The organism is Streptomyces sp. NPDC041968 (assembly GCF_055589025.1).
On the sequence record NZ_JBVJCB010000013.1, the window covers coordinates 1 to 57,276 of the forward strand.

The 57,276-nt window shown below is 72.6% G+C and carries 47 protein-coding genes and 1 pseudogene (1 of these 48 only partly in view); 20 read left to right on the top strand and 28 right to left on the bottom strand.

Translation table 11 applies throughout. From position 1 onward, the window contains the following. Nucleotides 1–322 precede the first annotated feature (322 nt). Nucleotides 323–1,330, bottom strand: coding sequence for a stage II sporulation protein M (locus ACZ6EG_RS28010; RefSeq protein WP_469608603.1), 1,008 nt, complete (start codon nt 1,328–1,330; stop codon nt 323–325). 126 nt (nt 1,331–1,456) lie between these two features. Between ACZ6EG_RS28010 and ACZ6EG_RS28015 the strand changes: the two genes are divergently transcribed. Continuing rightward, the gene (locus tag ACZ6EG_RS28015) at nt 1,457–2,428 is read left to right on the top strand and encodes an RDD family protein (RefSeq protein WP_469608605.1); all 972 of its coding nucleotides are present in this window, start codon (nt 1,457–1,459) and stop codon (nt 2,426–2,428) included. Nucleotides 2,429–2,477: 49 nt separating this feature from the next. On the opposite strand, the gene ACZ6EG_RS28020 is transcribed toward ACZ6EG_RS28015, so the two are convergent. The 9 genes and pseudogenes from ACZ6EG_RS28020 to ACZ6EG_RS28060 form a co-directional block, all read right to left on the bottom strand. Further along, nucleotides 2,478–3,092 carry a hypothetical protein gene (locus tag ACZ6EG_RS28020; protein WP_391971145.1) on the bottom strand — a complete coding sequence of 205 codons (615 nt, stop codon included), beginning with the start codon at nt 3,090–3,092 and terminating at the stop codon, nt 2,478–2,480. 155 nt (nt 3,093–3,247) lie between these two features. Beyond that, nucleotides 3,248–4,705, bottom strand: coding sequence for an adenosylhomocysteinase (gene ahcY, locus ACZ6EG_RS28025; RefSeq protein WP_356608730.1), 1,458 nt, complete (start codon nt 4,703–4,705; stop codon nt 3,248–3,250). A gap of 339 nt (nt 4,706–5,044) precedes the next feature. Next, a complete protein-coding gene (locus ACZ6EG_RS28030; protein WP_391971144.1) occupies nt 5,045–6,025 on the bottom strand; it encodes a cation diffusion facilitator family transporter in 981 nt (326 codons plus the stop codon). Nucleotides 6,026–6,178: 153 nt separating this feature from the next. Then, the gene (gene manA, locus ACZ6EG_RS28035) at nt 6,179–7,330 is read right to left on the bottom strand and encodes a mannose-6-phosphate isomerase, class I (RefSeq protein WP_469608610.1); all 1,152 of its coding nucleotides are present in this window, start codon (nt 7,328–7,330) and stop codon (nt 6,179–6,181) included. A gap of 71 nt (nt 7,331–7,401) precedes the next feature. Continuing rightward, entirely contained in the window at nt 7,402–8,529 is a 1,128-nt protein-coding gene (locus ACZ6EG_RS28040) for an SIS domain-containing protein (RefSeq protein WP_469608613.1), read from the bottom strand. Between the two features lie 82 nt (nt 8,530–8,611). Then, a complete protein-coding gene (locus tag ACZ6EG_RS28045) occupies nt 8,612–8,782 on the bottom strand; it encodes a Trm112 family protein (RefSeq protein ID WP_356608738.1) in 171 nt (56 codons plus the stop codon). A gap of 284 nt (nt 8,783–9,066) precedes the next feature. After that, complete coding sequence (locus ACZ6EG_RS28050) at nt 9,067–10,431, bottom strand: phosphomannomutase/phosphoglucomutase (RefSeq protein WP_391971140.1); 1,365 nt, start codon at nt 10,429–10,431, stop codon at nt 9,067–9,069. An 89-nt stretch (nt 10,432–10,520) separates the two neighbouring features. After that, nucleotides 10,521–12,136, bottom strand: a pseudogene (locus ACZ6EG_RS28055) (L-lactate permease). 150 nt (nt 12,137–12,286) lie between these two features. Further along, nucleotides 12,287–12,709 carry a DUF3499 domain-containing protein gene (locus tag ACZ6EG_RS28060; protein ID WP_391971139.1) on the bottom strand — a complete coding sequence of 141 codons (423 nt, stop codon included), beginning with the start codon at nt 12,707–12,709 and terminating at the stop codon, nt 12,287–12,289. Between the two features lie 294 nt (nt 12,710–13,003). Here ACZ6EG_RS28060 and ACZ6EG_RS28065 point away from each other — a divergent pair, with 294 nt between their 5' ends. Then, the gene (locus ACZ6EG_RS28065; RefSeq protein ID WP_391971160.1) at nt 13,004–13,459 is read left to right on the top strand and encodes a metallopeptidase family protein; all 456 of its coding nucleotides are present in this window, start codon (nt 13,004–13,006) and stop codon (nt 13,457–13,459) included. 52 nt (nt 13,460–13,511) lie between these two features. Here the strand turns inward: ACZ6EG_RS28065 and ACZ6EG_RS28070 are convergent, their stop codons facing one another. From ACZ6EG_RS28070 to ACZ6EG_RS28080, 3 genes are all read right to left on the bottom strand, one after another. Beyond that, nucleotides 13,512–15,017 carry a DUF5719 family protein gene (locus ACZ6EG_RS28070; protein ID WP_469608616.1) on the bottom strand — a complete coding sequence of 502 codons (1,506 nt, stop codon included), beginning with the start codon at nt 15,015–15,017 and terminating at the stop codon, nt 13,512–13,514. Continuing rightward, nucleotides 15,014–18,769: a glycosyltransferase family 2 protein gene (locus ACZ6EG_RS28075; RefSeq protein ID WP_469608619.1), complete on the bottom strand. Its 3,756-nt coding sequence runs from the start codon at nt 18,767–18,769 to the stop codon at nt 15,014–15,016. The genes ACZ6EG_RS28070 and ACZ6EG_RS28075 overlap by 4 nt, the downstream gene beginning before the upstream one ends. Before the next feature lie 217 nt (nt 18,770–18,986). Then, entirely contained in the window at nt 18,987–19,250 is a 264-nt protein-coding gene (locus ACZ6EG_RS28080) for a WhiB family transcriptional regulator (protein ID WP_003975777.1), read from the bottom strand. A gap of 687 nt (nt 19,251–19,937) precedes the next feature. Here ACZ6EG_RS28080 and ACZ6EG_RS28085 point away from each other — a divergent pair. From ACZ6EG_RS28085 to ACZ6EG_RS28100, 4 genes are all read left to right on the top strand, one after another. Then, nucleotides 19,938–20,456 (top strand): cysteine dioxygenase, encoded by a 519-nt coding sequence (locus tag ACZ6EG_RS28085; protein WP_391971136.1) that lies wholly within the window; start codon nt 19,938–19,940, stop codon nt 20,454–20,456. A 33-nt stretch (nt 20,457–20,489) separates the two neighbouring features. Then, nucleotides 20,490–21,449 (top strand): 2-phospho-L-lactate transferase, encoded by a 960-nt coding sequence (gene cofD / locus ACZ6EG_RS28090; RefSeq protein ID WP_391971135.1) that lies wholly within the window; start codon nt 20,490–20,492, stop codon nt 21,447–21,449. Continuing rightward, nucleotides 21,446–22,789, top strand: coding sequence for a coenzyme F420-0:L-glutamate ligase (locus tag ACZ6EG_RS28095; RefSeq protein ID WP_391971134.1), 1,344 nt, complete (start codon nt 21,446–21,448; stop codon nt 22,787–22,789). The genes cofD and ACZ6EG_RS28095 overlap by 4 nt, the downstream gene beginning before the upstream one ends. Before the next feature lie 74 nt (nt 22,790–22,863). Further along, nucleotides 22,864–23,874, top strand: a complete 1,011-nt coding sequence (locus ACZ6EG_RS28100) for a DNA-3-methyladenine glycosylase family protein (RefSeq protein WP_391971133.1) — start codon at nt 22,864–22,866, stop codon at nt 23,872–23,874. 123 nt (nt 23,875–23,997) lie between these two features. Here the strand turns inward: ACZ6EG_RS28100 and manB are convergent, their stop codons facing one another. Then, on the bottom strand, nt 23,998–25,080 hold the full coding sequence (gene manB, locus ACZ6EG_RS28105) for a mannose-1-phosphate guanylyltransferase (RefSeq protein ID WP_469608624.1): 1,083 nt from the start codon (nt 25,078–25,080) through the stop codon (nt 23,998–24,000). Between the two features lie 106 nt (nt 25,081–25,186). After that, a complete protein-coding gene (locus ACZ6EG_RS28110) occupies nt 25,187–26,671 on the bottom strand; it encodes an N-acetylmuramoyl-L-alanine amidase (protein ID WP_391971131.1) in 1,485 nt (494 codons plus the stop codon). A 139-nt stretch (nt 26,672–26,810) separates the two neighbouring features. Between ACZ6EG_RS28110 and ACZ6EG_RS28115 the strand changes: the two genes are divergently transcribed. From ACZ6EG_RS28115 to ACZ6EG_RS28140, 6 genes are all read left to right on the top strand, one after another. After that, on the top strand, nt 26,811–27,575 hold the full coding sequence (locus ACZ6EG_RS28115) for a TIGR03089 family protein (RefSeq protein WP_391971130.1): 765 nt from the start codon (nt 26,811–26,813) through the stop codon (nt 27,573–27,575). 158 nt (nt 27,576–27,733) lie between these two features. Then, a complete protein-coding gene (locus ACZ6EG_RS28120; RefSeq protein WP_469608629.1) occupies nt 27,734–28,963 on the top strand; it encodes an LCP family protein in 1,230 nt (409 codons plus the stop codon). 274 nt (nt 28,964–29,237) lie between these two features. Beyond that, nucleotides 29,238–31,013 carry an LCP family glycopolymer transferase gene (locus ACZ6EG_RS28125; RefSeq protein ID WP_469608633.1) on the top strand — a complete coding sequence of 592 codons (1,776 nt, stop codon included), beginning with the start codon at nt 29,238–29,240 and terminating at the stop codon, nt 31,011–31,013. A gap of 207 nt (nt 31,014–31,220) precedes the next feature. After that, nucleotides 31,221–32,912 (top strand): LCP family protein, encoded by a 1,692-nt coding sequence (locus tag ACZ6EG_RS28130; RefSeq protein ID WP_469608636.1) that lies wholly within the window; start codon nt 31,221–31,223, stop codon nt 32,910–32,912. 216 nt (nt 32,913–33,128) lie between these two features. Then, the gene (locus ACZ6EG_RS28135) at nt 33,129–34,868 is read left to right on the top strand and encodes an LCP family protein (RefSeq protein WP_391971159.1); all 1,740 of its coding nucleotides are present in this window, start codon (nt 33,129–33,131) and stop codon (nt 34,866–34,868) included. A gap of 76 nt (nt 34,869–34,944) precedes the next feature. Continuing rightward, the gene (locus tag ACZ6EG_RS28140; RefSeq protein WP_469608639.1) at nt 34,945–36,564 is read left to right on the top strand and encodes an LCP family protein; all 1,620 of its coding nucleotides are present in this window, start codon (nt 34,945–34,947) and stop codon (nt 36,562–36,564) included. Between the two features lie 6 nt (nt 36,565–36,570). On the opposite strand, the gene ACZ6EG_RS28145 is transcribed toward ACZ6EG_RS28140, so the two are convergent. After that, complete coding sequence (locus ACZ6EG_RS28145; protein ID WP_391971125.1) at nt 36,571–37,617, bottom strand: glycosyltransferase family 2 protein; 1,047 nt, start codon at nt 37,615–37,617, stop codon at nt 36,571–36,573. A 137-nt stretch (nt 37,618–37,754) separates the two neighbouring features. Between ACZ6EG_RS28145 and ACZ6EG_RS28150 the strand changes: the two genes are divergently transcribed. Beyond that, the gene (locus ACZ6EG_RS28150) at nt 37,755–39,263 is read left to right on the top strand and encodes an LCP family protein (protein WP_469608643.1); all 1,509 of its coding nucleotides are present in this window, start codon (nt 37,755–37,757) and stop codon (nt 39,261–39,263) included. Nucleotides 39,264–39,305: 42 nt separating this feature from the next. Here the strand turns inward: ACZ6EG_RS28150 and ACZ6EG_RS28155 are convergent, their stop codons facing one another. Then, entirely contained in the window at nt 39,306–40,583 is a 1,278-nt protein-coding gene (locus ACZ6EG_RS28155) for an LCP family protein (RefSeq protein WP_391971124.1), read from the bottom strand. Nucleotides 40,584–40,702: 119 nt separating this feature from the next. Between ACZ6EG_RS28155 and ACZ6EG_RS28160 the strand changes: the two genes are divergently transcribed. Beyond that, nucleotides 40,703–41,269: an acyl-CoA thioesterase gene (locus ACZ6EG_RS28160; RefSeq protein WP_356608778.1), complete on the top strand. Its 567-nt coding sequence runs from the start codon at nt 40,703–40,705 to the stop codon at nt 41,267–41,269. A gap of 24 nt (nt 41,270–41,293) precedes the next feature. On the opposite strand, the gene ACZ6EG_RS28165 is transcribed toward ACZ6EG_RS28160, so the two are convergent. Next, nucleotides 41,294–42,451, bottom strand: coding sequence for an acyl-CoA dehydrogenase (locus ACZ6EG_RS28165; RefSeq protein WP_391971123.1), 1,158 nt, complete (start codon nt 42,449–42,451; stop codon nt 41,294–41,296). A gap of 180 nt (nt 42,452–42,631) precedes the next feature. On the opposite strand from ACZ6EG_RS28165, the gene ACZ6EG_RS28170 reads away from it, so the two are divergent. Next, a complete protein-coding gene (locus tag ACZ6EG_RS28170) occupies nt 42,632–43,975 on the top strand; it encodes a UDP-glucose dehydrogenase family protein (RefSeq protein WP_469608648.1) in 1,344 nt (447 codons plus the stop codon). 112 nt (nt 43,976–44,087) lie between these two features. Here the strand turns inward: ACZ6EG_RS28170 and ACZ6EG_RS28175 are convergent, their stop codons facing one another. Beyond that, complete coding sequence (locus ACZ6EG_RS28175) at nt 44,088–44,594, bottom strand: CGNR zinc finger domain-containing protein (RefSeq protein ID WP_469608651.1); 507 nt, start codon at nt 44,592–44,594, stop codon at nt 44,088–44,090. A 93-nt stretch (nt 44,595–44,687) separates the two neighbouring features. Between ACZ6EG_RS28175 and ACZ6EG_RS28180 the strand changes: the two genes are divergently transcribed. Next, on the top strand, nt 44,688–45,059 hold the full coding sequence (locus ACZ6EG_RS28180; protein WP_391971121.1) for a VOC family protein: 372 nt from the start codon (nt 44,688–44,690) through the stop codon (nt 45,057–45,059). A 34-nt stretch (nt 45,060–45,093) separates the two neighbouring features. Further along, on the top strand, nt 45,094–45,486 hold the full coding sequence (locus ACZ6EG_RS28185; protein ID WP_356608788.1) for a VOC family protein: 393 nt from the start codon (nt 45,094–45,096) through the stop codon (nt 45,484–45,486). Nucleotides 45,487–45,528: 42 nt separating this feature from the next. Here ACZ6EG_RS28185 and ACZ6EG_RS28190 read toward each other — a convergent pair whose 3' ends face one another. Beyond that, entirely contained in the window at nt 45,529–46,659 is a 1,131-nt protein-coding gene (locus ACZ6EG_RS28190) for a dipeptidase (protein WP_391971120.1), read from the bottom strand. 103 nt (nt 46,660–46,762) lie between these two features. Continuing rightward, complete coding sequence (locus tag ACZ6EG_RS28195) at nt 46,763–47,119, bottom strand: MerR family transcriptional regulator (protein WP_356608792.1); 357 nt, start codon at nt 47,117–47,119, stop codon at nt 46,763–46,765. A 74-nt stretch (nt 47,120–47,193) separates the two neighbouring features. On the opposite strand from ACZ6EG_RS28195, the gene ACZ6EG_RS28200 reads away from it, so the two are divergent. Then, complete coding sequence (locus tag ACZ6EG_RS28200; protein WP_469608658.1) at nt 47,194–48,336, top strand: alkene reductase; 1,143 nt, start codon at nt 47,194–47,196, stop codon at nt 48,334–48,336. Here the strand turns inward: ACZ6EG_RS28200 and ACZ6EG_RS28205 are convergent. From ACZ6EG_RS28205 to ACZ6EG_RS28215, 3 genes are read right to left on the bottom strand one after another with little or no spacing between them, the layout of a single operon-like run. Next, nucleotides 48,285–49,463 carry a dipeptidase gene (locus ACZ6EG_RS28205; RefSeq protein WP_361013665.1) on the bottom strand — a complete coding sequence of 393 codons (1,179 nt, stop codon included), beginning with the start codon at nt 49,461–49,463 and terminating at the stop codon, nt 48,285–48,287. The two genes, ACZ6EG_RS28200 and ACZ6EG_RS28205, sit on opposite strands and share 52 nt — an antisense overlap. A 5-nt stretch (nt 49,464–49,468) precedes the next feature. Beyond that, the gene (gene purE, locus ACZ6EG_RS28210) at nt 49,469–50,011 is read right to left on the bottom strand and encodes a 5-(carboxyamino)imidazole ribonucleotide mutase (protein ID WP_356608798.1); all 543 of its coding nucleotides are present in this window, start codon (nt 50,009–50,011) and stop codon (nt 49,469–49,471) included. After that, nucleotides 50,008–51,147 carry a 5-(carboxyamino)imidazole ribonucleotide synthase gene (locus ACZ6EG_RS28215; protein ID WP_391971117.1) on the bottom strand — a complete coding sequence of 380 codons (1,140 nt, stop codon included), beginning with the start codon at nt 51,145–51,147 and terminating at the stop codon, nt 50,008–50,010. Before ACZ6EG_RS28215 ends, purE begins: the two co-directional genes overlap by 4 nt. Before the next feature lie 165 nt (nt 51,148–51,312). On the opposite strand from ACZ6EG_RS28215, the gene ACZ6EG_RS28220 reads away from it, so the two are divergent. Next, nucleotides 51,313–51,885, top strand: coding sequence for a GtrA family protein (locus ACZ6EG_RS28220; RefSeq protein WP_391971116.1), 573 nt, complete (start codon nt 51,313–51,315; stop codon nt 51,883–51,885). Between the two features lie 28 nt (nt 51,886–51,913). Here the strand turns inward: ACZ6EG_RS28220 and ACZ6EG_RS28225 are convergent, their stop codons facing one another. Beyond that, the gene (locus tag ACZ6EG_RS28225) at nt 51,914–53,188 is read right to left on the bottom strand and encodes an ATP-binding protein (RefSeq protein WP_391971115.1); all 1,275 of its coding nucleotides are present in this window, start codon (nt 53,186–53,188) and stop codon (nt 51,914–51,916) included. 47 nt (nt 53,189–53,235) lie between these two features. Continuing rightward, a complete protein-coding gene (locus ACZ6EG_RS28230) occupies nt 53,236–53,913 on the bottom strand; it encodes a response regulator transcription factor (protein ID WP_053132192.1) in 678 nt (225 codons plus the stop codon). Nucleotides 53,914–54,442: 529 nt separating this feature from the next. Between ACZ6EG_RS28230 and ACZ6EG_RS28235 the strand changes: the two genes are divergently transcribed. Continuing rightward, nucleotides 54,443–55,939 (top strand): MFS transporter, encoded by a 1,497-nt coding sequence (locus ACZ6EG_RS28235; RefSeq protein ID WP_391971114.1) that lies wholly within the window; start codon nt 54,443–54,445, stop codon nt 55,937–55,939. Nucleotides 55,940–56,411: 472 nt separating this feature from the next. On the opposite strand, the gene ACZ6EG_RS28240 is transcribed toward ACZ6EG_RS28235, so the two are convergent. Both ACZ6EG_RS28240 and ACZ6EG_RS28245 read right to left on the bottom strand, forming a co-directional pair. Continuing rightward, complete coding sequence (locus ACZ6EG_RS28240) at nt 56,412–57,035, bottom strand: ATP-binding protein (protein ID WP_391971113.1); 624 nt, start codon at nt 57,033–57,035, stop codon at nt 56,412–56,414. 179 nt (nt 57,036–57,214) lie between these two features. After that, on the bottom strand, nt 57,215–57,276 hold the 3' portion of the coding sequence (locus ACZ6EG_RS28245; protein WP_121747439.1) for an STAS domain-containing protein. 316 nt of this gene lie beyond the right edge of the window; only the last 62 of its 378 coding nucleotides appear in the window; the start codon falls outside the window, past its right edge; the stop codon is at nt 57,215–57,217.

The window sequence follows — 57,276 nt, forward strand, 5'->3', positions numbered from 1 at the left end:
CTTGCGTTTCCGACTCTATCAGATCTTTCCGATCCGATTTCCTCGGTGCTTTCCAGGTTCCCGCTTTCGCGTTTCCCTTTCCGGCGGTTCCGACTTTATCAGAAGTTCCGGGCCGGTCTGACCGGCCATTCTTTCCGATTAATCGGGAGAGTGCTTCGTCGAATTCAATGATTCGGGAGGAAGCAGATAGGTTCTCAACGTTGCCCTCTGGGGTGAACCCATCTCCAGGCAACTGTTTGAATCTACCTCCCCGCTCGCTCCGTGTCAACGGCTCTTGCGGGAACGAAGAGGACACTAGCAGCTCGGCGGGGGCCGATGCACATCAGGCGGCCGTCGGCACGGTGGCGCTGCGTTCGGAGGTCTCGATGTCTCCCGTGTCACCGGCACGCGCGGCGCGTCCGCCGAGGACGTACACGTAGGCGAGGAAGGCCAGCTCGGCGACGACCCCGATGGTGATGCGTGCCCAGGTGGGCAGGCCGGAAGGGGTGACGAAGCCTTCGATCGCGCCGGAGACGAAGAGGACCAGGGCGAGGCCGATCGCCATGCCGATGGCGGCTCGGCCTTCTTCGGCGAGGGCGGTGCGTCGGGGGCGTGGGCCAGGGTCGATGAGGGTCCAGCCCAGCCGCAGACCGGTGCCGGCGGCCACGAAGACGGCGGTCAGTTCGAGCAGGCCGTGAGGGAGGACAAGGCCGAGGAAGGTGTCGAGGCGGCCGGCCGACGACATCAGGCCGAAGCCGACGCCCAGGTTGAGCATGTTCTGGAACAGGATCCAGATGACGGGCAGGCCCAGGAAGACCCCGAGGATCAGGCAGAGCGCGGCCGCCCACGCGTTGTTCGTCCAGACCTGCGCGGCGAAGGAGGCCGCGGGGTTGCTGGAGTAGTACGTCTCGTACTGGCCGCCGGGGCGGGTCAGCTCGCGCAGTTCGCCGGGCGCCGCGATCGTGGACTGCACCTCCGGATGGGCGCCGATCCACCAGCCCAGGAGCGCCGCGACAGCGGTCGACAGAAGGGCTGTGGGGACCCACCAGTGGCGGGCACGGTAGACGGCGGCCGGGAACTGCTGAGTCAGGAAACGGGTGACGTCGCGCCAGGAGGCCCTGCGGGTGCCCGTCACCACGCTCCGCGCGCGGGCCACCAACTGGCTGAGCCTCCCGGTCAGCTGCGGGTCCGGCGCACTGGACTGGATGAGGGAGAGGTGGGTGGCCGTGCGTTGGTACAGGGCGACGAGTTCGTCCGTCTCGGCGCCGGTCAGTCGGCGTCGGCGTCGGAGCAGCGCGTCGAGGCGGTCCCACTCCGCGCGGTGGGCGGAGACGAAGACGTCGAGGTCCATCGGTGTGCCTGCTCCTCGGCTATCGTCAGCGGCTCGTCGTGGATCAGCTTGTCGTACTGCGGCGCGGTGTGTCCTCAGCTTGGCAGACTGGCGGGGACGGGGGCGGTGAGGGGAAGGGCGGCAGGCGTGAGTGACCTGGTGACGGGTGAGGCGGTGGCGCTGGAGCTGCGTCCCGCGAGGCTGCCCAGCAGGGCGCTGGCCGTCCTGCTCGATCTGGCCGTGGCCGTGGCCGTCTACGTGGCGGTGACCGTCGCCCTGGTGGCGTCCACCGCCTCCCTGGACGTGGCGGCGCAGACCGCGCTGTCGATCGCGGCTTTCGTCCTCGTCCTGGTGGGCGGTCCGATAGCGGTGGAGACGCTCAGCCATGGGCGCTCGCTCGGGAAGATGACCTGCGGTCTGCGGGTGGTACGGGACGACGGCGGGCCGGTCCGGTTCCGGCACTCTCTGGTGCGGGGCCTGATCGGGGTGATCGAGATCCTGATGACGTTCGGCGTCGTCGCCTGTATCGCCTCCCTGGTCTCGGCGCGGGGGCGGAGGCTCGGCGACGTGTTCGCGGGGACCCTGGTCGTGCGGGAGCGGGTACCCGTCGCGCCGGCGGGCTTCATGCCGCCGCCTCCCCCCTGGCTGGCCGGTCGGTTCGCCGAGCTGGACCTGTCGGCGGTGCCGGACGATCTGTGGCTCGCCGTCCGTCAGTGCCTGACACGGATGGGGCAGCTGGATCCCCGGGTCGGCTGGGCGATGGCGGAACGGCTCGCCTCCGACGTGGCGGCTCGTACGGGGGCGCCGGCGCCACAGGGGGTCCCGCCGGCCGCTTATCTGGCGGCGGTGGTGCAGGAACGGCAGGTCCGGGAGGCGCGGCGGGCTTTCGGGGCGGCGCAAGGGGGCGGAGTGCCCGCGGTGACGGCTCCTGCGGCTTCTCCGCCGTACGTTTCCCCGGCGCCGGCACCTCCGGCTCCGTGGGCGGCGCCCTCCGCGGTGCCCACGGCTGGACCTCCCGTGGTGCCGCCGGCTGGACCCGCGCGGGCAGGCGGGCCCGAGGTGACGCGGGAGGCGCCGTCGGACGGCCGTTCCGGCACCGGGTTCGTGCCTCCGGCCTAGGCGGAGCGGGGGGCGCCGGGGTGTCGACGCGGGACTCGTCGCCGGACGCTCACGGGAACACGGACGGCGGTGACTCCAGGTCCTCCAGCTCGACGCCGGGGGCCGCGAGGACGACGTCGCCGGCAAGGTGCACGGCGTGCTGTTCGCCGGTGTCCAGGGCTGTGACCTGGTACGCGTCCACGGTCAGAGGGCCGTTGTCAGTGGCGTGTGTTTCTCTGTCCAGCAAGGCCCAGGACTGGTCCACGGTGCGGGGGGCGAGGACCGGGTCCGTGAGGGCCAGGAGGCGGACACGGGTGGCCGACCCGGAGGGGGTGAGGCGCAGGAGGCGGGCGATGGCGACGAGGAAGGCCGGGGACGAGCCGGTGAAGGCGTGGGCGCGCACATTGCCTTCGGTGGCGTGGATTCCGGTGGGGTCGGTACGGACCCAGGTGACGCCGTCGATGGCCGCGCCCCGCACCTGCCAGCTCGCGGCGTGGAGTTCGAGCCGGATGGGGCGGCCGAGTTCGTCGAGAGCGAGGTCGACGGAGCCCTGGTGATTCCCGGCGGGCGTGGTCAGCCGGGAGACGTAGCGCCAGCCGGAGGGGCCGGGGGCGCACTGGAAGTGTTCTTCTCCGAGGGGGGTGTGGTCGTGCGGATCGTGGAGCGAATACCGGCCGCGGGGCATGGAGGTCCTGGGTGGTGACGGGCTGCTGGTCCGACCGCTGAGGCGCCGACGGGACAGGCCCCCGGCACGGGGGTGCGGGGGCCTGTCTCGAAGGAGCCGGCAGTCGGCGGGTGCGTGTCAGTGCACGACGCGTACCCGCCCACTGCGCCGCGGGCTCAGTAGCGGTAGTGGTCCGCCTTGTACGGGCCCTCGACCTTGACGCCGATGTAGTCGGCCTGCTCCTGGCGGAGCGTGGTCAGCTTGACGCCGAGGGCGTCCAGGTGGAGGCGGGCGACCTTCTCGTCCAGGTGCTTGGGCAGCACGTACACGTCGGTCGGGTACTCGTCGGGCTTGGTGAACAGCTCGATCTGGGCCAGGGTCTGGTCCGCGAAGGAGTTGGACATCACGAACGACGGGTGGCCGGTGGCGTTGCCCAGGTTCAGCAGACGGCCCTCGGACAGCACGATGAGGACCTTGCCGTCGGGGAAGGTCCAGGTGTGGACCTGCGGCTTGACCTCGTCCTTGACGATGCCGGGGATCTTGGCGAGGCCGGCCATGTCGATCTCGTTGTCGAAGTGGCCGATGTTGCCGATGATCGCCTGGTGCTTCATCTTGGCCATGTCCGCGGCCATGATGATGTCCTTGTTGCCCGTCGTCGTGACGAAGATGTCGGCCTTGTCGACGACCTCGTCCAGCGTCGTGACCTGGTAGCCGTCCATCGCCGCCTGCAGGGCGCAGATCGGGTCGATCTCGGTGATGATCACGCGGGCGCCCTGGCCGCGCAGCGACTCCGCGCAGCCCTTGCCCACGTCGCCGTAACCGCAGACGACCGCGGTCTTGCCGCCGATGAGGACGTCCGTGGCGCGGTTGATGCCGTCGATCAGGGAGTGGCGGCAGCCGTACTTGTTGTCGAACTTCGACTTCGTCACCGCGTCGTTGACGTTGATCGCCGGGAACAGCAGGGTGCCGTCGCGGTGCATCTCGTACAGGCGGTGGACGCCGGTCGTCGTCTCCTCGGTCACGCCGCGGATCTCCGACGCCAGCTGGGTCCACTTCTGGGAGCCGTCGGTGATGGTGCGGTTGAGGAGTTCGAGGATGACGCGGTGCTCGTCGTTCTCGGCGGTGTCGACGGACGGGACCTTGCCGTCCTTCTCGTACTCGACGCCCTTGTGGACGAGGAGGGTGGCGTCACCGCCGTCGTCCAGGATCATGTTGGGGCCGCCGGTGGGGGTGTTCGGCCAGGTCAGGGCCTGCTCCGTGCACCACCAGTACTCCTCCAGCGTCTCGCCCTTCCAGGCGAAGACCGGGACGCCCTGCGGGTCGTCCGGCGTTCCGTTCGGGCCGACGGCGATGGCGGCCGCGGCGTGGTCCTGGGTGGAGAAGATGTTGCAGGAGGCCCAGCGGACCTCGGCGCCCAGGGCGACCAGGGTCTCGATGAGCACGGCGGTCTGCACGGTCATGTGCAGGGAGCCGGTGACGCGAGCGCCGGCGAGCGGCTGGGCCTCGGCGTACTCCTTGCGGATCGCCATGAGGCCGGGCATCTCGTGCTCGGCGAGGGTGATCTCCTTGCGGCCGAACTCGGCCAGGGAGAGGTCGGCGACCTTGAAGTCCTGTCGGTTGTCGACAGTCGTCATTGCGAGCTGCTCCTCGGTGTTGGGGCGAGGTGGGTACGGCTGACCTGCGCGGCGGCGGACACAGGGGTGCCCAGGGGAGGACACAGGCATGCCCGCGTACGCGCAGCGCAGTCCGTCGGAGGCCCTCTCTCCCTCGGCCGGTCCGATGGCGGACCGCCCGACCGCCATCAGCAGCGACGTCTGGCTCCGTCCCAAGCTACACCGGTGGTGCCCGCCGTCCCCAGTCCGCCTCCGAACACTTCCGGACGTATCCGGGGGGTCGGGGGTGTGGTGAGGGGGGAAGCCGACGGGGCCCGCCGAGTGGTTCGGCGGGCCCCGGGTGGTGCGGGTGCGGGGGTGTCAGTGGGCCGCGGGGGGCGCGCTCGGGCCTCCGGGGGCGGCTTCGCGGTCGGCGCCCTTGGCGGCTTCGGTCTCGCTGTAGATGTCCGGCTCCAGGTAGATGACGCGGGCGATCGGGACGGCCTCGCGGATGCGGGCCTCGGCCGCGTCGATGGCGGAGGCGATCTCGGTGGCCGTGCCGTCGTGGCGGACGGAGATCTTGGCGGCGACGAGCAGCTCCTCGGGGCCGATGTGGAGGGTGCGCATGTGGATGATGCCGGTGACCGTGTCGCCGGCGACGATCGCGCCCTCGATCTGCTGGACGGCTTCGACGCCGGCGGCCTCGCCGAGCAGCAGGGACTTGGTCTCGGCGGCCAGGACCAGCGCGATCACGATGAGCAGTACGCCGATGCAGAGGGTGCCGATGCCGTCCCAGACACCGTCGCCGGTGAGCAGGGCCATGCCGACACCGCCGAGGGCGAGGATCAGGCCGACGAGGGCGCCGAGGTCCTCCAGGAGGACGACCGGCAGTTCCGGGGCCTTGGCGTGGCGGACGAATTCCTTCCAGGACTTCTTCCCGCGCAGGGTGTTGGACTCCTTGATGGCGGTCCGGAAGGAGAACGTCTCGGCGATGATCGCGAAGACCAGGACGCCCACCGGCCAGTACCAGTGCTCGATCTCGTGCGGGTGCTTGATCTTCTCGTAGCCCTCGTACAGGGCGAACATGCCGCCGACGGAGAAGAGCACGATGGAGACGAGGAACGCGTAGATGTAGCGCTCGCGGCCGTAGCCGAAGGGGTGTTGGGGGGTGGCGGCGCGCTGGGCGCGCTTGCCGCCGAGGAGCAGGAGTCCCTGGTTGCCGGAGTCGGCGAGGGAGTGCACGGACTCCGCGAGCATCGACGACGATCCACTGAAGAGGAACGCCACGAATTTCGCTACCGCGATCGAGAGGTTGGCGACCAGTGCCGCCACGATCGCCTTGGTTCCGCCTGACGCGCTCATGTGTCGCGTTGTCCCTTCGCCTTCGTCTGCGTCCGTACGCCGGTGGGGGCTCGGCCGGTCGCGGCTTTGCCCCTCCTTCGCGGTGCGCCATTGTTGCAGCCCGCGCGGGCCCCGAGGTGCCGGATGCCCCGTCGTTCCCCCGTCAGACGTGTGTCAGACGAGGACGGTGGCGCGGAAGAGGGTGCCTGTTCCGGACACTTCGGCCTTTTCTCCCGCGGCGACGAACACGGACTGCCCGGGGGTGAGTCCGTGTTCGCCCACGCGCACGGTGCCCGCGGTGCAGAGCAGGATCTGCGGGGTGTCCAGGGTGAGTCGGCGGGTGCCGGAGCCCTCGGGGAGGACCCAGCGGGAAAGACGGAACTCGTCGATCGGGGTCTCGTAGACCTCTTCGCCGTCGGGGGACGCCTCGGGGCGCAGGATGCCGGGGTCGGCGGCCTGGAAGCGGACGATGCGCAGGAGTTCGGGGACGTCGACGTGCTTGGGGGTGAGGCCGCAGCGCAGGACGTTGTCGGAGTTGGCCATGATCTCGACCCCGAGGCCGTCGAGGTAGGCGTGCGGGATTCCGGCGCCGAGGTAGAGGGCCTCGCCGGGCTGGAGCCGGACGTGGCTGAGGAGCAGGGCGGCGAGGACACCGGGGTCGCCCGGGTAGTGGTGGGCGATGTCGGCGTAGGGCGCGTAGGCCCCGCCGAGGCGGGCGCAGGCGGCCGCGGTCTCGGTGACCGTGCGGGTCATCTCCTCGGGGTCGGCCGTGAGGATCGCGGTGAGGACCTCGCGCAGGGCGGCGTCCTCGGGGTGCGCGCGCAGCAGGTCGACGTAGGGCTTGAGGGAGGCGATGCCGAGGCCGTCGAGCAGGTCGGCCGTCTCGGTGGGGGCGCGGAAGCCGCAGAGGCCGTCGAACTCGGTGAGGGCGCAGATCAGTTCGGGCTTGTGGTTGGCGTCCTTGTAGTTGCGGTGCGGGGCGTCCAGGGGGACGCCCCGGCGCTCCTCGTCCGCGTAGCCGGCCTTGGCCTGCGCGAGGTCGGGGTGGACCTGCAGGGAGAGCGGGGCGCCGGCGGCGAGGAGTTTGAGGAGGAAGGGCAGCCGGGGGCCGAACCTGGCCACGGAGGCGGCGCCCAGTTCCTTCTCGGGGTCGGCGTCGACGACTTCGGCGAGGGTGCCCCGGCCGGTGCGGGAGGGGGCGCCGGGGTGGGCTCCCATCCACATCTCCGCCTGCGGCTCGCCGGTCGGCTCGGTGCCGAGGAGGGCGGGGATCGCGGTGGTGGAACCCCAGGCGTAGGGGCGGACGGTGTTGTCGAGGCGGTCCATGGGCTCTCTCTGCCGGTGCGTGTCCAGTGCGGGTCCTGCGTACGCAGACGTACGCGATGGTGCGTACGAGATCAGGCGCCCGAGGCGAGCGCCAGGTAAACGGCGGCGAAATCCGTGACGGCGATCAGTTCGGCGAGGGTCTCCAGCTCGTCGCCCAGTCCCGGCTCCAGCTCACTGATCGGCGTGTCGTGACCGAGGGCCAGGTCACGGGCGCCCGGGGCGGCGGAGAGGCCGCCGATGGGGCGGTCGCGCAGGAGCACCACGCGCGCGTGCAGGGCGGGGGCCTCCTCGACGCGGTCGCGGAAGAAGTCGTCGGGGTTGGCGCCGGCGGCGAGCCGGCCGGCGAGCAGGGCGCGGTGCGCGTCGAGCGCCTCGGGGAGTTCCGCGACGACGGCCGGGGTGCCGGAGAGTTCGGCGAGCGCGGCGGCGAAGCGGCGGCCCGCCGGTCCGGCCGAGGTTCCCTCGGTCCACACGACGGGGAGAGATTCGGCCAGCTCGGCCGCCAGGGTCTTGGCGGGGTTGCTGTAGGTCACGACGGCGGGCCCGCAGCGCTCGGCGACGCGGTCGAGGCGGTCGGCGACCTTCTCGATGGCGTCGGGCGGCGCTTCGAGCAGGCCGGTGCGGTCCAGCAGCGCGAGGAGTGGGGTGAGCAGCGCCCACAGGACGCCGGGGGCGGCGCCGGCGAGGGGTTCGTCGTGGTCGTAGGGGGCGGTCGCCATCGGGATGAACAGGCCGTGCGAGCCGTTCACCGCATCGCTGAGGGGGGTCCGGGCGGGGGCGACGGCGACGACCGTGCAGCCCCGGCGGTAGGCCTGTTCGGCGAGCAGGGCGAGGCCCGGCTCGGTGCCGTCGGGCGTGGCGATCAGCAGGAGGTCGACGGAGCCGGCCCACCCGGGCAGTTCCCAGTGCAGGGCACCCGCGGCGGGGGCGACGCCGGTGGGGGCGAGGCGGGTGACCGGGCTGCCGGCGCCCGCGAGGGTGCCGAGGAGGTCGGCGGCGTGGGTGGCCGCGGCACCGGGACCGGCGATGAGGACGGCGCGGGGGCGGCCGTCGGGCCGGAGGTCGCCGACACCGGCCTCGACGGCGTGCCGGGCGGCGGTGCGTACGCGGGCGCCGGCCTCGGCGGCACCGCGGAGCAGGCCGCGGCGGTCGGCTTCGGTGAGGCGCTCCGGGGCGTCCAGGAGCGATTCGTCGAGCATGGCGGCAGTCTCCGATCGCCGGGGGCGTACGTTCGGTTGCGCGGGCGCCTGACCGGCGTCTGTTCGGGGCGGCGGGCCTCGTCTATGCGGGGCGGCGGGCCTCGTCGACGAGGAGGACGGGGATGCCGTCGCGGACCGGGTAGGCCAGGCCGCAGTCCTGGCCGGTGCAGATCAGCTCCGCGTCCCGCTCCTGGAGGGGGGCGTGGCAGGCCGGGCAGGCGAGGATCTCCAGGAGGCCGGCTTCGAGCGGCATGGGGGTTCCCTTCGGGGCGGTGGGGCTTGTGCGGATGTGCTGGTCAGGGTACCGCCGGTCACGGGGCCGGTGTCGGGGACGGGTGGGTGTCGCCGGGCCGGCATCGGTGACCTCGGGCGGGACCGTCACCGACGTGGGGGGGCCGTCGGGGATCGGCGTCACGGGGTGCCTCCCCCGCCGACGGCGGCGCTCCCGCGGGGCCCCGCCGCCCGCCGTGCCGTCCCCGGGGGTGCCTGTCGTGCCGTCCGGGCACTCCGGGCGGCTGCTCGCCGTCGGTGGCGTGCTCAGGACCGGATGATCGCCAGGGCTTCGTCGCGGACCCTCGCCATCGTCGCCTCGTCGCGGGCCTCGGCGTTGAGGCGCAGCAGGGGCTCCGTGTTGGACGGGCGGACGTTGAACCACCAGTCGGCCGCGGTGACGGTCAGGCCGTCCAGTTCGTCGAGGGTGACGCCGTCGCGGCCCTCGTAGGCGGCCCGGATCGCGTCGAGGCGGGCCGCCTGGTCGTCGACGGTGGAGTTGATCTCACCGGAGCCCGCGTAGCGGTCGTACTGGGCCACCAGGGCGGACAGGGGGCCCTGCTGGCCTCCGAGGGCGGCGAGGACGTGGAGGGCGGCCAGCATGCCGGTGTCGGCGTTCCAGAAGTCGCGGAAGTAGTAGTGCGCGGAGTGTTCGCCGCCGAAGATGGCGCCGGTCCTGGCCATCTCGGCCTTGATGAAGGAGTGGCCCACGCGGGTGCGTTCCGGTGTGCCGCCGTGTTCCGCCACGACCTCCGGGACGGACCAGGAGGTGATCAGGTTGTGGATGACGGTGCCCTTGCCGCCGTTGCGGGCCAGCTCCCGGGCGGCGACGAGGGCGGTGACCGCGGAGGGGGAGACCGGGTCGCCGTCCTGGTCGACGACGAAGCAGCGGTCGGCGTCGCCGTCGAAGGCAAGGCCGAGGTCGGCGCCTTCCTCGCGGACGCGCTTCTGCAGGTCGACGAGGTTGGCCGGGTCGAGCGGGTTGGCCTCGTGGTTGGGGAAGGTGCCGTCCAGCTCGAAGTACATCGGCACCAGGTCGAGGGGCAGGCCGGCGAAGACCGAGGGGACGGTGTGGCCGCCCATGCCGTTGCCCGCGTCGACGACGACCTTCAGCGGGCGGATGGCGGTCAGGTCGACCAGGGAACGCAGGTGTGCGGCGTAGTCGGCGAGCGTGTCGCGCCGGGTGACGGTGCCCGGCCGCGGTGCCGGCTCCGGGGCGCCGGAGGTGCTCCAGCCCTCGACCAGGGCGCGGATCTCGGCGAGGCCGGTGTCCTGGCCGACGGGGGCGGCGCCCGCGCGGCAGAGCTTGATGCCGTTGTAACGGGCCGGGTTGTGCGAGGCGGTGAACATGGCGCCCGGCAGGTCCAGTGCGCCGGAGGCGTAGTACAGCTGGTCGGTGGAGCACAGGCCGATCAGGGTGACGTCGGCGCCCCGGGCCGCGGCCCCGCGCGCGAAGGCACCGGACAGGCCCGGGGACGACGGCCGCATGTCGTGGCCGACCACGAGGGCGCGCGCGCCGGTCAGCTCGACGAAGGCCGCGCCGAACAGCTCGGCCAGCGTCTCGTCCCACTGGTCCGGGACGACACCGCGCACGTCGTACGCCTTCACGATCTGCGACAGATCAGCAGCCACGGCCAGCCTTTCCTCAAGTCCTGTCGGAGCCCACAAACTACCCGTAACCACGGAACGGGCGTCGGGCGGTTCCCGAAGGCCAGGGCGGGTCAGGGCAGCATCCAGCCCAGGACCGGTGTGGACTGCCCGACCACGATCAGGCACATGACCAGGAGCAGGCCGAGGCTCCAGGGCAGCACCTTGCGCAGCAGGTCGCCCTCGCGGCCGGCGAGTCCGACGGCCGCGCAGGCGATGGTGAGGTTCTGCGGGGAGATCATCTTGCCGAGGACGCCACCCGAGCTGTTGGCGGCGGCGAGCAGTTCGGGGGACAGACCCGACTCCCGCGCGGCGGTCACCTGGAGGGCGCCGAAGAGCGCGTTGGCGGAGGTGTCGGAGCCCGAGACGGCGACGCCGAACCAGCCGAGCACCGGCGAGAGGAAGGCCAGCCCGGCGCCGGCCGCCGCGACGAAGTGGCCGATGGTGGCGGCCTGCCCGGAGAGGTTCATGACGTAGGCGAGGGCCAGCACCGAGGTGACGGTGAGGATGGCGAACCGCAGCTCGTGCACGGTCGCGAGCACTCCTTGACCGCCACGCGCGCGTGCACGCCGAGGACGACGGCACTGGCCAGGCCGGCGAGCAGGACGAGGGTGCCGCCGGTGGAGACGATCGGCCAGGAGAAGACGTTGCCGCCGACCGGGTTCCCCGCGGGGTCGGCCACGTCCAGGAAGGGCCAGTCGTACGTCTGCGTCGCCCGCGCCAGCCAGTCCTTGACCGCCGGGATCTGCGCGACGGAGAAGACGGCGACGATCAGGGCGTAGGGCGCGTAGGCGCGCAGGACCTCCCGGCGCGGGTCGTCCTCGTCCAGTTCCTCGCTCCTCGCGCCGGTGAGCACGGCCGCGCGGACAGGCTCGGCGGCGGGCTTGCGGGCCTGCTCCACGGCGACCAGGGCACCGGCACCGAGGAGGGCGGCGGCGATGTCGGCGAGCTGGGCGGAGAAGTAGTTGGAGGCGACGAACTGGGCGACGGCGAAGGCGACTCCGCAGGCCACCGCGGGTACCCAGGTCTCACGCAGGCCGCGGCGCCCGTCGACCAGGGCGACCAGCAGCAGGGGGACGACCAGGGCCAGCAGGGGGGTCTGACGGCCCACCACGGAGGCGACGTCGTCCAGGGGCAGGCCGGTGACCTGGGCCAGCGTCACCACGGGGGTGCCCATCGCGCCGAAGGCGACCGGCGCGGTGTTCGCGACCAGCGCCACGACCGCCGCGCGCACGGGGTCGAAGCCGAGCGCCACGAGCATGACCGAGCAGATCGCGACGGGCGCGCCGAACCCGGCGAGGGCCTCCAGCAGGGCGCCGAAGCAGAAGGCGACGACCAGGGCCTGGATGCGGGGGTCGTCGGAGAGCCGTCCGAAGGAGCGGCGCAGGATGTCGAAGTGCCGGGTGCGGACGGTCATCCGGTAGACCCACAGCGCGTTCACGACAATCCACAGGATGGGGAAGATGCCGAACGCGGCTCCCTGGGCGGCGCTGGAGGCCGTCTGATCCAGCGGCATGCCGTATGCCAGCCAGGCGACGAGCACGGCCGCCAGGAGGCCGGTGAGACCCGCCAGGTGGGCCTTCATGCGGGCGCCGCCCAGCAGGACGAGGACGATCACCAGGGGCAGGGCCGCCACCAGGGCGGACAGGCCGAGGGAACCGGCGACGGGTTCCAGTTCCTGGACGTACACGGGCGCCTCCCCGGATTCCGCCATGCGAAAGCGGTTTCTCGCGACATCCGGAATGGTCGTGTCCGCGACAAGGTGACGTCAATGGGTGTGCGGCAACGGTGTGTTCGGGAGGGGCCGAGGTGTGGGAGGAGCCGAAGGTGCGGGAGGGGCTCAGTTGTCCGGCGAGCGCAGGACGCGCAGGTGGCCGCGGCGCGCGACCTCCATCGGATCGGCCGTCCGCGGAACGCGGCCGGCCTCGGCCGTCCGCTCTGGGGGGCGGGCCGCCTCACGCACCGCGTTGGCGAGCGCTTCCAGGTCGTCACCGCTGGGGCGGGCCGGGGCCGAGCCGTCGAGCAGGCGGACGACCTCCCAGCCGCGCGGGGCGGTGAGGCGCTCGGAGTGCTCGGCGCACAGGTCGTAGCAGTGGGGTTCGGCGTAGGTGGCGAGCGGGCCGAGGACCGCGGTCGAGTCGGCGTAGACGTACGTCAGCGTCGCGACGGCGGGACGGCCGCAGGCGGTGCGCGAACAGCGACGTACAGGGCTCACGATGTTGGACGGTACCGCACTCTTGAGCGGGCCGCGACGACTCCCCACCAGGTCACACCACCGTGTCGTGGTGTGAAACGCCCCACACGACTCTTCGGGCGCACCGCTGTGACCTGCACGGACGTTGGCTCGCCGGGGGATCGGCGGCTGCGGCGGCGGTCGCGAACCGCTACGAACAGCGACATATGCCTTGAGGTCACCGGTCGCGGAGAGATGCGGAATCGAGCCCAAGCTTGGCTGGAACGGTCATCGGGCGACACGTCCTGCCAGGCACCGCGGCGCGGGCCCGTGCGCGTGTGCGGTCCGGCGCGCGGACCCGGCGGGGACTACCCTTCAGCGGTGATGGACAACCCCGTGACGCCCCGTGAGACCGGCCGCCCAGGACCCCGCCGTCGTGACCGCCACGGCCGGGGCATGCGGGGCCCGATCGCACCTCCGCAGGTACCACTGGCCGCGAGCCGCGGCGAGGTCTTCGCGGACCTGGTGCAGGACTCCGTGGAGCGCCTGGAGCGGCGCTGGCCGCAGCTCGCCGACATCGATTTCCTGGTCCTGGAGGTGCCGCGGCTGGGCGGCGCCGCCGACCAGACGTGGAACGACGAGGCGGTGCCCCTCGGGACCGCGGAGCCCTCGCGGGACGGGCGCCGGGGGCGGGTGGTCGTGTACCGGCGGCCGGTCGAGATCCGGACGAAGGGGCGGGACGAGCGGGCGGCGCTCGTGCACGAGGTGGTCGTCGAGCAGGTCGCGGAGTTGCTCGGGCTGACGCCGGAGACGGTGGACCCGCGGTACGGGGAGGACTGAGCGGGCGGGCGCGGCTCCCCGGGAGCCGCGGGCCCGCCGCCCGCGCGGCCCGCTACCTCTGCAGCACCGCCAGGTCCTCGTTGGCGTTCGGTACGGCGACCGTCCCCCGGTCGTCGGGGAGGGCCTGCACGGTGAAGGACGCGACGTCGTCGTCCTGCCCGGTCAGTGTGCGAGACCCGTACACCGGGCCGCCCGAGACCGTCTCGACGGTCAGCGCGTAGGTGCCCTCCAGACCCGCCGGGACCGGAGCCTCGACGTCCTGGGTCGTGCCGCCCTTGATCGTGTACGTCCTGGTCGCCGTCGTGCCGCCCTCGGTGCCCGCCGACGCCGCGACCTTGACCTTCGCCGCCCGGCCGGGAGCGGTCAGGGACAACGTCGTGCTCTTGGCGCGGTTGTCCGCCGACGTCGCGCGCGCCCCGACCGGGTGGGCGGCGGGGATGAACGCGGACTCCTGCTCCGCGCCCTCGCCCCGCACGACCCGGACCGCGGCCACGACCGGCACCGACCGGCCCGTCGGCGTCAGCATCAGCGACCCGGCCTCGCCGCGCGTGACCTCTCCGAGGTCGATGCCCGTCGTCATCCCGGACTTCACGTGCACCGTCTCGTTCCCGGCGGGCGTGATCGGTCCGGTCGGTGAGGCCAGCCGCACCTTCAGGTCGGCGTCGGTGCCACCGGGCGTGAACAGCACCAGGCGTACGGCGGTGGCGTCGTCGGGGATGCCCGGCAGCACCAGCTCGCCGGCCGGGTCCGCGGCCGCGGTCAGCCAGTCGCCGCCGGTCCTGTCGGACAGCGCCTGCACCGCGGCACCGACCCGTCCGCTGCGCACCGTGACGTGCACGGTGACGTCGGGCTCCTTCACCTCGGTGAGCGTGGACAGCAGCAGCGCCTCACTGGCGTGCGGCGCCACGGTGACGCCGTCCGCCACCGTGGTCTTCAGGGCGCCGTCCTTGCCGTACAGCTCGATGTCGACGACGGCCGCGGAGTCGTCGGGGTTGGTCAGGTGCACGTAGTCGGTGCGGTCGGCGGCCGTGGCCGCTCCCGGAAACCAGAACTCCGTGTCCGGCGCGGCGCAGTTGACGCCCTGGAGCCCCCGGCCGGTGCCCGCGGCGACCTCCGTGGTCTGCTGCACGGTCCAGCCGGGGGCGTGGCTCCCCGTCGCGGTCCCGATCAGCGCGGGCGTCTCGGCCCCGGAGGCCTTCCCGGCGACCGGCACCCCGGGTGCCCCCGGCTGGACCACGGGCTTCTCGGACTTCTCCCCGCCCTCGGCCTCCCCGCCCTCCGCGTCTCCGGACACCGCGCCCGCGGCCGCCGTCGTGAGGGCGGCCTCGCCCTTCTCGTCGGCGCCCTTCGTGACGGGCGTGAAGGAGGTGTACGCCGTCTCGGCGAGGTCCGAGGTGCTGGGCGCCGGGCAGGACAGGGTGGTGCGCTCCACGGGGAGCCGGGCGGCGGGCTCGGCGGTGTCCGCGCCGGTGGCGTCCGGGGTGGACACCGCCGCGAACCCGGTGACGGCCGCGAGCGCCGCCGTGCCGGCGATCAGGGACAGGGTGGTGCGCTTCACTGCTGGCTCCCGTCGGGACGCTCACTGCCGGTGCCGTGCGGGTCGTGGGCCTGCGAGGGGTCGTAGGGGGTGTCGTATCCGCCCTGGCCGTACCCCTGGCCGTAGGCGGGGTCGTACGGCCCGGCCTGGGACGGGTCGGACGGATCGCCGTAGGCGTACGGGTCGTACGGCCCCGCGTCGTACTGGCCGCCCTGGCCGCCCTGGTAGGCGTCCGCCTGGTACGGGTCACCCTGGTACGGCTGCTGCTGTGCGTAGGCGGCCGGGTCGTAGGAGGGCGCGCTCCGGTACTGATCGCCGCCGTACGGGTCGTAGGAACCGTGGGCGGCGTCGGTGTACTCAGGCGTGTCCCACGCGCCGTACGCCGGCTGCTGCGGGACCGCCGCGGGTGCCCCGAGGGGCGGGGTGCCCTCCGGGGAGGCGTCCTGCCCGGCCACCGGCTCGGCGGCCGCGCCGGCCTCGGCCTCCGCCTCTGCCTGCGCCCGCAGTCGCCGGGCACGGCGGCCTTCGCCCTCGACGGCCTCGGCGGCGACGAGTTGCTCCTCGGGCAGGTCGTCGTCGACGTCGCGGCGCCTGCCGGGCAGGGCGAGGACGACCAGGACCACGGCGAGCAGGCCCTGGGCCCAGAGCCAGACGGTGTGGGTGAACGGGGCGTCGTAGGTGACGGCCAGCTTCCCGCCGGCGGCGGGGAGTTCGAAGCCCTGCGCCCAGCCGTCGACGGTGGTGCGGGTGAGCGGTGTGCCGTCCAGGGTCGCCGTCCAGCCCTCGGCGGCGGTGTCGGCGAGGCGCAGCACGCGTCCGTCGGCGCCGGACGGGATCTCGGTGCGGATCTCGACGGGACCGGCGGCCACGGGTTGCGGCGCCTCGGCGTCCGCCCCCTCGCCGGTGACGATCGTCGCGCGCGCGACCTCCTGGTCCACGCGCCACAGGCCGCTGCCGTCCTGCTGGCTGAGCCGGTTGAGGCCGGGCGTGGCGTCCAGGACGCGGGTGACCTCGCGGGGCGCGCCCTTGTGCACGAGGACGTAGCGCACGGCGAAGCCGCCGAGCTGGTCGGCCTGGTCGGCGCCGGAACCGGCGACGAGGTTGGCGACGACCTTGTCGAGTCCGTCGTTCCCGCCGTCCCCGGCGGCCAGTTCGCCGTCGCCGAGGCGTGCGCCGGAGCCGCGCACCAGCGTGTAGCTCACATGGGTGGCGGAGTCGCTGTCGAGGACGAGGGTGCGGGCCTGGTCGTGGGTGCGGCTCTCCTCGGCGACGAACGCGGGCACCTGGACGGGGTCGCGCCGCTCCACCGGTCCGTCGGCGCCGCCGATCATCCAGCCGGTGGCGGCGATCAGCGGTCCGACGGCCGAGGCGAGGGCGATCAGGGCGGCGACCGGCTGGCGCCAGCCGAAGCTCTGCTCGGCCACGCGCGAGCGTGCCCCGTCGGCGCCGAGGGCCGCCGCGGAGAGCAGGGCGATGCCGTAGACGAGGGTGGCGGGTCCGGCCCAGGCGGAGCGGTTGGAGAGGACCGCGAAGACCAGGGCGACCAGGGCGACGGCCCAGGCCGCGCGGATGCCCGACTGCCGCTCCGAGCGCAGCAGGGCGGCCAGCGCGGCAAGCACGATGCCGATGAGGACCAGCCCGCCGACCGTGCCGGGGCCGCCGGGGCTCGCCCCGAGCAGGTCGAGGGCGGAGGCGGCCGAGGCGCCGTACTCCAGGCCGGCCTCGTCGAGGAAGCCGAACGGGAGCAGCGACAGCGACCAGGGGGCGAGGAGCAGCAGCGGGGTCCCGAGCTGGGCGAGGAAGCGCGGCCCGTACGCCGTGATGTCGCTGCGGCGCAGCACCAGGACGCCGACGCCGAGGAGCAGCGCGACGGGCCACACGACGGGCGTGAAGGCGGTCGTGATCGTCAGCAGCAGCGCGTACGCCCAGGTGGCCCGCCAGCTGCCGCGGGCCCCCGTGGAGTGGGAGAGGCCGGCCGCCGCGACGCCCGCGCGCGCGATGAGCGGCAGCAGCACGGCGAGGACGGCGGTGCCGACGCGGCCGCCGGCGAGGGCGCCGGTGGCGGCGGGCAGGAAGGCGTAGGCGACGGCCGCCCACGCGCGCAGCAGCCGGGAGGTGACGAGCGGGCGGGAGGCGAAGTACGCGGTGACGCCGGCCAGGGGTACCGAGCAGACCAGCAGCAGGGTGACGGCGAGGCCGGTGGAGCCCAGCAGCAGGGAGGCGAGCGCGGCGACGAGCGCGAGGTAGGGCGGTGCGGAGGCGGTGCCGCCGGTGCCCACCGTGTGCCAGGCGTCGGTGTAGCGCGACCACAGCTCGCCGGCGTCGGCCGGGGCGGGCAGCAGGGCGCCGCCCGCCAGCGCGCCGCTGCCGAACAGGGCGCGGCAGGCGACCAGGGAGACGAGCAGCAGCACCAGGAAGAGCAGCGGGCCCGGCTTGCGGGCGATGCGCTTGAGTCGGGCGAACTGCTCGATCTCCAGGAAGTCGGCGTCGTCGCCGCCGGGTCCGGACTCGATGCCGCCGCCGTGGCGTCCGGCGCCGGTGGCCGTCTCGGCGTCGGAGCTGCCGACGAGATTGCCCGCGACCTGTTCGACGGTGACCCGGACGGTCGCGCCGGGCGGCGGGAAGAGGGCGCGCAGTTCGTCCTTCTCGACCTGCGGGCGGCCGCGTTCCCTGCGTCCGGCGACGATGCGCTCGGGGCGCAGCAGGACGCTCAGCAGGCCCCGGATCTCGTCGAGTGCCTGTCCGGGGACCTTGCCGACGAGATAGGCGAGGGTGCGCAGCAGGGTGCCGACGACGATGCGCAGCAGTACCCAGGGCAGCACGGCCGTGCGGACGTTGACCAGGAGGGTATGGACGGCGCCGGCCTTGTCCACCTTGTGCGGGGAGGCGGTGGTGCGGCCGGCGCAGTCGACCGCGCGGCGCTCGCGGGAGGCCGCCTCGGCGTGACGGACGACCGCCTCGGGGGCGACGAGGACGCGGAGACCGGCGGCGTGCGCGCGCCAGCACAGGTCGACGTCGTCGCGCATCAGGGGCAGCCGGCGGTCGAATCCGCCGAGTCGCTCGAAGACGTCGCGCCGGATCAGCATGCCGGCGGTGGAGACGGACAGGACGGTCCGGACGTGGTCGTGCTGGCCCTGGTCCTGCTCCCGGCGGTCCAGACCGGTCCAGCGGCGGCCGGAGTTGGCGATGGAGACGCCGACCTCCAGCAGTTGCCTGCGGTCGTACCAGCCGCGGAGCTTGGGGCCCACGACGGCGACGTCGTCGCGGCCGAGCTCGTACTCGGTGTCCACGACGCGCAGCAGCTGGGCGAGGGCGTCGGGTTCGGGTGCGCAGTCGTCGTGCAGCAACCACAGCCACTGCACCGGCTCTCCGTGGGGAAGCTCCGGCAGGTCGTAGGCGTCGTCGCGCCAGGTGCGGGTGACGGGGTCCCAGCCGCTGGGCCGCTTCAGGTACGCCAGGTCGTCCGGGGTGAGGACGGGGGCGGTGCGGGCGGCCTCCTCGACGGCCTGGCCGAAGCCGGTGCGCCGGGCGAGGTGGAGCACCCGGTCGTCACCGAGGGCCTCGGTGACCAGCCGGGCGGAGTCGTCGGCGCTGCCGGTGTCGGCGGCGACCGCGTACTGGACGGGGCGCTCCTGGCCGAGCAGCCCGGCGAGCGCGTCGGGCAGCCAGCGGGCTCCGTCGTGGGCGACGAGGACCGCGGTCACCACGTGACGCGGGAACTCAGGTGTGGCAGCGAGGTCTTGCTGGGCTGCCGTGTGGCTGTGCACGGACATCGAGGTACGGGCCCCGGTTCGGTGGACTGCGGTGGACGCCCGTGCCTGTCGGGAGTGGCGGGGCGTCTCGGACGAGCGCCCACACTATCGGCTGGGCAGGACCACGGCCCGCCGCCTGTGGACAACCCACCCGCGACGGGCCGTCACCGCCTTCTCCACCGCTGAGCGCGTGTGCCCGCACAGGTACGTGTCCGCGCACCGTCCGTCGGACGGCGGGTCAGACGGCGGCCTTCTTCAGCCGGCGGCGTTCCCGCTCGGACAGGCCGCCCCAGATGCCGAAGCGCTCGTCGTTGGCAAGGGCGTACTCGAGGCACTCGGAGCGGACCTCGCAGGCGAGGCAGACCTTCTTGGCCTCCCGGGTGGAGCCGCCCTTCTCGGGGAAGAAGGACTCGGGGTCGGTCTGGGCGCACAGTGCGCGCTCCTGCCAGCCGAGTTCCTCGTCCGCGTCGTCGACCAGCAGTTGCTGCACCAGCTCGGTCATGTGCGCCCCTCGTCTGTCTTTCGCGTCCCCGTGATCCAGCCGTTATCGATTCCGGCTGAACGACACGAGTGAAATTACAAGTGTGCTGCTACGGGCGAGTCAAGCCGAGATCTGCTATTGGGTCCCTTATTCACTCTGCGGAACCAAGGCCATGCGGAAAGTGTTCAAATCGCCTTAAACCTTGACATACCAATGAGGCCCACAGGGGCACCGACCCCGCGCAGAGCCTGCGCCAGGAAGGACGCTCCGGTGTTCGATCCCGTTCCGATACACACGCCGAAGCGAACCTGATCACAGTCGGATCACGGAGTCGCAACGGGGGTTGTGCGCCCGGCTTGTGCGCCATGTGTCCCGGAAGCCCCCCGAGCAAACCTTTCACCTTTCAGATGAACCGGATGAGGTGAAGCATGTCCCACATAACGGTCATCGAGTTGACAGTGCCGGTGTGAACCGCTGTCCTTGTGGGCATGCTCGCGAACTTGGCGCTCACCTCGACCCGCACCGCCGGGTCCCGCGGTGCTGCGCGCGCTCGCTGTAGCTGTTGTTGCCGTCCCGGTTGTTGAGCCCACCGCGCTCCGGCCGTCCTCGGGTCCACGCGACCCGGCTGTCTGTCCCCCTCGCCCCACCAGGGCCGTTCTTCGCCGTCTCCGCCTCCCCCGCACTCTTCTGCCGAGGAACCACCGACCCATGAACAGCGACAGCGACCTCCAGATCGCCGGCGACATCCTCGAAGTCCCCCACCTCCTCCAGGCACCGCGCGAGCACCCCTCGACGGTCGCCGAGTTCGTCGGCCTGGCCCGTTCCATCGCCGCCGACCGCTCCGCGTGGGAGCACCTGGTCCGGTACGACGCGACGACCCGCTGGTACCACCGGCTGCGCACCGGCCCCGGCTACGAGGTGTGGCTGCTGTCCTGGGTGCCGGGTCAGGGCAGCGGGCGCCACGACCACGGCCTGTCCTCCGGTGTGCTGACCGTCCTGGACGGCACGCTGACCGAGCGCACCCGGCGCGGCACGCGCGCGCTGGAGACGGGGGCGCAGCGGGTCTTCGCGCCGGGGTACGTGCACGAGGTGGGCAACGACGCGCTGGAGCCGGCTGTCAGTCTGCACGTCTACTACCCCGGGCTGACGGAGATGCCGATGCACGCCCCCCAGTGCTCGGCCGCCGTGCCGCGGGACGCGGACGCCGGTGCCGTGACGACTGCCTGACGCGGTGTCGTACCCGCCTGCAAGACTGGGGCCATGCGCATTGTGGTTCTGGCAGGCGGCATCGGCGGTGCCCGGTTCCTGCGTGGTCTGAGGCAGGCCGCGCCGGACGCGGACATCACGGTCATCGGCAACACCGGGGACGACATCCACCTCTTCGGGCTGAAGGTCTGCCCGGACCTCGACACGGTGATGTACACGCTCGGCGGCGGCATCAACGAGGAGCAGGGCTGGGGGCGGGCCGACGAGACCTTCCACCTGAAGGAGGAGCTCGCGGCGTACGGCGTCGGCCCCGAGTGGTTCGGGCTCGGCGACCGGGACTTCGCCACGCACATCGTGCGGACCCAGATGATCACCGCGGGCTTCCCGCTCAGCGAGGTGACGCAGGCGCTCTGCGACCGCTGGAAGCCCGGGGTGCGGCTCATCCCGATGAGCGACGACCGGGTGGAGACCCATGTCGCCGTCGAGCTGGACGGGGAGCGCAAGGCGGTCCACTTCCAGGAGTACTGGGTGCGGCTGCGCGCCTCGGTCCCGGCGGAGGCGGTCGTCCCGGTCGGCGCCGACCGGGCGAAGCCGGCGCCCGGCGTCCTGGAGGCCATCGCCGAGGCGGACGTCATCCTCTTCCCGCCGTCCAACCCGGTCGTCTCCATCGGCACGATCCTCGCCGTGCCCGGCATCCGGGAGGCGATCGCCGAGGCCGGGGTGCCGGTGATCGGCCTGTCCCCGATCGTCGGGGACGCGCCCGTGCGCGGGATGGCCGACAAGGTGCTCGCGGCGGTCGGCGTGGAGTCCACGGCGGCCGCGGTCGCCGAGCACTACGGCTCGGGGCTGCTCGACGGCTGGCTGGTCGACACGGTCGACGCGGAGTCCGTCACGCGCGTGAAGGCGGCCGGCATCCTCTGCCGCGCCGTCCCGCTGATGATGACCGACCTCGACGCGACGGCGCGGATGGCCCGGGAGGCGCTGACGCTGGCGGAGGAGGTGCGGGAGGCGTGAGCGGTGTCCTGCGAGCCGCTGCTCCCGGTGGCTCCCCCGCCGACCGGGAGGGCTACCGGGTGTGGGCGGTCCCCGGTCTGCCGGAGGTGCAGCCGGGCGACGACCTGGCCAAGCTGATCGCGGCGGCCGAGCCCGGGCTGACCGACGGGGACGTGCTGCTCGTCACCTCGAAGATCGTGTCCAAGGCCGAGGGCAGGATCGTCCGGGCCGCCGACCGGGAGGCCGCGATCGACGCGGAGACCGTACGGGTGGTGGCCCGGCGCGGCGCCCTGCGCATCGTCGAGAACCGGCAGGGCCTGGTCATGGCGGCGGCCGGGGTCGACGCGTCCAACACGCCCGCCGGGACGGTGCTGCTGCTCCCCGAGGACCCGGACGCCTCCGCGCGCGGCATCCGCGCCGGTCTGCGCGACGCGCTGGGCGTGGACGTCGGCGTCGTCGTCACCGACACGTTCGGGCGGCCCTGGCGGGCCGGGCTCACGGACGTCGCGATCGGCGCCGCCGGGGTGCGGGTCCTCGACGACCTCCGCGGCGGCACGGACGCGCACGGCAACGCGCTCGGTGCCACCGTCGTCGCCACCGCCGACGAGCTCGCCGCCGCGGGCGACCTGGTCAAGGGCAAGGCCGCGGGGCTGCCCGTCGCCGTCGTGCGCGGGCTGCCCCTGGTGGTCACCGGGGACGACGGCGAGGGCGCGCGGGCGATGGTGCGCGGCGCGCGCGACGACATGTTCCGGCTGGGCACGTCGGAGGCGGTGCGGCAGGCGGTGACCCAGCGCCGTACGGTACGGGCCTTCACCGACGAGCCGGTCGATCCCGGCTCCGTACGCCGGGCGGTGGCGGCGGCCGTGACCGCGCCGGCCCCGCACCACACGACGCCGTGGCGCTTCGTGCTGCTGGAGTCGCCCAAGGCCCGCACCCGTCTGCTGGACGCGATGCGGGACGCCTGGATCGCGGACCTGCGGCGGGACGGCAAGAGCGAGGAGTCGATCGCCAAGCGGATCCGGCGCGGGGACGTGCTGCGGGGCGCGCCGTACCTCGTCGTCCCCTGCCTGGTGACGGACGGATCGCACACCTACGGGGACGCCCGGCGGGACGGCGCCGAGCGGGAGATGTTCGTGGTGGCCACCGGCGCCGGTGTGCAGAACCTGCTCGTCGCGCTGGCCGCGGAGCGGCTGGGCTCCGCATGGGTCTCCTCGACGATGTTCTGCCGGGACGTCGTGCGCGAGGTACTGGAGCTGCCGGACGACTGGGACCCGATGGGCGCGGTGGCGGTCGGTCATCCGGCCGAGGAGCCGAAGGCGCGACCGGAGCGGACCGCGGAGGCGTTCATCGAGGTGCGGTGAGCTGTCCGGGCGAGCCTCTACCCTCGTAGGGTCTGCGTCATCAGCACCCTCTCCCCGTCTCGAGGACCTCACCCGTGGCAGGACGCTTCGCCCCCCGGCCCACGCGCGCCACCGTGCGCGGTGGCGAGGCCGTCGTACCCGCGCCCGCGAACGGGGTGCCCCGCCAGCCCGGCGCGCCGGGCAGGGCGAGGGTGTGGGTGCCGGACGGCCCGCTGGAGCTGGGGCTGGCGCTCGGCCCGCTGCGACGCGGGCCGGGTGATCCGACGTTCCGCACGACGCCGGACGGATCGGTGTGGCGGGCCAGCCGCACGCCCGCCGGGCCCGGCACGCTGCGGGTCACCGCGCGCGGCGGCGAGGTGCGGGGCGAGGCCTGGGGGCCGGGGGCGGAGTGGCTGCTGGAGTGGCTGCCGCGGATGCTGGGGGCCGACGACGATCCGTCCGCGTTCGTGCCCCGGCACCGGCTGCTGGCGCTCACCGCGCATCGGCGGCCGGGGCTGCGGCTGACGCGGACCGGGCTGGTGCTGGAGTCGCTGATCCCGTCGATCCTGGAGCAGAAGGTCACGACGCTGGAGGCGTACCAGGCGTGGCGGCTGCTCGTGCGCAGGTTCGGGGAGCCGGCGCCGGGGCCCGTGCCCGGGCGGATGTATGTCATGCCGGCGGCGCGGACGTGGGCGCTGATCCCGTCCTGGGAGTGGCACCTGGCCGGGGTGGACGACAAGCGGGCCTCGACGATCCTGCGGGCGGTGCGGGTCGCCGCCCGGCTGGAGGAGGCGGCCGGGATGGAGCCGGCGGCGGCGCGGGAGCGGCTGGAGCTGGTGCCGGGGATCGGGCCGTGGACGTCGGCGGAGACCGTGCAGCGCAGTCACGGTGCGGCGGACGCCGTGACGGTCGGGGACCTGCATCTGCCGGGGATCGTGGGGTTCGCGTTGGCCGGGGACCGGGACGCGGACGATGCCGCCATGCTGAGGCTGCTGGAGCCGTACGCCGGGCAGCGGCACCGGGCGGCTCGGCTGGTGCTGCTGAGCGGGCGGGTGCCGCCGAGGCGGGCCCCGCGGATGGCTCCGCGGGGGATCGAGCGGTTCTGAGGGGGCGTGCCCCTCTGGGTGGGTGACACTTGCCGGCGCTGGCCGGGCGCCGCTGCGCCCACCCGTGCCGCCCAAGCGGCAAGACTGCCCGCAGCTACGGGGCGGCACGGGTGGGTCGTGGGGTCAGGCGTCCGGGGAGAAGCGCAGGGAGGCCGGGGGGATGTGGGCGTCGCACCAGATGCGGGCGCCCGAGCGGAGTTCGTTGTCGGCGCCGATGACCGCGCCGTCGCCGATGACCGTGTCCGTCAGGACGGAGCGGGTGCCGACGCGGGCCCGGTTGCCGATCAGCGAGTCGGTGATGACGGCGCCCGGCTCGATGACCGCGCCCGGCAGGATCGTGCTGCCGAAGACCCGCGCCCCCTCCGCGACGAAGGCGCCCTCGCCGACCACCGTGCCGCCGGCGAGCTTGGCGTCGTGCGCGACGCGCGCCGTGGGCAGGACGAGACGGTCGCCGCACCGGCCCGGTATCGCCGGGGACGGGGCGCGGCCGAGGACCAGGTCCGCCGAGCCGCGCACGAAGGCCGCCGGAGTGCCCAGATCAAGCCAGTACGTGGAGTCGACCAGGCCCTGGAGGTGCGCTCCGGTGGCCAGGAGGTCGGGGAAGGTCTCGCGTTCGACGGACACCGGGCGGCCCGCCGGGATCGTGTCGATGACCGAGCGGCGGAAGACGTACGCCCCCGCGTTGATCTGGTCGGTGACGATCTCCTCGGGGGTCTGCGGCTTCTCCAGGAAGGCGAGCACCCGGCCCGTGTCGTCCGTGGGGACCAGGCCGTACGCCCTCGGGTCGGTCACCTTCGTCAGGTGCAGGGAGACGTCCGCGCCCGTCGTCTCGTGGGTGCGGACCAGCGCGCCGATGTCCAGGCCCGTCAGGATGTCGCCGTTGAAGATCAGGACGGGGTCGTCCGGGCCCGAGTGGAGCCGGGAGGCCACGTTGCGGATCGCGCCGCCCGTGCCGAGCGGCTCCTCCTCCGTGACGTACTCGATGTGCAGGCCCAGGGCCGAGCCGTCGCCGAAGTACGGTTCGAAGACCTCGGCGAGGTAGCTCGTCGCGAGGACGATGTGCTCGACGCCCGCCGCCTTGGCCCGCGCCAGCTGATGCGTGAGGAACGGCACTCCCGCCGCCCTGACCATGGGCTTCGGGGTGTGCACCGTGAGCGGCCGCAGCCGCGTGCCCTTGCCGCCGACCAGGAGGATCGCTTCTGTCACCTGTCGTCTCTGCTTCCTGCCGGGACCGGCCGAACTGTCTCTTTCGGCCGGCCAGTGTATGCAGACCGTTCCACGGCGCCTTCGGTGGTCGTGCGGTGTTCCGCCCTCAGCGGCCCTGGTACTTCGCCGCCGTCGAGCGGCTCGTGCCGAGTTTGGCGTAGAGCTTCTTGCCCGGACAGCTCGTGGCGAAGCCGTCGCGGTGACCGGAGATGACGTTCAGTCGTACGTTCTTACCTTTTCGGTAGAGATTCCCGCCACCGGACTTCAGGTAGGTCTTCCCGCGCGGATTCATGCCGTAGAGACCGAGCTTCCAGGCGGTGAGCTTGGCGATCGCCTTCACGGCGGCCGACGACGGCTTCTTGGAGCCGTAGGTGCCGAGGACGGCGATGCCCATGCTGTTGGAGTTGAACCCCATGGTGTGGGCGCCCAGTACCGCCTTGGACACGCCACCGGCGCGTCCCTCGTAGATCTTTCCGCACTTGTCGACGAGGAAGTTGTAGCCGAGGTCGCGCCAGCCCATGCTGTTGACGTGATAGCGGTAGATACTGCGGATGACTGACGGCGCCTGCTTGCAGGTGTAGTTGTTGCCGGTGGCCGAGTGGTGCACGAAGGCCGCCTTGACCTTCTTCGTGTACACGAACTTCTTCTCCCGCAGCTTCTCGTTCGCGCCCCAGCCGCGGCGCGTGGTGATGCCGGGGCGGGGGCCGATGTACGGCTTGGCCCGCTGCTCCGTCGTCAGTGCGTCGGCGCCCGCGGAGAGGAGCGCGGCCTCGGTCTGGGCGCGGTTCAGGGCCGGGATCTCGGTGGCGCCCAGCGGAGCCAGCCCCGCGTTGACGGCGGAGGCGGCGACCGCCTCGGCGGACTCCGCGGTCGTGACGGCGGTGCGGGGGCCGTCCTCCGCTCCCGGGGCCGCCGCGGGACCGGTGCCCGCGCCGGGGTCGACGAGTTCGAGGCGCATGCCGGTGGGAAGCGGGGAGGCGGCGAGCGGGGCCGGGCCGGCGGCCCTGGCCGTCCTGGCGGGGTCGGCGGCCCGGACGGACTCGCCCACGGCGTCGGTCGCCGGGGCGCCGGCGGGGACGTCGGCCGTCGTGGTCGCGGCCCCCGGGGTCTCCGGGGTGCTCTCCGCCCGTACCCGCACCTCCACACCGTCGGACTCGCCCACCCACAGCGGGGCGGTGGCACCGCGGACACGGCCCGAGGTGCTCTCGGCGCTGCCCGGGTCGGCGGCGTGGTCGGCGTTGTGGGTCTCCAGTTCCTGCCAGTCCGACCAGGTGCCGGTCGCGGTGGCGCGGGTACGGACCTGGACCTGTCCGTGCAGTTCCGTGGCCGGGTTGTCCCAGACGACACCGACCAGCGAGAAGTGCCGAACGTCCCGGCGGGGGACGCCCTGTTCGGCCGCACCGGGGGCGCGGTCGCGAGCGGTTGGGGTGAGGGGCAGCGACTGGGTGCTGCCGGGGACGGACGCCTCGGCGGGCACCGTGGCACCGTTCGTGGGCCGGGCCGCGGAGGAGGCCGCCGCGGGCGGGGCGAGCGGGAGGGCCAGGGCCGCCGCGCACGTGACACCGATCGAGGAAGCAAGGAATCCACGCATGCCCCTGATCGTGGATATCCACGGACAAATCTGTCCATCCGTAACCTGACGGCCCACCGGCCGTTTTCGTCCGAACCGGTGGCCGTGCGGTACGCCGTACGCCCGGTGCGCGCCCGGCCGCCCGCGTACGCTTGCCCGGGTGAACTCGACCGACCGCACCCCTGCCGACCTGCTGAGTTCCGCGCTCGCCGCGGACCCCGGACGCCCCCTGGTGACCTTCTACGACGACGCCACCGGCGAACGCGTCGAACTGTCCGTGGCCACCTTCGCCAATTGGGTGGCCAAGACCGCCAACCTGCTCCAGGACGAACTCTCCGTCGAACCCGGCGACCGGGTCGCGCTGCTGCTGCCCGCGCACTGGCAGACCGCGGTGTGGCTGCTGGCGTGCGCGTCGGTGGGTGTCGTCGCCGACGTGGCGGGCGACCCGGCCGCGGCCGACGTGGTGGTGAGCGGGCCGGAGCCGCAGGCGCTGGAGGCGGCGCGGGCGTGCTCGGGCGCGCGGGTGGCGCTGGCGCTGCGGCCGCTCGGGGGCCGGTTCGTGCCGCGCGCCCCCGAGGGCTTCGCCGACTACGCCGTGGAGGTGCCGGGGCAGGGCGACCGCTTCGTGCCGTACGCGCCGGTCGACCCGGAGGCGCCCGCGCTGATCGTGGCCGGACGGGAGTTCAGCGGGGCGGAGGTCGTGGAGCGGGCCCGGGCGGAGGGGTCGGGGCTGGGGCTCACGGGGCCCGGGGCGCGGATCCTGTCGGGGTTGCCGTACGACACCTGGGAGGGGCTGAGCGCGGGCCTGTACGGGCCGTTGGCCAGTGGCGGCTCGGTGGTGCTGTGCCGGCACCTCGACCAGGCGGGGGCGGAGGTCCTGGACCAGCGGATCGAGGCGGAGCGGGTCACCGCCACGGCCCGGTGACCGCGGCGGCGCGCCTCCGGCACCGTGCCTCCGGTCGCACCTCCCCGGCCCCGTGACCCGCCCCCGCAGTCCCGGCCCGCGCCCCGGCCCCGTCACCCCGGACCCGCGCCTCCCCCGTTCGGCCCACCCCCGTTCCTCCTCCGGCCTCCGTCCGGGCCATGGTCGTAGGAGCGCACGTGTGCGGGACGGAGGGAGACGTGAGCGATGACGACGCGGGCACACCCCCCGACGGTCCCCCGTCCGGGGCGTCGGCGACCGGGGACGGGCTGAGGCGTCGTCGGAGGCGGCGGCTGGGGTGCGGGGGGATCGCGGTCGCCGTGCTGGCCGTCGGCGCGGCCGGCGCGGGGTGGGCGGTGTACGCCAAACTGGACGGCAACATCACGGCGGACGAGGCGGCGGCGGCCGAACTCGCCCGGTACGACAAGGAGCGGCCCACCGCGCTGGTCCGCGGCGCGCAGAACATCCTGCTGATCGGGTCCGACTCGCGGTCCGGTGACGGCAACGCGCGCTACGGGCGCGACTCCGGCACCGAGCGGTCGGACACCACGATCCTGCTGCACCTGGCGGCCGGCCGGGACAGTGCCACCGCCGTCTCCCTCCCCCGCGACCTGATGGTGGACGTGCCCGGCTGCCGCCGCCCGGACGGCTCGCGCACCGCGCCCGTCTTCGCTCAGTTCAACTACGCCTACCAGGTGGGCGGTTCGGCATGCTCGATCCGTACGGTGGAGAAGCTGACCGGCATCCGGCTCGACCACCACGTGGTCGTCGACTTCCAGGGTTTCAAGAGGCTGGTCGACGCGCTCGACGGCGTCGAGGTGTGCCTGCGCGCACCGGTCGACGACGAGGACGCCAAGCTGAGGCTGCCCGCGGGCCGGGTGACGCTCGACGGGGAGCAGGCCCTCGGCTACGTGCGCGCCCGCAAGTCGCTCGGCGACGGCAGCGACACCGACCGGATGGACCGGCAGCAGCGTTTCCTGGGGGCGCTCGTCAACAAGGTGCAGAGCAACGACGTCCTGCTGAACCCGGTGAAGCTCTACCCCGTGCTCGACGCGGCCACCTCGTCCCTCACGACCGATCCGGACCTGGCGAGCCTGCGCGGTCTGTACGACCTCGTGCGCGGCCTGCGCGGCATCCCCACCGAACGGGTGCAGTTCCTGACCGTGCCGCGGGAGGCGTACGCGGGCGACGTCAATCGCGACCAGCTCGTGGAGCCGGACGCGGAGCGGCTGTTCACCCGGCTGCGGACGGACGAACCCGTGGCGATCGGGGCGGCGGGCGAGCGGGAGGAGTCGGCCGGGACCGGGGGCGCCCGTGAGCCCGGCCGGCTCGGCGAGTCCCCGGCGCCGACGTTCAGCGGCAACACCGCGGCGGAGGACATCTGCGGGTAGAACGCGGTCCAAGAGCGGGCAAGGCGTGCGCACGGCGGGGCCGGAGAGGGACCCCGCGAGGGGGACGGTTGTCCAGTGAATACGCCGGATTGCCCGGTTGTAAGGCTCGTGGAATGTGTCACTGCCACCGCCTCTCCGCGAGCGGGGCGGTTAGTGTGAGCCCTCCGGTGCGCCCGGCCCCGAGGTTCGTGCCCCGGGTCGCGCACCGGACCAGCGAGACCGGGCGCCCGCAGGGGAGGGCGCCGCGTGGCCCCGACGGAGGATTCGGACAACCGTGGACGCGCAAGGCCGTGGGCGGGCGGAGCACATCGACCCCGCAGACCAGTGGGTACTCAATCCGGTCACCGGCGAATACGAACTGCGACCGCCCCCTTCCGCACCGCAGTCGGCGGTCCCGGGCCCGCGCGGCGCCGCGCCCGGCGGATCGGGCCGGGCCACAGCCCCCGGCGGCTCGCGCGGCCGGGGCGCGCGGGCCTCCGCGCCCGCCCCCTCGACCGCGCCGGACCGTGACGTCCCCGGCCCCCGCAGGCGCCGTACGGCACCCGAGGAGCCGCCGCCCGGACGCCGGGGTCGCCGGCGGCCGGCGAAGAAGTCGAAGGGCAAGAAGGTCCTGCTGTGGAGCGGCGGCACCATGGCGTTCGTCGTCCTCGCCGCCGGCACGGCCGGGTACCTCTATCTGGAGCACCTGAACGACAACATCCAGTCCGTCGCCGACGACGGCGCGAGCACCGGTGGCTTCCAGAAGGACAAGGCGATCAACATCCTGCTGATCGGCACCGACAAGCGCACCGGCGCGGGCAACGAGGGCTACGGCGACACGGGCAGCGCCGGGCACGCGGACACCACGATCCTGCTGCACGTCGCCAAGGACCGCTCCAACGCGACCGCGCTCAGCATCCCCCGCGACCTGATCGTCGACGTCCCCGACTGCCCGACCACCCAGGAGGACGGGACGCAGAAGGTCATCCCCGGCTCCCCCGGCGTCCGCTTCAACACCAGCCTCGGCCAGGACGGCCGCACACCCAGCTGCACCATGCGCACCGTCACCGAGCTGACGGGGATCACGCCCGACAACTTCATGGTGGCGGACTTCAACGCGGTCAAGACCCTCACCTCGGCGGTCGGCGGGGTCGAGGTCTGCCTGGCCAAGGACATCGACGACCCGGACTCGCACCTGAAGCTGCCGGCGGGCAAGCACACCATCGAGGGCGAGCAGGCCCTCGCCTTCGTCCGCACCCGGCACTCCGTCGGCTTCGGCGGCGACCTGAGCCGCATCGAGATCCAGCAGCAGTTCCTCAGCGCCCTGATGCGCAAGCTCAAGTCCAACGACACGCTCACCAGCCCCTCGAAGATGGTGAAGCTGGCGGAGGCGGCGACCGAGGCGCTGACCGTCGACTCGAAGCTGGACAGCATCGGCAAGCTGAAGGACCTCGGGCTGGAACTGGGCAAGCTCAACACCAAGAACCTGACCTTCGCCACGGTGCCGGTGCGCGACAACCCCGCCGAGACGGTCAAGGCGACGGTCGTCCTCCAGGAGGGGCCCGCCCGACAGGTCTTCGACATGATCAGGGACGACGTCTCCTTCACCGAGGTCAAGAAGAAGGAGTCGGAGAAGGAGAAGAAGGAGAAGGCCGCCGTCGCCGCCCGCCTGGAGGGCGCGAAGTCCGACCCCTCCGAGATCCGCGTCCGCATCCTCAACGGCGGCGCCGCGGCCGGCAGCGCCCAGCAGGAGCTGAACCACCTCCAGACCGAGGCCGGCGTCACCAAGTCCGAGAACGCGGGCAACGCCGACACCGAACTGGCGAAGACCACCCTCGAGTACGCCCCCGACCAGGCCGACCAGGCCCGCGCCCTCGCCGAGATCCTCGGCCTGTCCGGCGCCGCCATGAAGCCCGGCGAGAGCGTCACCAACGCCCAGGGACTGCCCACGATGACCCTCACCCTCGGCAGGGACTTCAAGGAGCCGGGGGCCAAGCTCGACGCCACCGCCGTGAAGGCGCCCGAAGAGGTCCGCAAGTCCACGGCGGACAAGGTCGCGTGCGCGAAGTGACCTGAAGGGTCCCGCGTGCGTCTGACAGGGCGACAGTCCATCGGTGGCCCCGGGGACGGCCGGGGCGGGAGTCACCCTCCGGACCCTCCGGGAGACGAGCAATCCGTCGGGGCCGCCGTACAGCCAACGAGGGGGCCCGTACGTCCAACTGTGCGAAGAGGCGGCGCGCAGAGGCACGTACGCGGGTCCTAGGGTGGGAAGAGGGACATGACGCAGAGCAGTGTGCACGCAAAGGGGACCCGGCCCGACACCGCCCGGCGGTCCCGGCGGGCCGGGGGCGGGACGGGCGGTGCGGGACACGGAAGCGGCGACGGGGACGGCGACGGAAGCGGCAACGGCCACGGGAGGCGGTCCGGGCGGCGGCGGTCGGGCGGACGCCGCCACCGGGCGCTCCGCTGGTCCGCGACGACCCTGGCGGTGCTGATACTCGGGACGGCCGGCGCCGGTTACCTCTACTACGAGCACCTGAACGGCAACATCGAGAAGGGCGAGCGCAGCAGCGGCGACTCCAAGGCGCAGCGGCCCGAGGCGAACGCGGCCGGGCAGCGGCCCCTGAACATCCTGATGGTCGGCTCCGACAGCCGGGCCTCGGACGCGAACGTCGCGCTGGGCGGCGGCAGGAACCACCGCGACAACCCGCCGCTGGGCGACGTGCAGATGCTCATCCACCTGGCCGCGGACCGCAAGAGCGCCGCGGTCGTGAGCATCCCCCGCGACACCCGGGTCGACATCCCCGCGTGCACGGACCCGGAGACCGACGAGGCGTACCCGGCGACCAACACGATCATCAACGAGTCCCTCGGCCGTGGCGGCGCCGGCTGCACCCTCGCGACCTGGCAGAACCTCACCGGTGTCTACATCGACCACTGGATGACGATCGACTTCGCGGGCGTCGTCTCGATGGCGGACGCCGTCGGCGGGGTCGAGGTCTGTGTGAACCAGAACGTGTGGGACCGCCCGCTGCCCGCCGTGCCCGGCGGATCGGGTCTGAAGCTGACCGCCGGCCGGCACAAGGTGCAGGGCGAGCAGGCCCTCCAGTGGCTGCGCACCCGGCACGCCTGGGGCAGCGACCTGCTGCGGGCGCGGGCGCAGCACATGTACATGAACTCGATGATCCGCACGCTCAAGCAGCAGAACATCTTCACCGACACCGGCCGGCTGATGGGCCTGGCCGAGGCGGCCACGAAGTCCCTGACGGTCTCCGAGGAGGTCGGTACCGTCAAGAAGCTCTACGACCTGGGCATGCACCTCAAGACGGTGCCGACGGACCGCATCACCATGACGACGATGCCGACCGTCGAGGACCCCCAGAACCGGAACCACCTGCTCCCGGCCCCCGACGCCGACAGGATGTGGGCGATGCTCCGCGACGACGTGTCCTTCGACGACAAGGGCGGCGCGGACGGCAAGGACGGCGGCAAGGACGGCGCCGGCGGCGAGGACGCGGGTTCCGGCGCGAAGCCCTCGCAGGACTCCGCCGCCCCCGACTCCGAGATCGGCGTCCTCGTCCGGAACGCGACCCGCTCGGCCACCCTCGGCCCGGTGACCGGACGCGCGGGCACGATCGCCCGGGCGCTGGTGGAGCAGGGCTTCGACAAGGCGGCCAAGGACTCCTCGGTCACGCCGTCCGAGGAGAGGACCGTGGTCCGCTATCCGACCGCGGAGTCGGCGGGCGACGCGCTGCGCGTCGCCGAGGCGCTGGGCATCCCGGCGACCTCGGTGCTCAAGTCCTCGGACGTGTCGGGGATCACGCTCGTCGTGGGAGCGGACTGGCGCTCCGGGACGTCCTATCCGAAACAGAGGACGCCCGAGGCGGGGGACCTGCCGGACACCAGCGACGCCCTCAACGGCTCGGACAGCAGCAAGTGCATGGACGTCTACAAGCCCTACCGCTGGTAGGAGCTGGTGGGGGCCTCGTGAATATAGGGGGGATTGCCCGCTTGTAGGGGCGCCGACTTCGTCACCGGTGTCGTTCGACGCTGAACCGGGCGGATAGTCTGAGCGCTCCAGTGCCCCCGCCGCGAGGTCCGCCCTGGCGTCGTGCACATGTTGACCCTTTATCGTGCGCCTTCCGGCAGAAGGTGCCGCGTGGCCCCGACGAAGGACTGGGAGACCGTGGACGCGCAAGGACGTGGGCGGGCGGAGAACGTCGATCCCGCAGACCAGTGGGTGCTGAATCCGCGTACGGGCGAATACGAACTGCGACTGTCCCCTTCCGCACCGCAGTCGGCCGTCCCGGCCCCCCGCCGGTCCGCCCCCCGTGCCAAGGACGCCTCGTCCGCCGCCGGCGGCACGGCCGGCTCGGCACGCCGTACGTCCGCGCCGGGCCGCGAGGTCCCGCCCCAGCGGCGCCGGCGCCCCGCGCCCGAGGGGCCGGTGCCGGGCCGGCGGGGTCGCCGGCCCGCGAAGAAGTCGAAGGGCAGGAAGGCCCTGCTGTGGGTCGGCGGCAGCACCGCGTTCGTCGTCCTCGTGGCCGGCGTGGGCGGCTACGTCTACCTCAAGCACCTCGAGGGGAACGTCTCGACGACGGACGTCGGTGACGCCGGCAGCAGCAGCTTCAGCAAGGACGAGGCCTTCAACATCCTCGTCATCGGCACCGACAAGCGCACCGGCGCGGGCAACGAGGGCTACGGCGACGCCGGCAGCGTCGGTCACGCGGACACCACGATCCTGCTGCACGTCGCCAAGGACCGCTCCAACGCGACCGCGCTCAGCATCCCCCGCGACCTGATCGTCGACATCCCCGACTGCGAGACCAAGCAGAAGGACGGCTCCACGGAGATCGTCCCCGGAGAGGCGGGCGTCCGCTTCAACCGGAGCCTGGGCGAGGGCGGCCGGGACGCGGGCTGCACCATGCGCACGGTGAAGGAAGCGTTCGGCATCCAGCCGAACCACTTCATGATGGCCGACTTCAACGCGGTCAAGACGCTGACCACCGCCGTCGACGGCGTCGACGTCTGCGTGGAGAAGGCCGTCGACGACCCGAAGTCCCACCTCAAGCTGCCCGCGGGTGAGTCCAAGGTGGAGGGCGAGCAGGCCCTCGCCTTCGTCCGCACCCGCCACGCCTTCGGCAACGAGGGCGACCTGGACCGCATCAAGGTGCAGCAGCAGTTCCTGGGCTCGCTCATGCGGAAGATGTCCTCCAGCGACACCCTCACCAGCCCCACGAAGCTGGTGAAGCTGGCCGAGGCCGCGACCAAGGCACTGACCGTGGACAGCGCCATCGGCAAGGTGGGCACGCTCAAGGACATGGCCCTGGAGCTGAAGAAGGTGCCGACGAAGAACATCACGTTCACCACGGTGCCGGTGCGCGACAACCCCGCCGAGAAGGTCAAGGCGACGGTGGTGGTGGACGAGGCGAAGGCCCCGCAGGTCTTCGACATGATCCGGAACGACATCTCCTTCACCGAGGTCAAGAAGAAGGAGAAGAAGGAGAAGGCCGCCGTCGCCGCCCGCCTGGAGGGCGCGAAGTCCGACCCCTCCGAGGTCCGCGTCCGCATCCTCAACGGCGGTGCCCCGGCCGGCAGCGCCCAGCTGGAGCTGAACCACCTCCAGACCGAGGCCGGCGTCACCAAGTCCGAGAACGCGGGCAACGCCGACACCGAACTGGCGAAGACCACCCTCGAGTACGCCCCCGACCAGGCCGACCAGGCCCGCGCCCTCGCCGAGATCCTCGGCCTGTCCGGCGCCGCCATGAAGCCCGGCGAGAGCGTCACCAACGCCCAGGGACTGCCCACGATGACCCTCACCCTCGGCAAGGACTTCAAGGGCGCGGGAGTGAAGCTCGACGCCACCTCCGTGGAGACACCGGAGCTGGACAAGTCGACGGCCGACCAAGTGCAGTGCGCCAGTTGACCTGACGGGCCCGTCGTACGTCTGACAGGACGGTGACGGGCCCGCGGGGTGGCGCGGGGGTGGGGAAGGACGCGAGATGACGCGGAGCGGTGTGCAGGGGGAGGACACGCGGCAGGGGGCCTCGGAGGCTTCCGAGCGTGCGGAGGCGGTACAGCAGGAGGGAGGTGACGAGGGCGAGGGCGGTGCCGAGCCCGGCAGACGCCGGGTGCGCGGACGGCGCCGGGTGCTCCGCTGGACGGCGGTGGCGCTCGGCGTGCTCATGGCCGGTACGGCCGGTGCCGGGTACCTCTACTACGAGCACCTCAACGACAACATCCGCAAGGACCCCCTCAACCTGGGCGACGCCAAGGTCGCCGCGCCCACGCCGAACGCGGCCGGGCAGACCCCGCTGAACATCCTGGTGATCGGCTCGGACGCGCGGGACAGCGAGGAGAACCAGCAACTGGGCGGCGCCCGCGAGACGTTCGGGTCCACGCCGCTGGCGGACGTGCAGATGCTGGTGCACCTGTCCGCGGACCGCAGCAACCTGTCGGTCGTCAGCATGCCGCGCGACACCCTGGTGAAGGTCCCCAAGTGCACCTCCCCGGACGACGGCAAGGTGTACCCGGCGAGCCAGGGCCGGGTGATGACCAACCAGAGCCTCGGCCACGGCGGTCCGGGCTGCACGGTGGCCACCTGGGAGGAACTCACCGGCATCCACATCGACCACTTCGTGATGGTCGACTTCGCCGGCGTGGTGTCGATGGCGGACGCCGTCGGCGGCGTACCGGTGTGCGTGGACGCCAACATCCACTCCCGCGACGGCCAGGGCCACGGCTCCGGCCTGAAGCTGGAGAAGGGCACCCACCCGGTGCAGGGCGAGCAGGCCCTGCAGTGGCTGCGCACCCGCTACGGCTTCGAGGACGGCAGCGACCTCGCACGGGCGAAGGCCCAGCACATGTACCTCAACTCCATGGTCCGGGTGCTGCGCGAGAACGCGACCCTGAGCAGCCCGAACAAGCTGCGCAGGCTGGCCGAGGAGGCCACCCGGGCGCTCACCGTCGACCCGGGCCTGGACACCGTCAAGAAGCTGTACGACCTCAGCAACGAGCTGCGCAAGGTGAAGCCGGAGCGCATCACCATGACCACGATGCCCAACCGCTACGTGGGCGCCCGCGTGGAGCCGACCGAGGACGCGGAGCAGCTGTTCCGGCTGGTGCGCGAGGACATCGCCCTGGACGGCAAGGACGCGGGGAAGAAGGAGTCCGCCGCGGAGACGACCCCTCCGGCGGACCCCGCGGCCCCCGACGACGCCATCGCGGTGCAGGTCCGCAACGGCACCCGCACCGACCGCCTCGGCACGGCCCCCGGCCGCGCGAACACCGTCGCGGGGCTGCTGGTGGAGCGGGGCTTCGACGAGGCGGTGGCCGACCCCTCCGTGCTGCCGAGCGAGGCCCGTACGGTCGTCCGCTACCCGAGCGCCGACCTGGAGGGCGACGCCCGGCGGGTCGCCGAGTCCCTGGGTGTCCCGGCGAGTTCGGTGCGGCGCTCGACCGACGTCTCGGGCGTCACGCTGATCGTGGGCGCCGACTGGCGCGAGGGGACGGCGTACGCGGCACCCGAGGCGGACGACACGACCCCCGACTCGGCCGAGGCCCTCAACGGCGCCGACGAGAGCGCCTGCATGCGCGTGAACCCGGCGTTCACCTGGTCCTGAGGGAGGTCAGCGCGCCTCGGCGGCGTCCGTGTCCGGCTGGACCGCCGGGCGCCGCGAGGCGATGACCTTCCTGGCCAGCGAGCGCGGGCTGGTCAGGAAGCCCCAGCCCCAGCACATGTGCATGGTCGCCAGTGCCACGGGGATCTGCGCCCGCGCCTTCAGCCCCAGCCCCTTGCCCGCCGGGACCGAGCCCGCGACGATCGCCGCCAGGTAGCCGCCGGGCACCACGAAGCCCCACGGGGTCAGCACCGCGCCCACCACGACACCGGCCGCGATGGCGCACACGGCCGTCGGCGGCGCGAGGTAGCGCAGGTTGATCGAGCCGGAGTGGTAGCGGGCGACGACGTGCCGCCAGCGGCCGTAGTTCTTGTACTGCTTGGCCAGGGCGCGCACGCTCGGCCGGGGCCGGTAGGAGACCCGCAGCTCGGGCGAGAACCAGATCAGGCCGCCGGCCTCGCGGATGCGGAAGTTCAGCTCCCAGTCCTGGGCGCGGATGAACTCCTCGTTGTACCCGCCCTGCCGCTCCAGCGCCTCGCGGCGGAAGACACCCAGGTAGACCGTCTCGGCGGGGCCCGCCTGCCCACCCGTGTGGAAGGCGGCGTTGCCCACCCCGATCTTCGACGTCATCGCGGCGGCGACGGCGTCCTCCCAGGCGTTCTCCCCCTCGGCGTGCATGATGCCGCCCACGTTCTGCGCGCCGGTCTCCTCCAGGAGCCGTACGGCGGTGGCGATGTAGTTCGGCGACAGCATGCCGTGGCCGTCCACGCGGACGACGACGGGGTGGCGGGAGGCCTTGATCGCGGCGTTCAGCGCGGCGGGCGTACGGCCGGTGGGGTTCGGCACGGTGTGCACGCGCGGATCCTCGGCGACGAGTTCGGCGGCGATCTCGTCCGTACGGTCCGTCGAGGGACCGAGGGCGATCACGACCTCCATCTCGCCTGCGTACTCCTGGGCGAGGATGGCGCGGACGGAACCGCGCAGGTGCCGCTCCTCGTCGAGGACGGGCATGATCACGGAAACGGCGGGCGGCCGCACGTCGGACTTGGCGTTCATCGGTGCTCACGTTACCGCGAACGGGGGACACGGGTGCGCGCCGCGGGGGCACGGACCCGGGCAGCAGATCGTATGGGCCTACGGTGCTCACGGATTCCACCCCCGGCCGCACGGCCCGTCCTCGCGGAGGTGTCACCTTGCCCACGCCGCCCCGCTCCCCCCGGGTTCCGGCCTCGTCCCCCCGCGGCGGCCCCCCGCCGCAGCGGGGCGGGCGACCGTCCCGGCGCCCGCCCCGGCCCCCCGCACGGCGGAGGAAGCCGCGCTGGGCCGTGCGGGCGGTGACCGCGCTGTCGGTGGTGGTGCTCGCGTCGGCGGGGATCGGGCACGCGGTGCTCTCCGGCCTCGACGCGGACATCTCGCGGGTGGACGCCTTCAAGGACATGAAGAACCGGCCGCGGGCGGGCGACGGCATGAACGTCCTGCTGGTCGGCACCGACGGCCGCGACAGCATCACCGCGGAGGAGCGGCGCCGGTACAAGCTGGGCGGCGCCCCCTGCCACTGCACCGACACGATCATGATCGTGCACATCTCGGAGGACCGGGAACGCGCGAGCGTGGTCAGCCTGCCGCGCGACTCGTACGCCGAGAGCCCCGACCACACCGACCGCACCACCGGTGAGCACCACAAGGGGCACCCGCTCAAGCTGAACGCGGCCTACGCCGAGGGCGGCCCGCAACTGACCATCCGCACGGTCGAGAACATGACCCGGGTGAAGATCGACCACTATCTGGAGGTCGACTTCACCAGCTTCATGAAGACCGTGGACGTGCTCGGCGGCGTGCGGATCTGCACCGCCCAGCCGCTCAAGGACCGCTACACCGGGCTGGACCTGCCCGCGGGCACCCACGAGCTGAAGGGCGGACAGGCGCTGCAGTACGTCCGCGCCCGCCACCTCGACGGGGCCTCGGACCTGAGCCGGATGAAGCGTCAGCAGCGCTTCCTGGCCGCCCTCATCGACCGGGCGACGTCCTCGGGACTGCTGCTGAACCCGATCAGGTTCCGCGACGTCACCCAGGCGGTGCTGGGCTCGGTCCGGGCCGACGAGGGCTTCGGCACCGACGAGATGCTGGCGCTGGGGCGGGCGATGCGGAACTTCTCGCCGTCCTCGTCGGAGTTCACCACCGTGCCGATCGGTCAGATGGGCTACGCCGTCAAGGGCGTCGGCTCGACCCTGAAGTGGGACCCTGCCAAGTCCGGGCGGATCTTCGACGCCCTGCGCGAGGACGAGCCGCTGACCGCGCCCCGGCCCAAGCCGAAGGGCCCGGCTCCGGTACGCGTGCCGGTGGACCCGAAGCAGATCCGGGTCCAGGTGGAGAACGGCACGCGCACCCCGGGCCTCGGCAGGCGGGTGGACGACGCCCTGGCCGCGACCGGGTTCCGCACCACCCGGGTGCCGCGGAACGCCGTCGACCGCGCGGTGCAGCGGACCGTCGTCGCCTTCGACCCCCGCTGGGACAACTCGGCGAAGTCGCTGGCCGCCGCCCTGCCCGGCAGCGAGCTGCGGCCGGTCAGGGGCCAGGGCCCGACGCTGAAGGTGATCGCGGGCGCCGGCTTCAAGGACGTGGCGAAGGTACGGCCGGCGGACCCGCCGCAGGAGTCGGGCACCGTGGTGCGCGGCGACGAGGTGGTGTGCGGGGAGAAGTGACCGCGCGGGCGGTCACCGGGGGCTACCGGGGCCACCGCGGGCTCAGTTGCCGGAGACGGTGACCTTCTCGTCGTTCTTGAGCTGCTCGACCAGCTGCTTCACCTTGGCGTCGTCCCACCTGAGGTTGCCCCCGACGCTGCCGGAGACCGGCATGTTCATCGAGGTGCCGTCGCCGCCGCTGACGCTCTTCATCGCCCAGAACATGCTCGCCAGGTCGAACAGGCCCATGTCCTTGTCGACGACGAGGGAGTCCAGGCCGGAGCCCATGGTCGGGTACAGCTTGAACGGGTTGAGGACGGTCGAGGGGGTGGCCACCTGGTTGGCCAGCGCCGACAGGAACTTCTGCTGGTTCTTCGTCCGGTCCAGGTCGGAGCCGGCCAGCGCGTACCGGGTGCGGACGAAGGCGAGGGCGTCCTCGCCGTTCAGGGTCTGCTTGCCCTTCTTGAGGTCGGCGCCGGACTTCGGGTCCTTGATGTCCTGCGGGATGTCCATCTCGACGCCGCCGACCGAGTCCACGATGTTGGCGAAGCCGGCGAAGCCGATCTCCACGTAGTGGTCCAGGCGCAGACCGGTGTTGTGCTCGACGGTGCGGACCAGCAGCTCGGGGCCGTCCTCCGCGTAGGCGGCGTTCAGCTTCACGCGCCGGCCGGTGCCCTCGTACTTCTTGCCGGACTCGGAGCCGACGAAGGAGGGGATCTCCACGTCCGAGTCGCGGGGCAGGGAGATCAGCGTCGAGCCGTTGTCCCCGGTGTGCAGGATCATCATCGAGTCGGTCCGCTTGCCCTCGGCGGAGCCGGTGTGCAGGTCCTTCTTCTGCTCGCTGGTCATGCCCTCGCGGCTGTCCGAGCCGACGATCAGGTAGTTCGTGCCCTCGCCGGCCCCCGGACGCTCGATGACCTTGGACAGGTCGACCTCGCGGTTGAGCTTGGAGTCGGCCCAGAAGTAGGTGCCGACGGTCGTCACCACGACCACGGTGGCCAGCGTGATCGCGGTCCACTTGATCCGGCGGCGCCAGTCGGGCGCGGGCCGGCCGGGACCGGGACCGCCGGCGCCGGGACCCCGGCCGCCCGGGCTGCCGTAGACCTGGCCGGTGTTGTACCCGCTGTCGTAGCCGTCCTGTCCGCCGTGGCCCTGGCCGTCGACGTACGACGGCTGCTGCGGCACCCCGCCGTACGGCGGGGCGGACTGCCCGGGCGGCGGCGCCGCGCCGCGGCGGACCTGGCGCATCACGCGCGCGCTCTCGGGCCGTGCGCTCGCGCTGCCGCGTCCGTACCGGTCGCCGCGGTTGTCGCCGGACCATCCCTCGGGCCAATCATTCATGCGCACCAGTGTGCAGGTCCGCCCCACGGCCCATACAAGGGTCGTCGGAAAATAGGGTCGGCGCTGTTGCGAAGCTGACACAAATCGCACGGCTGTCGCCCCGGCATAAGGTGGAGGCCATGACAGACCAGGCAGAACAGGCCTCGGCCGAGCGGCCGGCGGCTCCGGAGATCCCGGGCAAGCCGACCTCGGCCTCCCGCACCACCCTCAGCCACATCATGACCCACAGCGACACCAACCTCCTGGGGACGGTGCACGGTGGAGTGATCATGAAGCTCGTCGACGACGCGGCGGGCGCCGTGGCCGGTCGGCACTCCGGCGGCCCCGCCGTCACCGCGTCCATGGACGAGATGGCGTTCCTCGAACCGGTCCGGGTCGGCGACCTCGTCCATGTGAAGGCCCAGGTCAACTGGACCGGCCGCAGCTCCATGGAGGTGGGCGTGCGGGTCCTGGCCGAGCGCTGGAACGAGTCCACCCCGGCCACCCAGGTCGGCTCGGCCTACCTGGTCTTCGCCGCGGTCGACGCGGACGGCAAGCCCCGCACGGTCCCGCCGGTGCTCCCCGAGACCGAGAAGGACAAGCGGCGCTACCAGGAGGCCCAGATCCGCCGCACCCACCGCCTGGCCCGCCGCCGCGCGATCATGGAGCTGCGGGAGCGGCGGGTGGCGGAGGGCTTCGACGACTGAGCGTCCGGGCGCGCGCCCGGCCGGTTACGGAAGGTTGCGCGCCATGACGATGCGCTGGACCTGGTTGGTGCCCTCGTAGATCTGGGTGATCTTGGCGTCGCGCATCATGCGCTCGACCGGGTAGTCACGGGTGTAGCCGTAGCCGCCGAGGAGCTGGACGGCGTCGGTGGTGACCTCCATCGCCACGTCGGAGGCGAAGCACTTGGCGGCGGCGCCCTGGAAGGTCAGGTCGCTGTCGCCGCGCTCCGACTTGGCGGCGGCCGCGTAGGTGAGCTGGCGGGCGGCCTCGATCTTCATGGCCATGTCGGCGAGCATGAACTGGATGCCCTGGAAGTCGGCGATCGGCTTGCCGAACTGCTTGCGCTCCTTGACGTAGCCCTTGGCGTAGTCGAGGGCGCCCTGGGCGATGCCGAGGGCCTGGGCGGCGATGGTGATGCGGGTGTGGTCCAGCGTCTTCATCGCGGTGGCGAAGCCGGTGCCCTCCTCGCCGATCATGCGGTCGGCGGGGATGCGGACGTTGTCGAGGTAGACCTCGCGGGTCGGCGAGCCCTTGATGCCGAGCTTCTTCTCCGGGGCACCGAAGGAGACGCCCTCGTCGGACTTCTCGACGACGAAGGCGGAGATGCCCTTGGAGCGCTTGGTGGGGTCGGTCACGGCCATCACCGTGTAGAACTCCGACTCGCCCGCGTTGGTGATCCAGCGCTTGACGCCGTCGAGCACCCAGAAGTCGCCGTCGCGCACGGCCTTGGTCTTCATGCCGGCCGCGTCGGAACCCGCGTCGGGCTCGGAGAGGCAGTAGGAGAACATGCCCTCGCCCTTGGCGAGCGGGGCCATGTACTTCTTCTTCAGCTCCTCGGAGCCGGAGAGGATCACCGGCAGGGAGCCGAGCTTGTTCACCGCCGGGATGAGGGACGAGGACGCGCAGACGCGGGCGACCTCCTCGATGACGATCACCGTGGCGAGCGCGTCGGCGCCCGCGCCGCCGTACTCCTCGGGGACGTGCACCGCGTGGAGGTCGTTCGCGGTGAGGGCGGTGAGGGCCTCGCGCGGGAAGCGGGCCTCCTCGTCCACCGCGGCGGCGTGCGGCGCGATCTTCGCCTCGGCCAGGGAGCGGACGGCGTCCCGGAGCATGTCGTGCTCCTCGGACGGGCGGTACAGGTCGAAGTCAGCCGATCCGGCCAAGGTCTCTCACGCTCCAAAACGCTGTGATGCGGGGCATGCTAACTACCGTTAAGTAACTCAAATTTTAGGGCCCGCCCGCGCTCGTGGATAGGTGAGGTGGACGACAGCCGCCGAAGGGGTCCGCCCCGCGCCCCGGATATGCTCGGGCGCGCACCTGTGCCGTACACCTCTGGAGCACCCATGGCCCTCAAGATCACCGTGATCGGTACCGGTTACCTCGGCGCGACCCACGCCGCCGCCATGGCCGAGCTCGGTTTCGAGGTGCTGGGCCTGGACGTGGTGCCCGAGAAGATCGAGATGCTCCAGCGGGGCCAGGTCCCGATGTACGAGCCCGGTCTGGAGGAGCTGCTGGGCCGGCACGTCGCCGGGATCGAGGGCTCCACCGGCCGGCTGCGCTTCACCACCGACTTCGCCGAGGTCGCGGCCTTCGGCGACGTGCACTTCCTGTGCGTGAACACCCCGCAGAAGCACGGCGAGTACGCGTGTGACATGTCGTACGTCGACTCCGCGCTGGCCTCGCTCGCGCCGCACCTGACGGGCCCCGCGCTGGTCGTCGGCAAGTCGACCGTGCCGGTGGGCTCCGCCGACCGGCTGGCGGCCTACCTCGCCGCGCACGCGCCGGCCGGTGACGAGGCCGAGTTGGCCTGGAACCCCGAGTTCCTGCGGGAGGGCTTCGCCGTCCAGGACACGCTGCACCCCGACCGGATCGTGGTCGGCGTGCGCAGCGAGCGCGCCGAGCGGCTGCTGCGCGAGGTGTACGCCACGCCGGTGGCGGAGGGTTCGCCGTTCGTGGTGACCGACTTCCCGACCGCCGAGCTGGTGAAGACCTCCGCCAACTCCTTCCTCGCCACCAAGATCTCCTTCATCAACGCGATGGCGGAGGTCTGCGAGGCGGCCGACGGCGACGTGGCCAAGCTGGCCGAGGCGATCGGGTACGACGACCGCATCGGCCGGAAGTTCCTGCGGGCCGGCATCGGGTTCGGCGGCGGGTGCCTGCCGAAGGACATCCGGGCGTTCATGGCGCGCGCCGGTGAGCTGGGCGCCGACCAGGCGCTGACCTTCCTGCGCGAGATCGACTCGATCAACATGCGCCAGCGCGGACAGATGGTGGAGCTGACCCGGCAGGCGCTGGGCGGCGGCCCCTTCCTCGGCAAGCGGGTCGCGGTGCTCGGCGCCACCTTCAAGCCCGACTCGGACGACGTCCGGGACTCCCCCGCGCTGAACGTCGCCGGGCAGGTCCACCTCCAGGGCGCCCAGGTCACGGTCTACGACCCCAAGGGCATGGCGAACGCCCGGCGGCTGTTCCCGACGCTCGGCTACGCCGACTCCGCGCTGGAGGCGGTACGCGGCGCCGACGTCGTCCTGCACCTGACGGAGTGGCGGGAGTTCCGCGAGCTGGACCCCGAGGCGCTGGGCGAGGCGGTCACGGCCCGGGTGATCCTCGACGGGCGCAACGCCCTGGACCCGCAGGCCTGGCGGAAGGCCGGCTGGACGTACCGGGCGATGGGCCGTCCGACCGCCTAGGAGCGCGCTGCACGAAGGCGGCGCCGGTTCGGCCGAGGCTCAGTCGGCCGAACCGGCGCCGGTTGCATTCTGCCCCACCGGGCGCCGCGTCCGCCCGTGAGGTGTGGTCGGTTCACGCCCCCTTGGCGCGGTACCGGCGCATCTTGGCACGGGCCCCGCACACCTGCATCGAGCACCAGCGGCCGCGCCCGGCCGGGCTGCGGTCGTAGTACGCCCAGTGGCAGTCGGCTGCCTCGCAGGCCTTCAGCCGCGTCCAGGTGCCCGCGACCAGCGCCTCGGCGACGGCGGCGGCCACGCGGGCGGTCAGGGAGCCGTCCCGGGCCGGGGCGAGGGTGGCGGCGCCGTCGGCCGGGTCGACCGTCACCACCAGCGGGGCGGCGGCCAGCAGCTCGCCCAGCGGGGTCACCGCCCGGTGCGGCGGGTGGCCGGCGTGGGCGAGCAGGACCGCGCGCAGGGACTCGCGCAGCTCGCGCGCCCCGGGCGCCTCCTCCCCCGTGAGCCCGAGCCGCGCCCGTCCCTGCGGTGTGTCCAGCGCGTCGGCACCGGTCTCCAGGTCGATGGAGTTCACCAACCGCTCGACCAGCTCCAGGCCTCCCGGCGCGACGGAACGCTCGTTCATGCTTGCGACGTTACCCCCGATACGGGAGCATGGGGTAACCGTTACTGGTTACCCGCCTTCTGCTGGTAACCGACGGACCTCAAGGAGGAAGTCATGACTGTCGCCGAACTGGGCCCCGTCGTCCTGGACTGTCCCGACCCTCACGCCCTGGCCCGCTTCTACGCCGGCGTCCTCGGTGGCACGATCGAGGACCGCAGCGACGAGCACGACGAGTGGGTCGACCTGAATCTGCCGGGCGGCCGGACCCTGGCCTTCCAGGGCTCCCCCGGCCACGTACCGCCGAAGTGGCCCGGAGACGACGGGCAGCAGCAGTTCCACCTGGACCTCGACGTCAAGGACCTGGACGCGGCGGAGAAGGCCGTGCTGGAGCTGGGCGCGAAGCCGCTGGACGCGGAGGACCGGGCGCGGTCGTTCCGGGTTTACGCCGATCCGGCCGGGCACCCGTTCTGCCTTTGCGCCTGCTGAACCCGCCCCGTCCCTTCTACTCCGGGAGGCCTCCGTGGCACCTGTGGCACGCTTCCGCTCCGTCGTCGTCGACTGTCCCGAACCCCTCGAGCTGGCCCGCTTCTACGCGGAGGTCGGCGGGGGCACCCCCGAGGAGGAGGACCCCGACTGGGTGGTGCTCCAGGTGCCCGGCGGCCCCAGGCTGTCCTTCCAGCGGGCCGAGGGGCTCACTCCGCCGGAGTGGCCGCGCGCGGACCGCAACGCCCAGCAGTTCCACCTCGACTTCCACGGCGGGGCGACCTGGGAGGAGATGGACGCGGCCCACGAGAGGGTGCTGGCCCTGGGCGCCCGGCCGCTGGACCTGGAGGACCGGGAGAAGAAGGACTTCATGGTGTACGCCGATCCGGCCGGGCATCCGTTCTGCCTGTGCCGCATCGAACACCTCTGACCGCGCCGGGCCGGAAGGGGGCGCCTTCGACCGAGGTGGCCCTCAGCCGTCGAGTTCGGCGATCGTCGCCGTCGACGGCTCCCGGCGCAGCTGTGCCGCCCGGGCGGTGAAGGCCGCGCTCCGCAGCACCCGCTGGACGTTCCCCCAGGTCAGCAGGGCCACGTCGGACTCCTCCCAGCCGCGCCGCAGCAGCTCGGCGATGAGCCGGGGGTAGCCGGTGGCGTCGCCCAGCTCCAGCGGGTGGGCGGTGCCGGTGTCGTAGGTGCCGGACAGGCCGACGCTCTGCGGGCCGGCCACCGAACGGACGTGGTCGAGGTGGTCGGCGACGTCCCGGACGGTCGGGCCGGTCTGCTCGGCGGTCAGCGGCACCATGCACAGGCCGCCGGACGCGCCCAGCTCGACGAGCAGGTCGTCGGGGAGGTTCGCGGGGTGCGGGCGCAGGGACCGGGCGGCGGAGCGGGTGCACAGCGCCGGCGCCTTGGACACGGCGAAGGTGCGGCGGATGGTCTCGGTGGAGGCACCGGAGAGGTCGGCGATCACGCCGAGCCGGTTCATCTCCCGGACGACCTCCTCGCCGAACCGGGTCAGCCCGGCCTCGCCGGCCCAGGACGCTCCGGTCAGCGTGAGCATGCGCAGCCCGAGGGCGTGCAGGCTGCGCAGGATGCCGAGGCAGTCACCGAGGGCGGCGGCGCCGGCCGGGCCCGGCAGCACGGCGACCCGGCCGCAGTTGCGGGCGTCGATGGCCTGCCCCGCGTCGTACGCCAGGCGCAGGCCCTCCGGGTGCGCCCGCACCACCGTCTTCACCAGGTCCAACTGCTCCAGCGTCGCGCCGACCGCCCGGTCGCCGTCGATGGCCTCGGGCAGGTGCAGCGACCAGAACAGCGCGCCCACGTGCCCCTCGCGCAGCCGCGGCACGTCCGTGTCGACGGAGCTCTCGCCCAGCTCCAGGTCGTACCAGGGCAGGTGCTTGAGCGCCCAGGGCAGGCCGCTGTAGCCGTCGGCGACGGGGTGGGCGGCCAGCACGGCGTGCGCCCGGGACAGCGGCTCGTCGTCGGGGTCGGAGACGGGCGCGTAGGGCTCCGGCGGGAAGACTGCCGCCGGCAACGGCACGGGCAGGTCGTCGAGCTCGCCGGCCTCGGTACCGGTGTGCAGGTCGTCCTGGAGGTCTGCCATGGCGGGCTCCGTACGGTCGTCGTGCGATACGGCCACCGTCGCACGGAGCGGAAAGGGCTTCCTGGTGGACGGTGCGTTCGGGGGTACGGTCCCCGGGCACGGTTCAGCCCCGTGCCGCCTCGATCACCTCGTCCAGGGTGTCCCGGGAGCGGCGCAGGTCCGCGATCATCCGGTCGATGCGGGCGCGCTCGGCGGTGAGGTCGGCGACCAGCTTCGGCGAGGCGGCGGCCGAAGGGCCCCCGTCCCCGTCCCGCATGCAGGGCAGGAGCTGGGCGATCTTGTCACTGCACAGCCCCGCCGCGTACAGCTCCTGGATCCGGATGACCCGGTCGACGGCCGCCTCCGTGTACGCGCGGTGCCCGCCGGCCGTACGCTCGGCCGTGAGCAGCCCCTGCTGCCCGTAGTACCGCAGCGAGCGCTCGCTGACACCCGTGCGCCGGGCGAGTTCACCGATCCGCATGTGTGCGTCCTCTCCCCCTGCATCGCGCACGCGACCTTGATTCTGACATCAGTGTCAGGTTCTAGCGTACGGGCATGACGAACTCGACCGGCCTCTTCGCCTCCGCGTCCCTCGGCCCGCTCGCCCTCCCCAACCGTCTGGTGATGGCCCCCCTCACCCGCAATCGCGCCGAGGCCGACGGCACGCCGACCCCTCTGATGGCCACCTACTACGCCCAGCGGGCCTCCGCCGGGCTGATCATCGCCGAGGCGGCGACGCCCAACGCGGTCGGGCAGACGTACCCGAACATCACCGCCGTCCACAGCGCACGGCACGTGGCGGGCTGGCGGCAGGTGACCGACGCGGTCCGTCAGGCGGGCGGACGGATGTTCCTCCAGCTCCAGCACGGCGGCCGGGTCGGCCACCCCGCGACCAGCGGACTCACACCGGTCGCGCCCTCGCCGGTCCCCCTGCCCGAGACGATCTTCACACCTGAGGGGCACCGGCCCGCCGTCGTCCCGAGGGAGATGACCGGGGAGGACATCCGCGCCACCGTCTCCGACTTCGCGCGGGCCGCCCGCAACGCGCTCGACGCCGGGTTCGAGGGCGTCGAGGTGCACTCCGCCAACGGCCACCTGCTGCACCAGTTCCTGGCGGCCAACACCAACCGCCGCACCGACGGCTACGGCGGTTCCCTCGCCGGGCGGATCCGGTTCACGGCCGAGGTGGTGGAGGCCGTGGCCGCCGAGATCGGCGCCGAACGGGTGGGGCTGCGGGTCTCCCCCGGCAACACGGTCAACGGCATCGCGGAGGGCGAGACCGAGGAGATCTACCCGGCCCTGGCCGAGCGGCTCGGCGGTCTCGGGCTCGCGTACCTGCACCTGGTGTACGCCGACCCGCACGCCCCGGTGTTCCACGGCATCCGCGCCGGCTGGCCCGGCGTGCTGATCGCCAACCCGGTCCTGGGCGGGACGCCCTCCGCGGACTCCGTGCTCCGCGCCTCCGAACGGCTGCTGACCGCGGGCGCCGACCTCATCGCCCTGGGCCGGCCTTTCCTCGCCAACCCCGACCTGGTGCGGCGGCTGCGGCTGGGCGCACCGCTGAACCCAGTACGGGACCAGTACCTCATGTACGTGGGCGGGGCGACCGGCTACACCGACTACCCCGCCCTCCCCGAGGGGACGGCTCAGCCGTCCAGCTCCTCCAGCGACGCGTTGGACGGCCCCCGGGTGGCCTGAAGCCCCCGGGCCACGTCCTCCGCCGCGCCCAGCACCCGTACCGCGTTCTTCCAGGTCAGCTTGGCCAGGTCGGCCCGGGACCAGCCGCGGTCGAGCAGCTCGGCGATCAGGTTCGGGTAGCCGGAGACGTCGGCGAGGCCGTCGGGCGTGAACGGGGTGCCGTCGTAGTCACCGCCGATGCCGAGGTGGTCGACCCCGGCCACCTCGCGCATGTGGTCGAGGTGGTCGGCGACCGTCGACACGGTGGCGACGGGACGCGGGGTGCGCTCCTCGAAGGCGCGGTGGACCTTCATCGCCTCGGGGCCGGTGTCCAGGTGGTGGAAGCCGTGCGCGCGCATGTTCTCGTCGGCGGCGACCGTCCAGTCCACGGCCGCCTGGAGCACGAACTTCGGCACGAACGTCACCATCGCCACGCCGCCGTTGGCCGGCAGCCGCTCCAGGACGTCGTCCGGGATGTTGCGCGGGTGGTCGCAGACGGCCCGCGCGGAGGAGTGCGAGAAGATCACCGGCGCGGTGGAGGTGTCCAGCGCGTCCCGCATGGTGGTGGCGGCGACGTGCGAGAGGTCGACCAGCATCCCCTCGCGGTTCATCTCCCGCACGACCTCGCGGCCGAAGGCCGACAGGCCGCCGACACCGGGTTCGTCGGTCGCCGAGTCGGCCCACGCGATGTTGTCGTTGTGGGTGAGCGTCATGTAGCGCACGCCGAGCGCGTACAGCGCGCGGAGCGTGGCCAGCGAGTTGTCGATGGAGTGGCCGCCCTCGGCGCCCATCAGCGACGCGATCCGGCCCTCGGTCCGCGCGGCCTCCATGTCGGCGGCGGTCAGCGCGGCCCGCAGCTCGCCCGGGTGGCGGTCGATCAGCCGGCGTACGCAGTCGATCTGCTCCAGCGTCGCGGTGACCGCGCCGGGCAGGTCCGAGCGGACGTACACCGACCAGTACTGCGCGCCGACGCCGCCGGCCCGCAGCCGGGCGAGGTCGGTGTGCAGGTGGGCGGACTGGTCGGTGGCGATGTCCCGGGCGTCGAGGTCGTAGCGCACCTGCTCGCGCAGCGCCCAGGGCAGGTCGTTGTGGCCGTCCACGACGGGGAACTCGCGCAGCAGCGCGCGGGCCGGCTCCAGCGAGGTCATCCGCGTCACTTCCCGAAGCCGAAGCCCGCGGCCGGGCCCCCGACCTTGTTCCGCAGCCGCCTGCCCTTCTCGGTGGCCTGGTCGTTCAGCTCCTGCTGGAACTCGCGCATGCGGCCCTGCAGCTCCTCGTCGTGCGCGGCGAGCATGCGGGCGGCCAGCAGCCCGGCGTTGCGGGCGCCGCCCACGGAGACGGTGGCGACGGGGACACCCGCCGGCATCTGCACGATGGAGAGCAGGCTGTCCATGCCGTCCAGGTACTTCAGCGGCACCGGGACGCCGATGACGGGCAGCGGGGTGACGGAGGCGAGCATGCCGGGCAGGTGGGCGGCGCCACCGGCCCCGGCGATGATCGCCTTCAGGCCGCGTCCGGCCGCCTGCTCGCCGTACGCGATCATCTCGTGCGGCATGCGGTGCGCGGAGACGACGTCGACCTCGTAGGGGACCTCGAACTCGTCGAGCGCCTTGGCGGCGGCCTCCATGACGGGCCAGTCGGAGTCCGACCCCATGACGATGCCCACGACCGGGCTGACCGGGCTGGCCTGGCTCATTCGGTGATCGTCCCTCTCAGGTAGCCGGCAGCGTGACGGGCGCGCTCCAGCACGTCGTCCAGGTCGTCGCCGTAGGTGTTGACGTGGCCCACCTTGCGGCCGGGCTTCACGTCCTTGCCATACATGTGGATCTTGACCTGCGGGTCGCGGGCCATGCAGTGCAGGTACGCGGAGTACATGTCGGGGTAGTCGCCGCCGAGGACGTTGACCATGACCGTCCACGGGGCGCGCGGACGCGGGTCGCCCAGCGGCAGGTCGAGGACGGCGCGGACGTGGTTGGCGAACTGCGAGGTGATCGCGCCGTCCATGGTCCAGTGGCCCGAGTTGTGCGGGCGCATCGCCAGCTCGTTGACGAGGATGCGGCCGTCGCGGGTCTGGAACAGCTCGACGGCGAGGTGGCCGACGACGCCGAGTTCCTTGGCGATGCTGAGCGCCATCTCCTCGGCCCGCAGGGCGAGGCCCTCGTCCAGGTCGGGGGCGGGGGCGATCACCGTGTCGCAGACCCCGTTGACCTGGCGGGACTCGACGACGGGGTAGGCCACCGCCTGGCCGTGCGGGGAGCGGACCACGTTGGCGGCCAGCTCGCGGACGAAGTCGACCTTCTCCTCCGCGAGCACGGGCACGCCGGCGCGGAACGGCTCGGCGGCCTCCTCGACGGAGTCCACCACCCACACGCCCTTGCCGTCGTACCCGCCGCGGACCGTCTTGAGGACCACGGGGAACCCGTCGCCCTCACCCGCGAAGGCGCCCACGTCGGCCGGATCGCTCACGATCCGGTGCCGTGGGCAGGGCACGCCGATCGCGACGAGCTTCGCGCGCATCACGCCCTTGTCCTGGGCGTGCACGAGCGCCTCGGGGCCGGGGCGCACGGGGATGCCGTCCGCCTCCAGGGCCTTGAGGTGCTCGGTCGGCACGTGTTCGTGATCGAAGGTGATCACGTCACAGCCGCGCGCGAACTCGCGCAGCGTGTCCAGGTCGCGATAGTCGCCGATGACGACTTCGTTCACCACCTGCGCCGCAGAGTCCTGAGGGGTGTCACTGAGGAGCTTGAACCTGATGCCCAGCGGGATGCCCGACTCGTGTGTCATACGAGCGAGCTGGCCACCGCCGACCATACCGACTACCGGGAACGTCACACCCCTAGCCTATCGGCCGTGCGGAGCCCACCTGTTTACCGGCCGTTTCCGGGCGGTCCCGGCGCTCGTTCCCGGCGCCCCGCGTCCGTCCGCAGGAAGATCGCGCGTCCGGGTGGTTAGCATGAACGGATTGACGCCGACCCACGGACGGGGGCCTGCACGACCATGGGACATGGTTCCTCGGGTGCTCATACGGCTCCCCCTGCTCCTCCGGCGCCCCGGGGCGCCGTGCGGGGGCGGATCGACCGGCTGGTCAGGGAGATCGCGAAGTTCGGCGCGGTGGGTGGCGCGGGGGTGCTGGTCAACCTGCTCGTCTTCAACTTCGTACGGCACGTGACCGACCTCCAGGTGGTGCGGGCCAGCATCGTCGCGACGATCGTCGCGATCGTCTTCAACTACCTGGGCTTCCGCTACTTCACGTACCGGGACCGCGACAAGAGCCATCGGACCCGCGAGATGACGCTGTTCCTGGTCTTCAGCGCGATCGGACTGGTGATCGAGAACGGCGTGCTCTACACGGCGACGTACGGCTTCGGCTGGGACAGCCCGTTGCAGAGCAACATCTTCAAGTTCCTCGGCATCGGCATCGGCACGCTCTTCCGCTTCTGGTCGTACCGCAGCTGGGTCTTCCGCGCGCTGCCGGCCCGGCGACCGGTGACGCGGGCGGAGACCTTCCTGGAGCACGAGAACCCCACGGCGGTGCCCACGCCTGACGGCACTCCGGCGGCCCGCCGCTGACCCGTCCGGCCGCCTGAGGCCGAAGCGGCTAGCGCACGGTCCCGTCCGAGTCATCGGCGCCCTGCTTCGACGGCGGCGTACGGGACAGGAAGAGGCCGAAGACCGGGGGGCGGCCCTGGAGCAGCTCCAGCCGGCCACCGTCCGCCTCCGCCAGGTCCCGGGCCACGGCCAGGCCGATGCCCGTCGAGTTCCGCCCGCTGATGGTCCGCTCGAAGATCCGTGCGCCCAGGTCGGCCGGGACGCCGGCCCCCTCGTCGGTGACCTCGACCACCGCCTGGTTGCCGGTCACCCGGGTCCGCAGGGCCACCGTGCCGCCGCCGTGCATCAGGCTGTTCTCGATCAGCGCGGCCAGCACCTGCGCCACCGCCCCCGGGGTGCCGACGGCCGTCAGGTGCCGCTTGCCGGAGCTGACGATCGCCCGCCCCTCGCTGCGGTAGGCGGGCCGCCACTCGGCGATCTGCTGCTGGATGACGTCGTCCAGCTCGAAGGTGACGGCCGAGCCGCTGCGCGGGTCGCGGGAGTTCGTCAGCAGCCGATCCACCACGTCCGTCAGCCGCTCCACCTGCGACAACGCGATCGTCGCCTCCTCCTTCACCGTCTCGGGCTCGTCGGTGAGGGTGATCTCCTCCAGCCGCATGGACAGCGCGGTCAGCGGGGTGCGCAGCTGGTGGGAGGCGTCGGCGGCCAGGCGGCGCTCGGCGGTGAGCATCCGGGCGATGCGCTCGGCGGAGGAGTCCAGCACGTCCGCGACCCGGTCCAGCTCGGGGACGCCGTAGCGCTTGTGGCGAGGACGCGGGTCGCCGGAGCCGAGGCGTTCGGCGGTCTCGGCGAGGTCGGTGAGCGGGGAGGCGAGGCGGTTGGCCTGCCGGATCGCCAGCAGGACCGCGGCGACCACCGCGAGCAGCGCCACCAGGCCGATGATCAGCAGCGTACGGCCGATCTCGCGGGTCACCGAGGAGCTGGGCTCCTCGACGAGCACCGTCTCGCCCTCCTCGCCGGTGGCCCTGCCGCGGAGGACCTCACCGGTCGGCCGGCTGCCGACCTCGATGACCGTGCGGCCGGGGATGCGGATCTCGGCGTACCGGGCGTCCGCGACCTGCTCGCGCAGGAACGCCGCGTCGACCGTCCCGGTGCCGAGCAGCCGGCTGTCCACGATGCTGGCCAGCCGCACCGCCTCCAGGTCGACGCGTTCCTTGGCGGTGCTGCTGATCGTGCGGGTCTCCACGATCACGAGGGAGACGCCGAAAACGGCGATCACGACGAGCACCACGGCGAGCGTGGACTGGATCAGTCGGCGGCGCATGTCCTCTTACCCGGGCAGGCCCTGCGGGCACTCGGCCCCACTCGTGCTCAGTTCTTCTCGAAGCGGAAACCCACACCGCGCACGGTGGCGATGTAGCGCGGGTTCGCCGCGTCGTCCCCCAGCTTCTTGCGCAGCCAGGAGATGTGCATGTCGAGCGTCTTGGTCGACGACCACCAGGTGGTGTCCCAGACCTCGCGCATCAGCTGGTCGCGGGTGACGACCCGGCCTGCGTCGCGCACCAGCACCCGCAGCAGGTCGAACTCCTTGGCGGTGAGCTGGAGCTCCTCCTCGCCCATCCAGGCCCGGTGCGACTCGACGTCGATGCGCACGCCGTGCGTGGCGGGCGGCTGCGGGGGCTCGACGGACCCGCGCCGCAACAGGGCGCGGACCCGGGCGAGCAGCTCGGCGAGGCGGAAGGGCTTGGTGACGTAGTCGTCGGCGCCCGCGTCCAGACCGACGACGGTGTCCACCTCGTCGGCGCGCGCGGTCAGGATCAGGATCGGCACGGCGTGGCCCTCGGACCGCAGCCGCCGGGCGACCTCCAGCCCGTCCATGCCCGGCAGGCCCAGGTCCAGCACGACCAGGTCGACGCCTCCCTGCAGCCCGGCGTCGAGTGCGGTCGGTCCGTCCTCACGCACCTCGACCTCGTACCCTTCCCGGCGCAGTGCGCGGGCCAGCGGCTCCGAGATGGACGCGTCGTCCTCGGCGAGCAGTACACGGGTCATGAGCTGATGGTAGTCCGCTCGGAGCAGCGCCCGGGGCGTGATCGCACCCGCGGTCTCTTACCTACGGACAAGCCGGGCGCCCCGGCGCCCGGGGCCCCGCCGACCCCCGGCGCGTACCTGCGGCTGCGGGGTGCCATCCTGGAAAGGACCTTCGAATGATCGTTCGCGGTTCCGCTCTCACCTGTGATCCCGGTCTCAAGTCCTTCCATACCGGGCGGTGTCCTGCCGTATGGTGAATCAGCGCCTGTAGCACCCTGGGGACCTTTGGCGACAGTTCGACGCTGAAGGTCTCTTTTGTGTGCGGGTCGGCCCCCACGGCCGACCTTGAAAGGAATGACCTGTGGCCGGGCCTCACCGCGTGCAGTGACGCGCGCAGAGGCGTGGATCCCGGTGGTCGCCGTCCCTCGCTCCGTGATCCGGAGCGGAATCCCTCGGGCGTGGGGTGGGCGGACGAAGGCCGCCGGTGCCGGCCGCCCCCCACCGGGCGCGCATCGCCTCATGAGCGCGTCCCGACCAGCAAGGATCGACCATGGCGTCCAGCCTGACGAAGGACTCGGTCACACCGGGCACCCCCGGTTCCGAGAAGACCTTCTTCGGCCACCCCCGCGGACTGGCCACTCTCTTCATGACCGAGATGTGGGAGCGTTTCTCCTACTACGGCATGAGGGCTCTGCTCCCGCTGTACCTGGTGGCCCCCGGCGGTCTCGGCATGAACGCCGGCACCGCGACCGCGATCTACTCGGTGTACCTCTCGCTGGTGTACTTGCTCACGATGCCGGGCGGCTGGTTCGGCGACCGTGTCTGGGGACCCCGCAAGACCGTCGCCGTCGCCGGCGGCATCATCATGCTGGGCCACCTGACGCTGGCACTGCCCTCCTCGGGCACGTTCTTCGCCGGCCTCGGCCTGGTCGCCATCGGCTCGGGCCTGCTGAAGGCCAACATCTCCACGATGGTCGGCCAGCTCTACGACGGCCCCGACGACCCGCGTCGCGACGGTGGCTTCACCGTCTTCTACATGGGCATCAACCTCGGCGCCTTCGCGGCGCCGCTGATCATCGGCACCATCGGCGAGAACGTCAACTGGCACCTGGGCTTCGCGCTCGCCGCGGTCGGCATGGGCCTCGGCGTGATCCAGTTCCTGATCGGCAGCCGCAACCTGGCGCCGCACTCCAGCGTGGTCCCGAAGCCGCTGTCGGCGGCGGAGAAGACCTCGACGCTGCGCAAGGCCGCGTTCTGGGCCGCGCTCGCCGTCGTCTTCTACGCGATCGTCGGCTTCTCCGGGAACTACACCCTGAACTGGATCCTGGTCCCGCTGACCCTGCTCGGCGTGATCATCCCGGTGCTGGTGCTGACCCGCATCAAGCGCGACAGGTCGCTGGACCGCGCCGAGCAGTCGAAGATGTCCGCGTACATCTGGTTCTTCGTGGCCGCGGCCGTCTTCTGGATGATCTACGACCAGGGCGGCTCGACCCTGGCGATCTTCGCCGACTCCTCCACCAACACCAGCGTGCTCGGCTGGGACTTCCCGGTCTCCTGGTTCCAGTCGGTGAACCCGGTCATCATCATGGCCCTCGCCCCGGTCTTCGCCACGCTGTGGCTGGCGCTCGCCCGGCGCGGCAAGGAACCGAGCACCATCGTGAAGTTCTCGTTCGGCCTCGTCCTGGTCGGCCTGTCCTTCTTCCTCTTCCTGGCCCCGCTGGCCATCGCGGACGGCGGCCACAAGGCCGCCGCGATGTGGCTGGTGGCGATCTACTTCGTCCAGACCTGCGGTGAGCTGATGCTCTCCCCGGTGGGCCTGTCGGTCACCACGAAGATGGCGCCGGTGAAGTACGCCTCGCAGATGATGGGCGTCTGGTTCCTGGCCGTCACCGCCGGTGACGCCACGACCGGTCTGCTCTCCATCGCCGGCGTCGACCTGAACAAGACGGGCATCGTGGCGGCGGAAGCCACGCTCGCCGTGGTCGCCGGTCTGGCGATCTGGATGTACCGCAAGCGCGTCAAGGAACTCATGGGCGACGTCCGCTGAGACCCGCCCGCGAGGAAGGGGTCACCGCGTCCGGATGGACGCGGTGACCCCTTCGGCGTGTTCGGGGACGAGCGCCGGGCCCGGGGCGCCCCGCACCGTCCGCGAGGCCGTTGGCGGGCCCGTGGGAGGGCCTGTGGCCGTCGTGGGCCCTCGTAGGCCCCGCGTGGGCCGCCGGCAGGCAGTCGTAGGCAGTCGCTACGGAGCGTGGGCAGCTGATGGACGGTCGTGCCGAGTCGTGGGCAGTCGGCGGGAGCCTAGGCGCGCGCAGGCGTACAGACGCCCGAAGGCCCCGCGTCCGGGTTGCGGCCGGGAGGAGGCCGTCCAGGGGGCGCGGGGCGAGGGAACGGAGGGCTCGGGGTGAGGGCGGTGACGGGACCGCCGGGTGACGGCGGACGGCGAGGGGCGGAGGCCGAGGCGGAGCGCCCGGGGCGGCTCCGCGGCACGGTGAGGGAACGGCGGCAGGCGCCGATCCCTACGCCGGTGCTCCCAGTTCCGCCCAGACCCGCTTGCCCGCGACTCCCGGTGTGCGGACCACACCCCAGTCCAGGCACAGCCGCTCCACGATGAACATGCCGTGTCCGCCGGGCCGCCCGGCGCGGTGCGGGGTGCGCGGCGCCGGCTGCCCCGTGCCGCGGTCGGAGACCTCCAGCCGGATCACCTTCTTCTCACAGGTGATCGACAGCTCGTCCGGCCCCTCCGCGTGCAGACAGGCGTTGGTGACCAGTTCGGACACCACCAGGAGCACGTCCTCGGCGGCGGCCCGCTGGTCCGCCGTGGACGAGGGCAACCAGCCCCAGGCGTACAGCGCCTGGCGGGTGAAGTCACGGGCGAGCGGGACGACCCCGCTCTGGTCGTCGAAGCTCAGTCTGCGCACCTGCCGCCCACCGTTCTCCGCACGCGTGACGGCACTCTCGGGCGCGGCCACGGCCTGCGCGGGCGACGGGGACGCGGACGCCCCGATCGCGGCGGCCTGCCCCGCGGACACGCCTTCGTCGGACTCCCCGGTCCCGGACACACCGCCCCCCTCGGAGCCCCCGGAAGCGCCGCTGGGCTCCGGACCGCGGTCGCCCGGCGAGTAGGGCCGGGTGGTGCTCATCAGCGCTTCACCTCACCGATTCACCAGTTCATGTTTCAACGTCGTACACAGTCGGTTCTGGATGTCTCCTGCCCGACCGAACCGTCCGAACACCCCTGTATTGGCCACGAAACACGGGGCGGGGTGAAAACGCCCGTCCCAGGGAGCGCACGGAACCCGCCGGCCGGGCCGGAGCGGGCTCAGTCGGACTCGTCGGCCAGGGCGGCCTCGAGCGTGTCGTGGAGGGTGAAGACCGCTTCGG

Bases quoted from the DNA above. Each gene is read 5' to 3' on its own strand.
- ACZ6EG_RS28010 (WP_469608603.1), bottom strand. From the start codon at position 1,330: ATGGACCTCGACGTCTTCGTCTCCGCCCACCGCGCGGAGTGGGACCGC.
- ACZ6EG_RS28020 (WP_391971145.1), bottom strand. From the start codon at position 3,092: ATGCCCCGCGGCCGGTATTCGCTCCACGATCCGCACGACCACACCCCC.
- ahcY (WP_356608730.1), bottom strand. From the start codon at position 4,705: ATGACGACTGTCGACAACCGACAGGACTTCAAGGTCGCCGACCTCTCC.
- ACZ6EG_RS28030 (WP_391971144.1), bottom strand. From the start codon at position 6,025: ATGAGCGCGTCAGGCGGAACCAAGGCGATCGTGGCGGCACTGGTCGCC.
- manA (WP_469608610.1), bottom strand. From the start codon at position 7,330: ATGGACCGCCTCGACAACACCGTCCGCCCCTACGCCTGGGGTTCCACC.
- ACZ6EG_RS28040 (WP_469608613.1), bottom strand. From the start codon at position 8,529: ATGCTCGACGAATCGCTCCTGGACGCCCCGGAGCGCCTCACCGAAGCC.
- ACZ6EG_RS28045 (WP_356608738.1), bottom strand. From the start codon at position 8,782: ATGCCGCTCGAAGCCGGCCTCCTGGAGATCCTCGCCTGCCCGGCCTGC.
- ACZ6EG_RS28065 (WP_391971160.1), top strand. From the start codon at position 13,004: ATGGACAACCCCGTGACGCCCCGTGAGACCGGCCGCCCAGGACCCCGC.
- ACZ6EG_RS28075 (WP_469608619.1), bottom strand. From the start codon at position 18,769: ATGTCCGTGCACAGCCACACGGCAGCCCAGCAAGACCTCGCTGCCACA.
- ACZ6EG_RS28080 (WP_003975777.1), bottom strand. From the start codon at position 19,250: ATGACCGAGCTGGTGCAGCAACTGCTGGTCGACGACGCGGACGAGGAA.
- ACZ6EG_RS28085 (WP_391971136.1), top strand. From the start codon at position 19,938: ATGAACAGCGACAGCGACCTCCAGATCGCCGGCGACATCCTCGAAGTC.
- cofD (WP_391971135.1), top strand. From the start codon at position 20,490: ATGCGCATTGTGGTTCTGGCAGGCGGCATCGGCGGTGCCCGGTTCCTG.
- ACZ6EG_RS28110 (WP_391971131.1), bottom strand. From the start codon at position 26,671: ATGCGTGGATTCCTTGCTTCCTCGATCGGTGTCACGTGCGCGGCGGCC.
- ACZ6EG_RS28120 (WP_469608629.1), top strand. From the start codon at position 27,734: ATGGTCGTAGGAGCGCACGTGTGCGGGACGGAGGGAGACGTGAGCGAT.
- ACZ6EG_RS28130 (WP_469608636.1), top strand. From the start codon at position 31,221: ATGACGCAGAGCAGTGTGCACGCAAAGGGGACCCGGCCCGACACCGCC.
- ACZ6EG_RS28140 (WP_469608639.1), top strand. From the start codon at position 34,945: ATGACGCGGAGCGGTGTGCAGGGGGAGGACACGCGGCAGGGGGCCTCG.
- ACZ6EG_RS28145 (WP_391971125.1), bottom strand. From the start codon at position 37,617: ATGAACGCCAAGTCCGACGTGCGGCCGCCCGCCGTTTCCGTGATCATG.
- ACZ6EG_RS28155 (WP_391971124.1), bottom strand. From the start codon at position 40,583: ATGAATGATTGGCCCGAGGGATGGTCCGGCGACAACCGCGGCGACCGG.
- ACZ6EG_RS28160 (WP_356608778.1), top strand. From the start codon at position 40,703: ATGACAGACCAGGCAGAACAGGCCTCGGCCGAGCGGCCGGCGGCTCCG.
- ACZ6EG_RS28170 (WP_469608648.1), top strand. From the start codon at position 42,632: ATGGCCCTCAAGATCACCGTGATCGGTACCGGTTACCTCGGCGCGACC.
- ACZ6EG_RS28175 (WP_469608651.1), bottom strand. From the start codon at position 44,594: ATGAACGAGCGTTCCGTCGCGCCGGGAGGCCTGGAGCTGGTCGAGCGG.
- ACZ6EG_RS28180 (WP_391971121.1), top strand. From the start codon at position 44,688: ATGACTGTCGCCGAACTGGGCCCCGTCGTCCTGGACTGTCCCGACCCT.
- ACZ6EG_RS28190 (WP_391971120.1), bottom strand. From the start codon at position 46,659: ATGGCAGACCTCCAGGACGACCTGCACACCGGTACCGAGGCCGGCGAG.
- ACZ6EG_RS28195 (WP_356608792.1), bottom strand. From the start codon at position 47,119: ATGCGGATCGGTGAACTCGCCCGGCGCACGGGTGTCAGCGAGCGCTCG.
- ACZ6EG_RS28200 (WP_469608658.1), top strand. From the start codon at position 47,194: ATGACGAACTCGACCGGCCTCTTCGCCTCCGCGTCCCTCGGCCCGCTC.
- ACZ6EG_RS28205 (WP_361013665.1), bottom strand. From the start codon at position 49,463: ATGACCTCGCTGGAGCCGGCCCGCGCGCTGCTGCGCGAGTTCCCCGTC.
- purE (WP_356608798.1), bottom strand. From the start codon at position 50,011: ATGAGCCAGGCCAGCCCGGTCAGCCCGGTCGTGGGCATCGTCATGGGG.
- ACZ6EG_RS28220 (WP_391971116.1), top strand. From the start codon at position 51,313: ATGGGACATGGTTCCTCGGGTGCTCATACGGCTCCCCCTGCTCCTCCG.
- ACZ6EG_RS28225 (WP_391971115.1), bottom strand. From the start codon at position 53,188: ATGCGCCGCCGACTGATCCAGTCCACGCTCGCCGTGGTGCTCGTCGTG.
- ACZ6EG_RS28230 (WP_053132192.1), bottom strand. From the start codon at position 53,913: ATGACCCGTGTACTGCTCGCCGAGGACGACGCGTCCATCTCGGAGCCG.
- ACZ6EG_RS28235 (WP_391971114.1), top strand. From the start codon at position 54,443: ATGGCGTCCAGCCTGACGAAGGACTCGGTCACACCGGGCACCCCCGGT.
- ACZ6EG_RS28240 (WP_391971113.1), bottom strand. From the start codon at position 57,035: ATGAGCACCACCCGGCCCTACTCGCCGGGCGACCGCGGTCCGGAGCCC.